This is a genomic window from Haloarcula mannanilytica, from assembly GCF_005406125.1.
GTDB lineage: Archaea > Halobacteriota > Halobacteria > Halobacteriales > Haloarculaceae > Haloarcula > Haloarcula mannanilytica.
This window is the reverse complement of sequence record NZ_BIXZ01000007.1, coordinates 114,394-165,423: the sequence shown is the minus strand read 5'-3', so window position 1 is coordinate 165,423 and position 51,030 is coordinate 114,394. Positions and strand designations below refer to the sequence as shown.

41 protein-coding genes and 2 pseudogenes (1 of these 43 only partly in view) are annotated in these 51,030 nt (G+C 58.9%); 26 read left to right on the top strand and 17 right to left on the bottom strand.

From position 1 onward, the window contains the following. The first annotated feature begins 425 nt into the window (after positions 1–425). The 8 genes from Harman_RS16655 (at position 426) to Harman_RS16625 (ending at position 8,527) form a co-directional block, all read left to right on the top strand. Complete coding sequence (locus tag Harman_RS16655) at positions 426–1,058, top strand: DUF4255 domain-containing protein (RefSeq protein WP_160140705.1); 633 nt, start codon at positions 426–428, stop codon at positions 1,056–1,058. 1 nt (position 1,059) lies between these two features. Beyond that, the gene (locus Harman_RS16650; protein ID WP_137684907.1) at positions 1,060–1,839 is read left to right on the top strand and encodes a hypothetical protein; all 780 of its coding nucleotides are present in this window, start codon (positions 1,060–1,062) and stop codon (positions 1,837–1,839) included. 361 nt (positions 1,840–2,200) lie between these two features. Beyond that, a complete protein-coding gene (locus Harman_RS16645; protein WP_137684906.1) occupies positions 2,201–4,834 on the top strand; it encodes a choice-of-anchor D domain-containing protein in 2,634 nt (877 codons plus the stop codon). A gap of 6 nt (positions 4,835–4,840) precedes the next feature. Next, positions 4,841–5,281, top strand: coding sequence for a phage tail protein (locus tag Harman_RS16640; protein WP_137684905.1), 441 nt, complete (start codon positions 4,841–4,843; stop codon positions 5,279–5,281). Next, entirely contained in the window at positions 5,278–5,694 is a 417-nt protein-coding gene (locus tag Harman_RS16635; protein WP_200830953.1) for a hypothetical protein, read from the top strand. Before Harman_RS16640 ends, Harman_RS16635 begins: the two co-directional genes overlap by 4 nt. Before the next feature lie 14 nt (positions 5,695–5,708). After that, positions 5,709–5,876 (top strand): DUF6760 family protein, encoded by a 168-nt coding sequence (locus Harman_RS21635; protein WP_200830951.1) that lies wholly within the window; start codon positions 5,709–5,711, stop codon positions 5,874–5,876. After that, a complete protein-coding gene (locus tag Harman_RS16630; protein WP_137684904.1) occupies positions 5,873–6,316 on the top strand; it encodes a phage tail protein in 444 nt (147 codons plus the stop codon). The genes Harman_RS21635 and Harman_RS16630 overlap by 4 nt, the downstream gene beginning before the upstream one ends. Positions 6,317–6,382: 66 nt before the next feature. Continuing rightward, positions 6,383–8,527 carry an ATP-binding protein gene (locus Harman_RS16625; RefSeq protein WP_137684903.1) on the top strand — a complete coding sequence of 715 codons (2,145 nt, stop codon included), beginning with the start codon at positions 6,383–6,385 and terminating at the stop codon, positions 8,525–8,527. A gap of 83 nt (positions 8,528–8,610) precedes the next feature. Here Harman_RS16625 and Harman_RS16620 read toward each other — a convergent pair whose 3' ends face one another. Beyond that, complete coding sequence (locus Harman_RS16620) at positions 8,611–11,025, bottom strand: eCIS core domain-containing protein (protein WP_160140704.1); 2,415 nt, start codon at positions 11,023–11,025, stop codon at positions 8,611–8,613. Between the two features lie 454 nt (positions 11,026–11,479). Between Harman_RS16620 and Harman_RS16615 the strand changes: the two genes are divergently transcribed. The 10 genes from Harman_RS16615 (at position 11,480) to Harman_RS21270 (ending at position 25,766) form a co-directional block, all read left to right on the top strand. After that, positions 11,480–12,526 (top strand): hypothetical protein, encoded by a 1,047-nt coding sequence (locus Harman_RS16615; RefSeq protein WP_137684901.1) that lies wholly within the window; start codon positions 11,480–11,482, stop codon positions 12,524–12,526. Beyond that, a complete protein-coding gene (locus Harman_RS16610) occupies positions 12,526–13,194 on the top strand; it encodes a CIS tube protein (protein WP_137684900.1) in 669 nt (222 codons plus the stop codon). Before Harman_RS16615 ends, Harman_RS16610 begins: the two co-directional genes overlap by 1 nt. Then, positions 13,191–14,243: a phage late control D family protein gene (locus Harman_RS16605; RefSeq protein ID WP_137684899.1), complete on the top strand. Its 1,053-nt coding sequence runs from the start codon at positions 13,191–13,193 to the stop codon at positions 14,241–14,243. Before Harman_RS16610 ends, Harman_RS16605 begins: the two co-directional genes overlap by 4 nt. Before the next feature lies 1 nt (position 14,244). Then, entirely contained in the window at positions 14,245–14,886 is a 642-nt protein-coding gene (locus tag Harman_RS16600) for a phage baseplate assembly protein V (protein ID WP_137684898.1), read from the top strand. A gap of 5 nt (positions 14,887–14,891) precedes the next feature. Continuing rightward, the gene (locus tag Harman_RS16595) at positions 14,892–15,182 is read left to right on the top strand and encodes a PAAR domain-containing protein (RefSeq protein ID WP_137684897.1); all 291 of its coding nucleotides are present in this window, start codon (positions 14,892–14,894) and stop codon (positions 15,180–15,182) included. Next, positions 15,179–15,667 (top strand): GPW/gp25 family protein, encoded by a 489-nt coding sequence (locus Harman_RS16590; RefSeq protein WP_137684896.1) that lies wholly within the window; start codon positions 15,179–15,181, stop codon positions 15,665–15,667. Before Harman_RS16595 ends, Harman_RS16590 begins: the two co-directional genes overlap by 4 nt. Next, positions 15,667–19,257 carry a putative baseplate assembly protein gene (locus Harman_RS16585; protein WP_137684895.1) on the top strand — a complete coding sequence of 1,197 codons (3,591 nt, stop codon included), beginning with the start codon at positions 15,667–15,669 and terminating at the stop codon, positions 19,255–19,257. The genes Harman_RS16590 and Harman_RS16585 overlap by 1 nt, the downstream gene beginning before the upstream one ends. Continuing rightward, positions 19,258–21,321 carry a putative baseplate assembly protein gene (locus tag Harman_RS16580; protein ID WP_137684894.1) on the top strand — a complete coding sequence of 688 codons (2,064 nt, stop codon included), beginning with the start codon at positions 19,258–19,260 and terminating at the stop codon, positions 21,319–21,321. A 1-nt stretch (position 21,322) separates the two neighbouring features. After that, positions 21,323–23,707: a phage tail protein gene (locus tag Harman_RS16575; protein WP_160140703.1), complete on the top strand. Its 2,385-nt coding sequence runs from the start codon at positions 21,323–21,325 to the stop codon at positions 23,705–23,707. 100 nt (positions 23,708–23,807) lie between these two features. Further along, complete coding sequence (locus Harman_RS21270) at positions 23,808–25,766, top strand: hypothetical protein (RefSeq protein WP_160140702.1); 1,959 nt, start codon at positions 23,808–23,810, stop codon at positions 25,764–25,766. Between the two features lie 712 nt (positions 25,767–26,478). Here the strand turns inward: Harman_RS21270 and Harman_RS16565 are convergent. Together Harman_RS16565 and Harman_RS16560 are read right to left on the bottom strand one after the other, a co-directional pair. Then, positions 26,479–26,754 carry a hypothetical protein gene (locus Harman_RS16565; RefSeq protein WP_137684892.1) on the bottom strand — a complete coding sequence of 92 codons (276 nt, stop codon included), beginning with the start codon at positions 26,752–26,754 and terminating at the stop codon, positions 26,479–26,481. Positions 26,755–26,985: 231 nt separating this feature from the next. After that, positions 26,986–28,056 (bottom strand): hypothetical protein, encoded by a 1,071-nt coding sequence (locus Harman_RS16560; protein ID WP_137684891.1) that lies wholly within the window; start codon positions 28,054–28,056, stop codon positions 26,986–26,988. Between the two features lie 485 nt (positions 28,057–28,541). Here Harman_RS16560 and Harman_RS16555 point away from each other — a divergent pair, with 485 nt between their 5' ends. Further along, the gene (locus tag Harman_RS16555; RefSeq protein ID WP_137684890.1) at positions 28,542–28,835 is read left to right on the top strand and encodes a PadR family transcriptional regulator; all 294 of its coding nucleotides are present in this window, start codon (positions 28,542–28,544) and stop codon (positions 28,833–28,835) included. A gap of 5 nt (positions 28,836–28,840) precedes the next feature. Here the strand turns inward: Harman_RS16555 and Harman_RS16550 are convergent, their stop codons facing one another. Then, positions 28,841–30,142 (bottom strand): tyrosine-type recombinase/integrase, encoded by a 1,302-nt coding sequence (locus Harman_RS16550; RefSeq protein WP_137684889.1) that lies wholly within the window; start codon positions 30,140–30,142, stop codon positions 28,841–28,843. Between the two features lie 1,119 nt (positions 30,143–31,261). Beyond that, on the bottom strand, positions 31,262–31,852 hold the full coding sequence (locus Harman_RS16545) for a methyltransferase family protein (RefSeq protein WP_200830949.1): 591 nt from the start codon (positions 31,850–31,852) through the stop codon (positions 31,262–31,264). Between the two features lie 820 nt (positions 31,853–32,672). Here Harman_RS16545 and Harman_RS16540 point away from each other — a divergent pair. Beyond that, positions 32,673–33,665, top strand: a complete 993-nt coding sequence (locus Harman_RS16540; RefSeq protein WP_137684887.1) for an AAA family ATPase — start codon at positions 32,673–32,675, stop codon at positions 33,663–33,665. Next, a complete protein-coding gene (locus tag Harman_RS16535) occupies positions 33,662–34,120 on the top strand; it encodes an acyl-CoA dehydrogenase (protein ID WP_137684886.1) in 459 nt (152 codons plus the stop codon). The genes Harman_RS16540 and Harman_RS16535 overlap by 4 nt, the downstream gene beginning before the upstream one ends. Before the next feature lie 83 nt (positions 34,121–34,203). Here the strand turns inward: Harman_RS16535 and Harman_RS22160 are convergent. From Harman_RS22160 to Harman_RS16515, 4 genes and pseudogenes are all read right to left on the bottom strand, one after another. Further along, positions 34,204–34,401, bottom strand: a pseudogene (locus tag Harman_RS22160) (hypothetical protein); the annotation flags it as partial. A 308-nt stretch (positions 34,402–34,709) separates the two neighbouring features. Then, positions 34,710–34,835: pseudogene (locus Harman_RS21810) on the bottom strand (ABC transporter substrate-binding protein); the annotation flags it as partial. A 491-nt stretch (positions 34,836–35,326) separates the two neighbouring features. Further along, positions 35,327–36,547, bottom strand: coding sequence for a Tm-1-like ATP-binding domain-containing protein (locus Harman_RS16520; protein ID WP_137684885.1), 1,221 nt, complete (start codon positions 36,545–36,547; stop codon positions 35,327–35,329). A gap of 28 nt (positions 36,548–36,575) precedes the next feature. Further along, the gene (locus Harman_RS16515) at positions 36,576–37,412 is read right to left on the bottom strand and encodes a phosphoenolpyruvate hydrolase family protein (RefSeq protein WP_137684884.1); all 837 of its coding nucleotides are present in this window, start codon (positions 37,410–37,412) and stop codon (positions 36,576–36,578) included. A 150-nt stretch (positions 37,413–37,562) separates the two neighbouring features. Between Harman_RS16515 and Harman_RS16510 the strand changes: the two genes are divergently transcribed. Beyond that, a complete protein-coding gene (locus Harman_RS16510; RefSeq protein ID WP_137684883.1) occupies positions 37,563–37,973 on the top strand; it encodes a cupin domain-containing protein in 411 nt (136 codons plus the stop codon). A gap of 92 nt (positions 37,974–38,065) precedes the next feature. On the opposite strand, the gene Harman_RS16505 is transcribed toward Harman_RS16510, so the two are convergent. From Harman_RS16505 to Harman_RS16475, 7 genes are all read right to left on the bottom strand, one after another. Continuing rightward, positions 38,066–39,325, bottom strand: coding sequence for a beta-alanine-activating enzyme beta-propeller domain-containing protein (locus tag Harman_RS16505; protein WP_137684882.1), 1,260 nt, complete (start codon positions 39,323–39,325; stop codon positions 38,066–38,068). Positions 39,326–39,462: 137 nt separating this feature from the next. Continuing rightward, positions 39,463–40,206 (bottom strand): ABC transporter ATP-binding protein, encoded by a 744-nt coding sequence (locus tag Harman_RS16500; protein ID WP_137684881.1) that lies wholly within the window; start codon positions 40,204–40,206, stop codon positions 39,463–39,465. Then, a complete protein-coding gene (locus Harman_RS16495; protein ID WP_137684880.1) occupies positions 40,203–40,964 on the bottom strand; it encodes an ABC transporter ATP-binding protein in 762 nt (253 codons plus the stop codon). The genes Harman_RS16500 and Harman_RS16495 overlap by 4 nt, the downstream gene beginning before the upstream one ends. After that, positions 40,964–42,106, bottom strand: a complete 1,143-nt coding sequence (locus Harman_RS16490; protein ID WP_137684879.1) for a branched-chain amino acid ABC transporter permease — start codon at positions 42,104–42,106, stop codon at positions 40,964–40,966. The genes Harman_RS16495 and Harman_RS16490 overlap by 1 nt, the downstream gene beginning before the upstream one ends. Continuing rightward, positions 42,103–43,044, bottom strand: coding sequence for a branched-chain amino acid ABC transporter permease (locus Harman_RS16485; protein WP_137684878.1), 942 nt, complete (start codon positions 43,042–43,044; stop codon positions 42,103–42,105). The genes Harman_RS16490 and Harman_RS16485 overlap by 4 nt, the downstream gene beginning before the upstream one ends. Positions 43,045–43,263: 219 nt before the next feature. Continuing rightward, positions 43,264–44,682, bottom strand: a complete 1,419-nt coding sequence (locus tag Harman_RS16480) for a substrate-binding protein (protein ID WP_200830947.1) — start codon at positions 44,680–44,682, stop codon at positions 43,264–43,266. A 412-nt stretch (positions 44,683–45,094) separates the two neighbouring features. After that, positions 45,095–45,862: an IclR family transcriptional regulator gene (locus tag Harman_RS16475; RefSeq protein WP_137684877.1), complete on the bottom strand. Its 768-nt coding sequence runs from the start codon at positions 45,860–45,862 to the stop codon at positions 45,095–45,097. Positions 45,863–46,168: 306 nt separating this feature from the next. Here Harman_RS16475 and Harman_RS16470 point away from each other — a divergent pair, with 306 nt between their 5' ends. The 4 genes from Harman_RS16470 to Harman_RS16455 all read left to right on the top strand — a co-directional run bounded on the left by Harman_RS16470 (position 46,169) and on the right by Harman_RS16455 (position 50,026). After that, the gene (locus Harman_RS16470) at positions 46,169–47,062 is read left to right on the top strand and encodes a GAF domain-containing protein (RefSeq protein ID WP_137684876.1); all 894 of its coding nucleotides are present in this window, start codon (positions 46,169–46,171) and stop codon (positions 47,060–47,062) included. 615 nt (positions 47,063–47,677) lie between these two features. Continuing rightward, a complete protein-coding gene (locus Harman_RS16465; RefSeq protein WP_137684875.1) occupies positions 47,678–48,172 on the top strand; it encodes a DUF3592 domain-containing protein in 495 nt (164 codons plus the stop codon). 375 nt (positions 48,173–48,547) lie between these two features. Then, a complete protein-coding gene (locus tag Harman_RS16460; RefSeq protein ID WP_137684874.1) occupies positions 48,548–49,138 on the top strand; it encodes a hypothetical protein in 591 nt (196 codons plus the stop codon). A 51-nt stretch (positions 49,139–49,189) separates the two neighbouring features. Beyond that, on the top strand, positions 49,190–50,026 hold the full coding sequence (locus Harman_RS16455) for a DUF4870 domain-containing protein (RefSeq protein WP_137684873.1): 837 nt from the start codon (positions 49,190–49,192) through the stop codon (positions 50,024–50,026). A gap of 59 nt (positions 50,027–50,085) precedes the next feature. Here Harman_RS16455 and Harman_RS16450 read toward each other — a convergent pair whose 3' ends face one another. Then, on the bottom strand, positions 50,086–51,030 hold the 3' portion of the coding sequence (locus Harman_RS16450) for a phosphate uptake regulator PhoU (RefSeq protein WP_137684872.1). Its footprint extends 72 nt past the window's final position; the window shows 945 of its 1,017 coding nt (coding positions 73–1,017); its start codon lies beyond the right edge, outside the window; the stop codon is at positions 50,086–50,088.

Genomic DNA, 51,030 nt, shown 5'->3' with positions numbered 1-51,030 from the left:
CAATGTAGAACGGTGGCTACTTATAGCCAGGTGTTTGTGATCGATGCGAACGCGCTCCTCCCCTCCCTACTCACTCGCTTCGCTCATTTCTTAAGGAAGGGGACTCCGCGCTACCGCTTCAGTTGAATGTATTTTCGAGAATTCTAACGATGGCCCCGACTTTCCGGTACTGCTTCAATCACACTGCATCAAATACAGCCGAGAATTAGTTGTAACGCATCGGTCGCTGGCAGAACCCGCCAAACTAAATACCAGCATTCGGTTCCCCATCACAATTATATTCTAACAGGTTGAACAGTTCGTTATTATAGGAGCGCGACCAGGATGGAGATAACGAGCACGGCGAAAATTCCGAACACAGGCCCTGTCTTCAGCGGAATCTGGGGTGTACACTGGACCGATGGGAACGAAAGGAGGCGAGACGCGTGAGCACTGACCCGACCTACGACGTCGTCGCCCAGGTCGGCGAAATATTCGTCGACCGATTATACAAGGTGATCTCCCAGGTCAAAGACATCAAGCCCAAAGACATCGCGCTCACCTCGCCCGACGACGCAACAGGGACCCATCGCGTGACGGTGTATCTCTATGAGGTCACGCGTAACGCCCATCATCTGAACGCGGACGGCCGACCGGCTATCACCGTCAAGCAAAACGGCGAGAACGGTGAACGCGAGGATGGTCGCGGCGATCCGCTTGTTCTCGACCTGCACTACCTAGTGACTGCGCATCCGGCCGGAAGTGACCAGAGCGAGGCCGGTGGTGAGGCGACGACCCGGACGACTAACCAGCATGAGCTGCTTGGCCTCATCATGCAGGCGGTCCACGAGAACCACATCCTCCGAGGCGTCGACTTGCCCGGCGATTTCTCTGGAGGGGAACTACAGATCGACGTCGAATCCCGCTCGACGGACGAACTGACCAACATCTGGAGTACCTTCGAGAACGCACCCTATCGTCCGTCGATTGCCTACCGGGTCACGCCGGTGGTCATCGAAGGAAAAGAAACCGCCGGCACAGAGCGCGTCGTTGACCAACAATTCCGGGAGTACAGTTGAGATGGCGCCGAATCGAACCACCGAGTGGGAAAAGGCGACCAACGTCGCAACATTGCGGACAACACTCTCGTTCGCAATTGATCTTGTCGATCCGGTGACTGGGACACGACCCTGGAAGGACGTGACCGTTAGTCTCACCGATGTACCGGCCGACCCGGTCACCAACCCTAGCGGTTTTCGTTTGTTCTTCGAGGTTGAAACCAATCCCGTCACAGTCGCAGTCGACGGCGGTGACCACTTTTTCGATCAACAGATATCCGTGGATCACGGCGGCCTTCACACAGGAGACGAACCACCCGACCCACCAGTCAAGGAGATACGGTTGACACCAACGCCTGCCTACCAGTTCACACCAGGGACAACATTGCTGCGGGGTGTGGTGAGTGACAATCCATTGCCCAGTGGCGATGGAGTCGGCGACGCAACGGTTTCGCTGGCCGACGTACCGACCGAAAACGAATCTGTCGAGGCGCCGACTACAGACGGTGGCGAATACGTCCTCCGGATCCCAGTGTCTGCCGAGCGAGTCATCAGCGACAACGGCGACCAGTGGCTGGACAAGGCAGGCGGGAGTCAGTCATCTGGCAATGGGAATGGACCACCCGGTAACGGCAACGGACCACCAGGCAACGGCAACGGTCCGAACGACAACGGGGGCAACGATGAGTTCGACCCTCCAACTCATGAAGTCACAGTTTCTCATTCCGACTACGCCGACAGCACAGCAACGATACCGATCCGGGCTGGAAGGACCACGCGACACGACGTCGTCTTCGACTAACAGTTCAGGGTTTTCCGTCGGGTTCTACAGCCAGGGCAGGCTGAGTGCCTAGGGGTCATTCGGAAGATAGAAAATCTCCCGTGATGACGAGCCACTTCGCGTCTCGAACCACGTGACCCCGTGGCGGTTCACCTAATTCGAGGCGGAGGGCCCACCATCAACGAGCGAGTGGGTCCTTAGACCCCGAGCGAAGTAGGGGAGAGTAGTTTACACTGATTACGACCGAATAGCAGGTGCCCTATCCCTGTCTCACGATACGTCATTGAGGCACACTTTCTTCTCAGGGGAAGTTTAATCAACTAGTCACGCGATATTTTCCATAGTCATGCGAACAGCGCATCGACTGGGATCGGTGCAATAGATGCCCCAGTACCAGGCACCAGGCGTTTACGTCGAGGAGGTAGAGCGCGGCGCAAAACCCATCGAGGGCGTGGGTACCAGTACACCAGGCTTCCTGGGAGAGACCGAACGTGGACCGGAGGATCCGCGGCTGCTGACGAGCTACGCGGACTACCAGCGATGGTTCGGCGGCGTCGTCGAGGATCGCTATCTCTCCCAGGCCGTCGAGGGGTTCTTCCAGAACGGTGGAAGTCGCTGTTATGTTGGGCGGATTACACCGGAAGTGACGGAGACTGGCACGGTGAATCTTCCGCCAGTCGGGGCGACGGCAGGCCATCTTGCCCCAGTTACTGATACCCTCGATTTCGGCCTCCATGCGGCTGACCAGCAACCCGAGCAGGACATTCTTGTCGAGACTGTCGAGGAACGAGGCGACGAAACGATCACAATAACGAATCTGGCAATACTGGGTGACCGACGAAACGACTTCGAGGTTCGAACCGACATCCCTCCGGATGGGTTGCGGGTTGAAGCGGGAGACCCCGAACCCATCACAGTCGCATTCACCCACCCTGACGGTGCATCGACCGGACCCAACCCAACGCTTGAAATCACAGTTACAGGAGATTCGACAGCCGAGGACGTAACTCTAGCCGGAACAGCGCTCGGGGATCCGCTCGGTCATGCCAACAACAACGGCGAACTCGGGTATATACCGGGTGAAATCGATTTCGGGACGGTCACCGTCGGTGAGACGGCCGAAGCCACAGTCAGCTTTGAAAACCTCGGTACCACCGATATCACACTCGCGACTCCAGCCGTAAGCTTGGGTGGAGATACAGCTCACTTTGCGGTCCCGGACCAGGGGAGTTACGACGGGATGACCATTCCAGGAGGCGAGAGCATAGACGTGACCGTTCGCGCGGAACCCGATGAGGTAAACGTAAACGGTTGGTCAGGGACACTGTCACTGGAAGACGACGCGGGGAACGTCAGCGATAATATCGAACTCGCCGTGACGGGCGTCCTCACAGACGAGATGCTCACGGCCGAGGGTCCAGTCGGAGCACACGACGGGACGCTTACCACAGCCACTGGATCGCTCGATTTCGGAACCTTCGTCGTCGGGAACACGCGGACCCGAACCCTCACCATCCACAACCGGGGCACCGTTGACGCAACGCTCGATGGGGTCGGTTCGAGGACCGGTGACCACGAGGCGTTCGTCATCCAAGAACTGGACGCGATAACGAACGGCGGCATCGCGGTCCCGGCCGGCGGATCCGCCGATCTCACGGTCAGAGCTGAACCCAACGATCAGGATGTGGAGGAAGCGACGGTGACGCTGAATTTCACGGACGACAATGGTGGGACTGGGACCGTCGACCTCAGCTTCACCGCCACCGTCGCCGACTCGATCATTGAACTGGAAGCAATCGGCCCGGGTAACTGGGCCGAGGGTGTCGCCGTCTCTATTGCCGACGGCTCCCTCTACAATCCCAGTACGAACGATTTCTTCGGAGTAATCGTCAGGTACTGGAGCGACCCGGCCGACCGGGTGGCTGCCAGGGCAGTACTGGCGGACCCGGACCTCGACATCGACGAGGCGCCGGACCCTGATGTCGAGGAAGTCTATGACAACCTCACGACCGATCCAGTGTCGAGCGACCACTATGGGACGACCCTGAATACCAATTCGGCACTTGTCGGTTTCGACGAGGACGAAAGCGAGGACGGGACCCGGCCAGCGAGCGGGACCTACTGGCTTGAGGGCAACTTCCCGAACAACAACGTTGTCCCAGACGATTACGATGGGGATGCGCCCAATCCCGAGAATCGGACGGGCTTTGCGGCTTTCGATCAGGTCGACGAGATAACGATGGTCTGTGTCCCGGACGAACACGAGTACACCAACCCGCTCCACGGGAAGGTGCTCACCCACTGCACGACGAACGGTGACCGCTTCGCCATCCTGAACTCGCCGCCATCGCCGCCGACGCCCGGCAACCTGCGACCGACCGAGAGCTCGGACTTCGCGGCTTTCTACTACCCGTGGCTGACGGTCGGCCACCCCGAGACGGGCCGCGACCAGAACGTCCCGCCTTGCGGGCACGTGGCGGGCGTCTACGCCCGCACGGACCAGGAACGAGGTGTCCACAAAGCCCCGGCCAACGAGCAGGTTCGTGGGATCCGCGGCCTCCAGAAGACGGTCTCGAAGGGCGACCAGGAAACGCTCAATCCACGTGGCGTCAACTGCATCCGTACCTTCCGCGGCCGCGGGACGCGCGTCTGGGGTGCTCGGACCACCTCCAGCGACCCTGCCTGGAAGTACGTCAACGTCCGGCGACTGTTCCTCTTCGTCGAGGAATCGATTGAGGAAGGCACCCAGTGGGTCGTCTTCGAGCCCAACAACGAACGGCTCTGGGCGCGGGTCAGACAGACCATCAGGAACTTCCTCACCAGCGTCTGGAACGACGGTGCGCTGATGGGCACCACGCCCGAGGAAGCGTTCTATGTGAAATGCGACAGGAGCACCATGACCCAGAACGACATCGACAACGGGCGACTCATCTGTGAGATTGGGATTGCACCGGTGAAACCGGCAGAGTTCGTCGTCTTCAGAATCTCTCAAACGACTGCGGGAGCGGAGGGCTGATCAGCCATGCCAGACAGACACGGACCGTTCCGGAACACGCGCTTCCTCCTGGAGATAGACGGCATCGCGATTGCCGGCTTCTCGACCTGCAACCTTCCGGAGAACTCCACGGAGGTCGTCGAGTACCGCGAGGGCACCGACCCGCCTCACTCGCGCAAACTGACCAGCCTGAACGACTTCGGCAATCTCAGCCTAGAGAAGGGGACGACCGAGGACTCCATTGCCCTCTACGAGTGGCGAAAACTCGTCGAACAGGGCAAACTCGAGGATGCTCGTCGGTCGATTGCGGTCGTCGTACTCGACGAGGAAGGCGAGACCGGTCCGCGATTCGAGTTCAAGCGGGCCTGGGTACGACAGTACGACGCACCCGACCTCGACGCGAGCGGGGGTGATGTCGCCGTCGAATCCCTCGAAATCGTCCACGAGGGGATGGAGCGAACCGCATGACTGGCGTGCTCCAGACCGAATTCGAATTCACACTCCCGAACGGGTATGCTGACGACGACGGTGAACTCCACCGAGAAGGAGCCATGCGACTTGCGACCGCTGCGGACGAGATCAAGCCAACGAAAGATCCCCGCGTGCAGTCCAATCCCTCGTACATGACCGTCATCCTGCTCTCGCGGGTGATCACTGATCTCGGAACCTTAGAGGAGGTGACACCCCACGTCGTCGAGAACCTGTTCGTCTCCGACCTCGCGTACCTGCAGGACATGTACGAGCGGATCAACGAACGCGGCAGTGACGCAGTCGATGCCACTTGCCCGGACTGCGGGACGAACTTTGAAGTCAGTGTCGCCACCGATGGCGGCACAGAGGTCACCCAGGGAAACGCGGATCAGACGATGGAGGTGGAGTAACCGGTCCGAGACCAATGACGCGAATCTCGCCCGATCGTCTGTTCGAGGAGACGGCGTTCATCGCCTATCACTTCAACTGGGACCACGACACCGTCATGTCGCTCCCCCACCGCGAGCGCGAGCGCTGGTGTGCCGAGATCAGCCGGATCAACGAGCGGATGAACGAGGGCGGTGAGCGATGAGCAGCGGTGGTCGCGGCGACCCGTACCTCGATTATCGGTTCGTCGTCGAGATAGATTCGGTTATCGCCGGTGGATTCAACGAAGTCACCGGCCTCGAGCGGTCGGTCGAGACCCAGGAATACGACGAAGGCGGCGTCAACGGCCACACGCATCAGCTGTGGTCCGGTGAAAGTCAGTCGAACTTGACGCTAAAACGCGGATTGACTGATGCCGACACGCTCTGGAAGTGGCTCAGGCGCTCTGCCTCTGGCCCCGTCGACCGGAAGACTGTCATGCTCTTCCTGCTGGATTCGACCGGCGCGCTCTCGTGGGGTTGGTCGTTCACCAACGCCTATCCGGTGACTTGGAGTGGGCCCAGCCTCAGTGCCGATAGCGCCGACGTTGCCATCGAGGAACTCGAACTGACACACACGGGTGTGAGTACCGTCGAGGGGCTATAGCGATGACAGCCAGTGAACCCCGAACAAACTGGAAGAGTCCGCGGACTCGCCTCGGCAGGTGACCTGATGGAGCCCTATCCGGACAACCGAGCACATCTCACCGACGAACTCCGCCGGATCGATTCCTTGCTCTATCACTATCTGGAAACCTGGCGGGCAGAGTCCGCCGCCAACGGCGACGTGCCTGGCCTATATGTTTCCGATGCCGAAGTTGAGCAGATTTTAACAGGCGATCGGACAGCGACACAGAGCACGACCGACACCAGAGACCGACACGCTGACTGGCGCGAGACGATTGATGACCGTGTCACTGCAACGGCGGCCACAGACACTACCCTGCGCTTGCAAACACTGGCGGAACGATTCGGACTTTCCGACAGACACATCGACGCCTTGTTGCTGGCCGTCGCACCGGACCTCGACTTGGAGTACGAAAAGGTGTTCGCATACCTCCAGGATGATCTCACGCGGAAACGGCCGACAGTCGACTTGGTGGCCCGCATCCTCGGATCGACGGATCGGGGCCCACTCGACGAGCGCTACCGACTCTCTGAATCCTCGCCGCTCGTCTCGACTGGTCTGGTGAGACCCCGATTGCCCGAGACGGGAGCACCGCTGCTGGCCGCGTCCGTAACCGCCGATCGGCGCGTCGTTGCGTACCTGCTCGGGAGAGACGATGTGGATCCGGCAATTGCCGACTGTACAGAAGCCATCGAAGCCGACACGACAATCAGGGACCTGCCGCTAGACGACGAGGTCCGTCGGAAAGTGGAGGGTGCGGAACCAGCAACCGACCAGACACAGACGATGGTCACACTGTCAGGCCCGGACGGCGTCGGCAAACGAGCTGCCGTTGCGGCGATGGCAGCCGGGCTGGATCGACCACTGGTCCAGAGCGACGCCTCACGGTTGCTCCGGAGTGATTGCGTTGACCCAATCACGCGAGTCTGTCGTGAAGCGAGCCTTCGGAACGCCGTCGTTCACCTGACGAATGTCCATCGACTCGACGGCGAAAACGGACAGGATGGGGGTATCGAGTCCGTCGTAACGGCGCTTGCGAGCTATCCAGATCACGTCTTCCTTAGCGGGACTGAAGACTGGCAGGCGCCACGATCAGTCGACTCACACGCAGTCACACGTCTTCGCCTGCCCAGACCGGGCTACGAACGGCGCAAGGAACTGTGGGATCGCCGCATCGCAGACGGTACTATCGACCTTGACGCCGATGACCTCGACACCGCGGACCTGGCCGCGACGTTTTCACTCACACGTGGCCGAATAAACGAAGCAATCGAACAAGCACGCCGACAAAGTGCAGGCGGCCTGACGAGCGAGGGTATCTACAAGGCTTGTCGGGCCCAGTCGCGGGAGACGCTGGGCGACCTCGCGGTGCGGAGTGAACCGACCTACACCTGGGATGACATCGTGCTTCCGGCGGACGAACTGCGCCAGTTGCACGCCGTCGCAGCCCATCTCTCCCATCGCGGAACTGTCTATTCTGACTGGGGCTTCGAAGACCGGTTCAACCTCGGCACCGGACTCAACGTCCTCTTTTCCGGACCTTCAGGAACTGGGAAAACGATGGCTTCCGAGATCCTGGCCAACGAGGCCGGCCTGGACCTGTTCAAGATAGATCTCGCGAGCGTCGTCAGCAAATACATCGGCGAGACGGAGAAGCATCTGAAGCGGATCTTCGACGAAGCCGAACACAGCGACGCGCTGCTGTTCTTCGACGAAGCCGACGCTCTGTTCGGCGAGCGCTCGGAAGTGTCTGACTCCCACGACCGCTACGCAAACGTAGAGGTGAGCTACCTGCTCCAGCGCATGGAGGAACACGACGGAGCGGTGATTATGACCACCAATCTGGAGGAGAACATCGACGACGCGTTCCAGCGACGGATCAACCGCACTGTCGAGTTCCCGCGCCCGGACCAGGCTTCGCGCTACGCCATCTGGCAGGCAATTTTCCCTGAGAACACTCCCGTGGGCGAGCTCGACTACGAGTTCCTCTCATCGTTCGACCTGACCGGCGGCAACGTCGAAAATGTCGCACTGACCGCGGCGTTTCTGGCGGCCGACGACGGTGGCGCAGAGGGAGAGGGTCGGGTGGAAATGAAACACGTCGTGCGGGCGTTGCGGCGTGAGCTACAGAAGACTGGGCGGCTAATCAGTGCCGACGAGTTCGGGGAGTACGCCGGTCTGTTGCCGTGACGGCGGCCGGGACTGTGGAACGCCATACTGAACCGCGACCTGTACTCGTCTCGTCCGGCAGGGCAACTGTGTGCCGGACCGATTCACTGTGAGGTGCGCGATTGCAACTGTCGTGCCTTTCGCTTTTGGATCCGGGTAAGGCTCCGAACAATCTCTTCCGGGGAGAGGCGGGAGATATTCGTCAGGGTCTCGTAGTAGCCGATGTATTTGAGCGTTGCCGGACTGTACTTGTCGAGCATCATGGTGACGTGGGACTTCAGTGTCGTGGCGTCGTCGAGCAGTTCCGACCGCGATGTTCCTCCCGCAGACCGAAGCGCCAGTTGCTCCGCGGTGTTTACGGCTACCTGCCAGTCGTGGAGCGCCTTGCGGTGCCGTTCGTTGATCTCGATTCCGTGCCGACCGGGCCAGCGGGAGATGACTTGCTTTTTCTGCTCAACGCTCCCGTCCCGTTGGCTGGCTATCTCGAACAGTCGATCGAGCCCCGCGTAAACGCTGAAGTAGTTCGTCCCCCCGACTTCGCGGAACAGCATCGGGTAGTTGTTACCCCATCCCCAGTCGACGAGTGACCCGGGATCGGTGAGCTGCGACCTGGCGTCTCGGATATACGGATCCGGCGCAGTCACCCACTTCTCGTTGAGCGCGTCCACGAGCGTCTCCATCTCTTCGTACGTCGCTGCGCCGCGAAGTTGGTCGAGCGGCACCGTCTCCATCGCGTCGATGATGCCTGAAGCGAGCGCTCGGTCCCGCATTGCCTGCCGCTCGGTCGCCGTTCCCTTGGACTTGCCCTCGCCTTCCCAGACCGTCAGGTCGATAGTGAAGTATCCGATCTGCACTTTTACGTATCCTTTCGTGCTGACGGAGGACTTCGTCGGCTCCACTGCTCCTTCGTCCGTTTCACCGTACGTGGTCTTGGCGTGGAACTCGGCGCCTGCTTCGACCGACGCACCTGCCTCGGACGAGACAGTGATCGGTCCCACCCCCGCCTCGTTCGAGTATCCCTTCGGCTGTTCGCCCTCCGATTCGTCTCCCTTCTCGTCGCTTCGCTTTGGTGAGTCGTCGCCGCGAACGTCGGCCACTCCCTCTTCCATCCCTCGTTCTGCGCCTTCGGACGCGGCCTCTCCGGTTTTCCTGAGCTCCGCGATCAGTTTCTGGAAGTCTATTTTGAATCCGAGTTTCAGGTCCGCGTAGTTCTGGTGGAGTTCGAGTCTGTCGTTTCCCTCGCCGAGATGGAACTCGAATCCGATAATCCCGTCTATCATGGGTTCGACCGCGTTATTCGTTTCCTCTTTGATCTTCTTCAGAAGGCCGCCGCTGAGCTGACGGACGAGCAGCTGTGCGATGTCGACGTCGGCCGTGATCGTCGTGTACACGTCACCTCCCGATCGCTCGTCGCCGTAGGCGCCGACCGCCCCGATCTCGAGGGTCCAGAGCTCGGGGTCATACTTCCAGTTGAGGCTCACCTTTTGCGGACCAACTTTTAGCGAGTATGACTTGTCTGAATCGTCACCTGGCTCCCACTTGATCGTCATCCCCTTGAAGTTCGTCGTGAGTTTGGGCATGAGGACCAGTTTCGCATCGACGTCGAACGTAAAGGTCCCCGCACCCATCTCGTATTCCTGGGACGTGGAAAGAGGGATCGTCCCCCTTCCGTCCTTCTGTTTTCCCAGCCAGTCCACTAACATTTCGGCGTAGTCGCTGCTCTGTTCGGACTGCGGACTCTGTGACTTCGTCGTCGCCGTCTTCTGTTCGGTCTGGCGATGGACAACTGAGGAGTCTCCACGAGATTGAACGACGTGTGACAATTCGTGCGCCAGTAACCGCCGACCGTCGGAACTGTCCGGAAGGTACTCGCCTCGGCGGAACACGACTTGATTTCCGATGGTGAACGCGCGCGCCCCCACTGCACGAGCGGCTCTGTCCGCAGCAGTGTCAGTATGCACCCGAACGTCGCCGAAATCCCGGCCGAACTGCGACTCGAAGTACGACCGGTGGGGCTCAGGGAGTGGCCGACCGCCGCTTCGAGCGCGCTGGACCTGGCGCTCGACCGAGGGTTTGGGTGGGGTGTCTGCAGGCTCTGCCGATGTCGTCTCGCCCGTGCTCGCGGTCGCTCGCTGCAGTTCCGCCTCGCAGTCCGTACAGTTGAGGGGTTTGCCCTCGCGGTGACGTCGACGACATCTTTCACAGAGGCGCTGGACGTGTTCACCGTCGCTCTGGGTCGGTAGCGGAGTACTCGATGTTCTGGCTGACTCCGTTCCCGTCACCTGGTCGGCCGCTCGTTCGGCTTCCCGCTCGGCCGGGTCGTTCGGTCGACTGACTACAAGTCCCTGCGCCGTGTGCCCGCCGTCTGCCAGTCGCTGCACGGTCTGGTTTCCGACAGACCGCTGAATCGAGGCGACGCCGTCCCGGCGGGCGGCATCCGGACCATCGCGGTCAGCCGACCGGCCGTGCGCACGGCTAGATCCCTCGTCACGTTCGGGGTCGACCTGCCGACGTGTCACAGTCCATCCCGCCCCTGCCAGGATAGTTCACGAGTCGCCATTCTCAGATAGTACACAAGCCGTAGTGGTAATTCTTTCCCGTTATCAGGATCAGCGAACCGATTCAGCGCCGTCCTCCGCTCGAATAGCGGTCGGCCTCTTCAAGGCCCCGAATCCAGAAGTCGTGCGTATCGGGTCGCTCCCTCCGAAAAACTCCTCAATTCTTTCGAAGACGACCCGCGAAGAAATTCGCTGAACCTGTCAGGACGAGTCGTGATGTCAACACCTCGCTCAGAGAAAACAATAAGTGACGTGGGCGTAATTTGTGATTGTTTAACACATAGCACTAACAGCGGCGATTACAGAGAGACAATACGTGGTAGACACACCTCAAACTATCAACCTCAGCCGTTTCGTCCGGTCTATCGGTGTCACGGGGCTCGGAACGGCCCGGACCGGCCGGACAGCGCGTCGAATGCGGACGCTTGACGACGGCTTCGACGGCGTCCTCGCGACCAGCGTGAGCACCGAGGCTGGCGCTCCGCCGGCCGACCTGTCGTATCTCACCCTCACACCTCTGGTGGCCCAGAGACTGCTGAGAGACGAACGCGACGACGGAGCAGACCGGATGTCGCTCGGCGAATCGCCGACGGGCGATCAGGAAGGAGAGGCGGATTCCCCGGCTCCCCAGGGAGACGAACTCCGGGTCCGAGAACTGCTGCGAGACGATGGCGATGGGACGGCGGACAGTCGTGACCAGCACCCGACCGAAATGACGGTGAGCGAGCCGCAGAACCGGAGTATCAACGACCACGCGGATGAGGAGGGGGGATCGACACGGAGGGCTAGCCAAACTGAGCGGTCGGATGGACGGTCACTGACTGACTGGGACGGTCAGGCTTCCCAGCCTGGCGGCGACGAATCAGCCGAGCTATCGGAACGGGCCGAGGAGTGGCCGGCGAGTGAGTCACCCCGGACTGTCGTCGAACAGTCCGGACCCGCCGGGGGCGGTCCCGGAACGGTCGGGGAGTCGGCGGGCCGCGACAGTCGGTCCGAACGGGTCGGACCGAGTTCGAGCGAGCGAGGCGGACCTGGCCGGGAGTCGCGAGGGGCTAGCGAGCGTGCCCCAGGCGATGGCATCCCGACGACTGTCGTCCATCAAGGTACCCCCGACGGCGAGGGGCACGAAGGAGCAACCAGTGGGCAGAGCGGGCCTGCGAACGACTCCGGGGGTGGCCACACAGCCCCAGGAGATGGCCGTGACGCACCGGGCCTGACGGTCACCGTTCCCGGGGTGTCCGAAGTGTCTGCGAATGCGGACGGAGCGTCCGTCCCGGATGCGAGTACCGCACAGCGCCAGTCAGCACCCACGGATTCTGAGACCGAGGAACCGAGCGATAGCGCCATCACAGAGCGGACGGTCATTCGGTCGGATGGGCGACTGAACGAACGCGTCTTCGACAGGCTCTACGAAGAAGTCAGTCGGAAGATGCGACTGGAGCGCAACCGGGAGGGACGCTGATGTCCGGGCGCGCGACCGATGCGGATCTGCCGAAAGCGAAGATACGGATCCTGGAGGGGACTCGCCAGGGCGAGGAGATCCGGTTCCGGTTCAACCCGAACGAATACAGCGTGGACAAGAGCATGAACTACGGCGAGCAATCCGTGGCTGGGATCACGACCCCGCTGACCCAGTTTGTCAGCGGGAAGGCCGAGACGCTCTCGATGGAGCTGTTTTTCGACGTGACCGAGGACGAATCGACAAACGATGTCCGCGATCGGATCGAGCGACTCGACGCCCTGCTGTCCATCGACGGCCAGTTGCACGCACCGCCGAAGTGTCGCTTCGTCTGGGGTACCCTGGAGTTCAAGGCAGTCATGGAGAGCGCGAACAAGCGGTTCACGCTGTTCCAGCAGGACGGGACTCCCTTGCGGGCACGGGCCGATGTAAGCTTCAAGCGGTATCGAACGCCCGAGGAGCAGTCGAAGGCCACACCCAAACTGTCTGCAGACCGTCGGACAGTCTGGGAGGTCACCGCCAGCGACACCCTCTGGCTCATCGCCGACGAGGAGTACGGTGACCCAGGACAATGGCGGCCCATCGCCGAGGCGAATGACCTATCCGATCCACGGCGTCTCGAGCCCGGAACCACACTTGTCGTCCCAAAACTGGAGTCTGATGGCCGATGACGCTGACGCATCTCGAAGACGACTACGACCACTTCTACTCACCTCGGTTCGAGGTTCAGGTCGGCCCGCGCACCTACCGTGCGGCCGACGGCCGGATTTCGGGGCTCAAACTCGACACGAGCATCGAGAAGACCAACACCGTCGACTTCACGCTGAACGAGCAATACGACCACGAACGCGGTGCCTTCGTAGACTTCGCGGAGAACCCCGTAATAGAGGGGATGCCAGTCGTCGTCCAGATGGGCTACGGCGATACACTCAGGCCGATGTTCATCGGCACAATCGGGTCCGTCCAGCCGAACTTCCCGTCCAGTGGCGGGCCGACGCTCGACATCAGGGTCGAAAGTCTTGCCCACCAGATGACGAAGGCAAAACGCGACCGGTCGTGGTCGAATACGACGGTGAGCGCCGTGGTCGCAGACGTGGTGTCGAACTACCCGTTCCAGGGCGTCTCGGTTGATCTGGTGGGGCAGGCTGACCTCACGCTGGAGAAGGTCGTCCAGCACAACGAGTCGGATTACGCCTTCCTCTCGGAGAAACTGGCCAACAAATACGGGTTCGAGTTCTTCGTTACGAACGGGATTTTCCACTTCAGGAAGCCGAACCCGCTGGCGGCGCCTATCGTTTCCCTGGAGTACGGGAAGTCGCTCCAGTCGTTCAGTCCGAACCAAGAGAACGCCGAGCAATCTGTCGGGACGGTTGAAGTGCGTGGTTGGAACCCGGATCAAAAATCGGCGATCACAGCGTCTACGAGCGTTCCGGAAGGGGGCAACGAGACTGACGTTCGGCGGGTTGCCGTCGAGTCTCAGCAGGAGGCCCAGCGCATCGCCGAGGCCGCTGGGTTCGACCTCACACCGGCCTCCAGTGGACGCTGTGAGACCATTGGATTGCCGGAGATCAGAGAGGGTGTCGTCGTCATGCTTGCAGGCCTCGGTCTGCATTTCAGCGGCCTCTACTACGTTGAATCCACGACCCATCGGATGGACGAGTCGGGCTACACGACCAGCTTTCAGGCGCGGCAGGCAGACCTCTTCGAGGGATTACTGTAACATGAGCCAATCGGACCACTCAGCGGCGGGAACGGGGGCGTCGATGCGCGGCGTCGCCGTAGGTATCGTCACGGACAACCAGGACCCCGAGGACATGGGGCGAGTCAAAGTGACCTATCCCTGGCGGGAAAGTGACGACGAGAGCGACTGGGCCAGGGTCGCGACCGCGATGGCCGGCCCGGAGCGCGGGACGTACTTCATCCCGGAAGTCGACGACGAGGTGCTCGTCGCCTTCGCCGACGGGAATATCCGCTATCCGTACATCGTCGGCGCGCTCTGGAACGGGCAGGACGCCCCACCGGAGACGGGTGACACGAACAACGACATTCGAAAGATTACGTCCCGGAGCGGGCACGAAGTCGTCTTCGACGACACGGACCAGTCCGAAAAGGTCGAAATAACCACCAACGGAGGCCACAGTATCGTCCTCGACGACTCCTCTGGAAGCGAGAAGATCACCATTTCCGATAGCAAGGAGCAGAACAGTATCGAGTTCGACGCCACGAGCGGCTCGCTCGATATCACCGGCGGGTCGAAGCTCACCATTGAAGCCCCAACGGTCGAAGTAACCGGCAAAGGCAGTCTGAAACTCAAATCCGACGGCATCCTGGAGATCAACGGATCGCTCGTCAAAATAAACTGATACACATGCCACCAGCAGCACGCGCACTCGACCAGACCGCACACGGAACGCCGCTGTCGGGACCAGGGAGTCCAGACGTCCTGATCGGCGGCAAACCAGCCTGGCGTGCCGTAGCGGACGTTCACCCCTGTCCACTCGTGACGGGAGTGGTCCCGCACGTCTCGGGTACCGTCGTCGCGGGCAGTAGTACCGTCCTCATTAACGGATTCCCGGCCGCTCGGCAGGGAGACACAATCGTCGAGAGTGGCCCACCGAACACAATCGCCGCTGGCTGTCCGTCCGTGATCATCGGATGAATCCCGATGACGACGCGGCCGGGGCGGGAAATGGCAGGCAGGCGACCTACAGCGACGGTCCCGGCGGAGCGAAGGGCGCGTCCAGTCGCGAGGCCGCCGAGGACTTCCTCGGTCGCGGCTGGGCCTTCCCGGTTGAGACAGACGACCGCGGTACGATCCGGCAGTCCTACGGCCGGGCAGACATCGAGGAGTCGATCCGGCTCATCCTCGAGACGGCCAAAGGCGAGCGCGTCATGCGCCCGGACTTCGGCTGTGGGATCCATGACTTCGTCTTCGCGACGGTCGATAGATCGACGCTCACGCTCGTCGAGACGAGCGTCCAGGACGCGCTTCGCGAGTGGGAGCCGCGCATCGAGGTGCTCTCAGTGGACGTTTCGACCGCGGAAATCGACAACGGCAAACTGCTCATCGAGATCGAGTACCGCGTCAGAGAGACGAACAACGAGTTCAATCTCGTCTACCCGTTCTATCTGGAGGTAGGGTGATGGCCGACCCGCCACAGGTCGACGGCCGCCGTCGGGACGCCATCCGCTCGCACCTCGAAGCCATCGCACCGTATTACACCACCGAGTGGGATCCCACGACGCCGGGACCAGGGACGACCCTAGCCGCGCTCTTTTCGGAGATGGCCGAAGACGTGATCGAACGCCTTGACCGCGTCCCCGAGAAACACCAGCGTGCCTTTTTCGACACGCTGGGGTTCGACCGCAAACCGCCCCATCCGGCTACTGTCCCGATTTCGTTCAGCGTCGACGGCGGTGCGCCGCGAAACGTGGTCGTCGACGGCGGGACCAGAGCGGCCGCACCCGCCGCAACCGGGCGGCCAGAGCAGACATTTACCGTGCCTGGTGAACAGCGCTTCGAGGCCACGCCGGCGTCACTCCAGGCGGTCTACGGCGTCGACCCAACCGTCGACCGGGTGTGCAACCATTGGAACCCTGACCTCAATTCAGGCCTGGCCGCCGGCGGTGACCAGCAACTGTTCGTCGACGAAAACGAACAGCGACACGTCCTTTACATCGGCGACGTCGACCAGTTGACCGTCGAACAGCCCGACAAGGAGGGGGAACTCGCGACGATCCGGGTTCGGTTACAAACCGACGCCGACCAGGATCTCATCGAATCGCTCTACTGGCAGTACCACGGTGAAGCGTCGGTCGGCTCGGAGACGGTCGAGCAGTGGCACTACCCGACAGCGATTTCCAGCGTCGCGGACGACGCGACTGCGAACGAAGTCGTCTTCGACCTCGCGTTCGAGGGGACTCTCACCAAGACGGCCGTCGACGGTATCGAGAGTCTCTGGATCCGAGCGCTGGTCCCATCCGTCCACGGCCGGGGCGACCTCACAGGAATCACCATTGGCCGTGAGGTCGGCATCGGTCCTGGCCTCAACTGGAGCCTCAGTGATGCGTCCGACGGCGATACCGATGGCGTGGATGGTAGTGACGGCGAGACTCCCACGTCCAAGACGATGTCGCCGGATCGGCTCCTGTACGACGACATCCCGCTCCCCTTCGACGAATCCGATGCGGGCAACACCGACGAGATAGAAGACGAGGGGACCTACTACCCCCTGGGAACGGAACCACAGCGACAGAGTACCTTCTACGTCGCCGCCTCGGAGGCCTTCTCGAAGGCAGAAACGGAACTCACCCTCACCTTTGAGGAACTCACACTGCCGGACGCGCCACCGGAGAACAATGGGGGTCCACCGGGATCGACAGTAGTGAACAAGCACGAATCCGCGGGCGATTGGGTCCGAACAGAGATGGAACCGCAACTCTCCTGGGAGTACTGGAACGGCGACGGGTGGTCCCGGATCGCGACACTCACGGATGAAACCGACGACCTGACGGGAGCTGGCCAAAAGGTCGGCTTTCGCGTCCCGGACGACCTGGCGAAGACGACCGTCGCCGGCCACGAGAACCACTGGATCCGCTGTCGCCTGGTCGGCGGGAGCTACGGGACGTGGGTCTCGGAGGAAACGAACGGGACCTTCCAGACACACCATGTTGTCTTTCCGCCGCAGTTCGACTACCTGAAGATCGAATACGGAAAACTGGAGGCGGATCAGGAAGAAAATGGTGAGACAGAGGAGAATGACGATGAGGGAGGAGACGAGTCGTCGGCATTGCCGTCCTCGCCAGCCACGCAGGTCCGGACCGAAAACCACCTGTCCGTCAGCGAAAATCTCGCTGAGACGGGCACTGGAGAAGTGCGTCCGTTCCGGCCGCTGCCGGACCCTGGCCAGGCACTCTATTTCGGGTTCGACGGCCCACTCCACGACGGGCCGCTCACCCTGTTCGTGGACATCTCCGACCAGTCGTTCCCGCCTGACTTCTTCCCACGGATCCGCTGGGAGTACTGCGCGAACCCCGGGGGCGACGAGTGGGTCGAGATAGATGTCCGCGATGGTACCGCGAACCTGACCGAGCGCGGCATCGTGCGCCTCGTTCTGCCAGGGGAGAGCGTGCTCCACAAACGGTTCGGGACCGAACGCCACTGGGTACGAGCACGGGTGCAGGACGACCAGTTCGAGACGAGTCGGCCAAAGCTGCAGTTCTACCATCTCGAGTACCTGGCGCCGGAGTACGCGGCACTGCAACCGGACTCTTACGAGAAACTATACCACGAAGGGTACGTCACGGCGCAACCGGACCACTACCAGCCGGGGCGCGTCACGCTACAACCGGAAAATTATCAGTTCGACTACCAGCTAGGACGCGTCACGCTACAACAGGGCGACTATCAGGAGGAGGCCACACTGGATACGGACCTCTTCACCGACGGGGGCTGTGAGTCGGTTGAGCCCTGTGGACGGACACTCCCAACTGAGCCACCATCGGGAGAGCCGTCACAGGAACCACCGGTCCTGACGGATATCTCACCGAACACAGCGTGGGCGTCGAACGTCCGCCTCCTGGAACGAACGACGCTCGGATCAAGCGACGGCGAGCCGGCCCAGTCATTCGCGACAGTCGAGCGGCCCGTGCTCGACGAAACTGTTTGGGTCGACGAACTGCGTGCCCTGTCGGAGGGTGAGCGGGCATCGCTTCGTGCGGCAGACTCACCGGCTGTCGAAGCCGAGACGGCGGCTGACGGGTCGCTCGAGGCGTTCTGGGTGGCCTGGACCGCTGTACCAGACTTCCTGGATTCAGGTCCGGACGAGCGTCACTACACCATCGACCGGACAGCAGGAACGGTGACCTTCGGCGACGGAACTCGCGGGCAAATCCCGCCGCGAGGTACCGACAACGTCGAGATACAGTACCGGACTGGGGGTGGCCCGGCCGGCAATGTGGCAGCCGGTGCCGTCGCCGAATTGGTGGACTCGATCCAGTTCGTCGACGGGGTTACTAACCCGGCACCGGGGACCGGCGGGGCAGCCGCGGAGTCCTCGGAGTCAGTTGTTTCGCGTGCGCCTGAACGACTCCGCGACCGTGACCGTGCGGTCGCGGCCGTCGATTACGAACGGATCGCGACCGACAACGCTCGGGAACTCGCGCGGGCGCGGTGCATCCCGGAGATGAATCTGGCGGGAGACCACGAACCCGGCTGGGTCACGCTCCTGATCGTCCCCGACGCCCAGCGGCCGAAACCGACTCCATCCACCGGGCTGAAGGCACATGTCGAATCGGAGGTCGAACAGCGGGCACCCGCGACGCTCGTCGCGGCCGACCGCCTTGTGGTTCGGGGCCCAAGCTACGTCGGTGCCTCGGTCGATACCACCCTGGTCGCCGAGAGGGCTGGCAGCGTCGCCACCCTCGAAGAGACGGCCGCGAGTGCGGTCGCTGCATTCCTCCATCCGCTCACTGGCGGGGAGGAAGGTGAGGGATGGGCCTTCGGGGACCTGCCGGCGATGTCGGACCTCTACGCGGTCCTCGAAGGTGTCGATGGCGTCGACTACGTCGCCGACCTCTCAATGACGTTTGCGTCCAACGAGGGGACGGCGACGGTCCGCGAGGGCGAGGAATCACCGACCGTCTCCGCGGACGCACTCGTCCACAGTGACGGCCACGACGTGACTGTCAGGCTTGGAGCAACCAACCCTGGAAGCCGGGAGGCGGAGCAATAGATGGGGGTCGACGTGCCGGATCTCGACGACAGGGAATTCGAGGAGTTCCTTGAAGACGCCCGCTCACGGATCCCGGTCCACTCCGACTCCTGGACCGACCACAACGCCCACGATCCAGGGATCACGTTCCTCGAACTGTTTGCCTGGATCGCAGAGACCGACGACTACCGCCTCGACCGGGTGACTGACGAACATATCGAACAGTACCTCAGGCTCGTCGACGTCCAGCCACACCCGCCCACGCGGGCGACGGCCCGGGTGGCTGTGAGCGTGCCAGACGACCTCAACGGCGCCGTGGTCCGTGACCGAGAACCACTCCGCGCCGACGTCAGTCCATCGTCGGTCGAGCGCTTCCGGGCACGCGGGCGGACCGAGTTGACAAGCGCAACCGTCGATGCGGTCATCTCCGTCCACCGCGCCGGCCGCTCAGACGACACTGTCGCAAACGAGTCGGCGGAGATGTCGTTCCGTGCGTTCGGCGACGACCCGGCGGCCGACGACGCGCTCTACCTGGGCTTCCAGTCAGACCCGTTCGCGGCCGTCTCACGGCTCAACCTCGATATTGAGTACGACGACGCGGACCTCCCCGATCCCGCAACCCACGGGGATGAGATCGGCCGGTTCGAGCCCTCCCACCGCGTGGTCTGGGAGTACTACGTCACGCCGACTGACGAAGATCAACGGGACGGCAGTTGGTTCGATGATACTCGGTGGCAGGCATTCGCGGACACTGTCTCTGAGACAGCGGTCCGCGATGGGACGACAGCGCTCTACGAGAGCGGTTGCGTTTCGCTGCCGGAGCCCCCGGACTGGCCGAGTACACCAGCCACGTTCTTCGGGGGCAACGATCCACACTACTGGGTTCGGGGGCGACTCGCACAGTGTGAACCGCCGGGGCCGTCACCAGCCTGTGACGCCCCAGATGGATCGTCCGAGGTACCGCAGGTCCATTACGAAATACCCCCACAACTCTCTGCGGTCCGGACCAACGTGTTCGAGGTCGAACACGCGTCCATGGCGACGAGCGTAGACTGCGAGACCCTCGACCAGCCAGACACCGTCACACTGAAACGCCACGGCGGCCCGACGACAACCGCCCGTCCGAGACAACGGTTCCACTTCGACCGAGCGCCCGTCCAGACGGCGACGATTACCGTGGGCGGCCAGCCATGGGACGAGGTGCCGGACTTCGCTGGCTCCGGGCCGGACGACCGCCATTACGTCCTGAACCGGGCCAACGGCGTCGTCCGATTCGGCAATGGCGTACAGGGTGCGATTCCCGAACCCGATCAGGATGTCATCGCTACGGACTGCGAGTTCGGCGGCGGTGACGACGGGAACGTACCCGCTTCGACCGAGTGGCGGTTCGAGTGCGGGCTGCTGGCAAACGACGTAGCTATCGAGCCGCTCGGTAGCGCTTCGGGTGGCAGCGACGCCGAATCAGTCGACGCCGCGCTCGCACGGGCGACCGAGTCACAGGACACACCGTTCCGAACCGTCACGCAAGCAGACTACAGTTACGTCGCCACGCACACCCCTGGCTTGCGCTTCGGTCGCGCGAAAGTCCTGACCGGCGGCACGGACCGCGAGCCAGCAGATCCTATCCGGGTTGTCGTAGTCCCGTTTAGTCCGCCCGACGTACGACCGTACCCGAGCGCGGGCTTTCTTGAGGCTGTAGACTGCCATCTCAAGCGGCACGCGCTGCTGACTGACGACGTGACCGCAGTGACACCAACCTATGTCGACGTCAAAGTCGAGGCGGACATCCGGATCGTCGAGGGGACTCTCCCGGAGGCACGCCGACGCGCCTGCGAGACCGCTGTTCGGGAGTTCCTCGACCCGCTCAGGGGGTTTGAAGGCGACGGGTGGCCGTTCGGCCGACCGGTGTACGTCTCCGAGATATACGAACTACTCGAAGAGACCGAGGGTGTCGACACCGTCGTCGACGTGGACGTGGCCACTGAGGATGGGACTGATTCGGATCGTGACACCGCACTCCCAGCGCTGGAAGCCGTCACCGTCCGGATACTTGAGGAACCAGAGGACTGCGGGAGGGAGTTCTGACGTGTCCTTCCCCTTTGCTGGGACCCACTCAGCGACCGAGTGGGCCGACTGGTACCGCACGAACACGGACATCGTCGAGGACGGCGTCCAAATCGCCACCGACCCGTACCCGAGCTACGAGGCACCACGCCCCATCGGCGACGGTGAGTTCGACGCAGTCGATGTCACAGTCGACGGCTGTGGGACCGCGTACATCCTCTCGACCGACGGGAGTGTCTATCGCTACGATTCCGACCTGGAGCGACTCTCGCGGCTTGATTGCGTCTGGGATCCCAATGACGGTGGTGCGCCATCGGCTATCGCCGTCGCCGAGGACACGCTCTACGTTGCCGACCGGGCGACGGGACGAGTGCAAGCGCTCTCGGTCCACCTGCTCCAGACCCGCTGGATCGAGTCGGGCTTTAGCGACCCAATCGGCCTCACGGTGAGCGAGGGGACTGTGTACATTCTTGACGCACTCGACGAAGCACCATCGTCTGGCAGCGTCGATGGGCGGCTCCAGCGACTCTCCCCTCGTGGAGAGGTTCAAACGGTGGTCGAACACGAGTACAGCCCGACCGACCTTGCGACCGACGACGCAGGTAACGTCGTGGTCCTGGGACCGGAGACCGATACCGTAATAGATCTCTTCGAACCCGCGACGCTGGCAGCGAGTGGGGGCGACGCGGTACCCGACCTTCGGGTCCCCACGGACTCGTTCCCAGTCACGTCGCGCGGCCCGCAGAGACCCCGTATCAGCGTTGAGGCGGTCGGCGTTGCTGAACTGCTCGTCGGAATCGGTTCCGCGAATCCTGACGAGACCGGCCTCTTCCGGTACCGCCCCGACGAGGGCGGGTTCGAGCCGATGCCAGGTATCGATGGCAGCGTCGTAGAGCTGCAGACCGGAAACCCGGGCCGTGATGGCACCGATCCCCCGCTCTACCTCATCGATGGCGAGGGTCGGGATGTCCATATGCTGGCCGCTGACGGTCGGATGCGGCGTTCGACCGCGGACGGCGACTACCGTGCCGACCTCGTCGGTCGGTTCGACTCCGGTGAGCGCGGCATGCAGTGGCACCGCGTCACGCTGGGGCTAACCCGCGGTGACACCCGAGCGCGGACGAAGACCCAGGTCAGACTGCAGTACGCCGCGACTGACGACGACTGGCAACCGGAAGGTAGCGACGTTGCCCCCTCTGACCCTCCGGGAGCTATCGAGGGTATTGGGTCAACCGACAGCACTCGCCTCCAGTCGGCTGGATTCACTGAACTACGGGACCTCGTTGCGGTGTCGCCCGGACGGCTGGCCCTCCTACTGCGCACCGATAGCCATCGGGTCAGTCTCCGGGCCGCTGCTGACCTCCTACACAGTGCTCGCGCTGCGCTCCGCGGTGAGAGCGTTGAGGTACAGGCGGATGGTCGAATTGAGTGGCGAGACATAGAGCAACCCAATCCCGAGGACGCGCTGATTCCTGAGGCTGAGGGACGCTATCTGTGGCTCAAACTCACGTTAGTCGGAGATCAAGGCGCGTCGCCACACGTGGACAGTGTGCGCGCGTACTTCCCACGGCAGTCGTATCTCCGCCACCTCCCGGCGGTGTACCGCGAGGAGGCGACCAGTGCCACCTTCCTCGAACGCTATCTCTCCATCTTCGAGAGTACGTTCGTCGACATTGAGGAGCAGATTGCCAGTTCCTCGAAGTACATCGACCCGGGGGGCATTCCAACCGAACACCTGCAGTGGCTTGGCGAGTGGCTCGCCGTGGAAGCCGACGAGACGTGGTCGGCCGACGCACTCCAAGCGTTGATCGAAGCCGCTCCGGCGCTGTACCGCAAACGCGGTACCGCTGAGGGACTGCTGGCGACCATCCGCCTGTACCTCCGGCACTCTGATGTGGGCGTCATACCACGAGGACCGGAGCTGGTCACTGATGGAACCGGTGCCTCATTCTCGCCGCAACGAGACGACGAGCGGGACCAGGAGACGGAGTCCAAGGCTGTCTACCTGATCGAACACGGTGACCTGTCGTGTATCGACTGCCGGGAGGTCAGGCGGCTCTACGACCGGCTGATCAGTTGCAGTCACGGCTTCCTCGTCTTGCTCCACCCGGACGTGACCGACGCAGCCGCCGAGACTATCGGTCGCATCGTCGAGGCTCAGCAACCGGCCCACGCTACCGGACGTACGGTCCATCTCCGCGACACCACCGTGTTGAACGGAACAGGCAAGGAGGGGGCCGGTACACCAGGACACCACACGTACCTCGGCGTTAACAGCCGCCTCTCCTCCCGAGAATTCAAACTCGGAGAGAGCGTCGTGGGCCAGGAATCGCGGCTGGGAACTCGAGAGCCCGACGGCCAGCTCGAACTCAAATCCAGACTGGGGGAGGATTCCAGACTGAGCTAGGGACCACGGATCAGTCCCTCTCCGAGGGATTGTCACGACGAACTCACGGGACGTGACGGCAGACGACCACGCGAACACCAACACCACAGGCAGATCAACAATGAGCGACTCACAGAACGGAACTAACTACGGAACGCACGGGGACGAGAACCACTCGCTGAACCGCTTCGAGCGTAACCGCTTCTTCAACGGGAAGCTGATGACGGCCCGCGACATGCTGGCCGAACAGGAGTACCACGCCGAGCGCCTCGAAACGGTAACCAGCCAGGTGACTGGCTGGGGCATCGTCTGTGGCCTGGATGCACGAGTCGAATCCCCTGAGGGTGAAGAGCGGCCTCAGGTTGTCGTTGAGTCGGGCGTCGCCATTGACCGGGCGGGACGGCTCATCGTCGTCCCCGACGATCACAGCGAGCCACTCAAGGAGTCCATCGGCGGTGTCAACACGGAGGTGTCGATCTACCTCCGCCACGATACCTGTCTCACGGAATCGGTGCCAGCCCACGGCTCCGAAGACGCATGCAAAGAAGAGTGTGACTACAATCGAACGGTCGAAACGTACGACGTTGTCGTCGAAGAGGGCTCCCCGATCGGAGAAACCGAGGAAGGAGAGACCACAGGCGAGCAGAAACCGCTTCGGCTCGAGCACCTCCGGTTCCCGACTGAGGAAGAAGTCAGCTCCGACGTGACCACCGACTCAGGTCGAATCGCGAACGAAAACGATGCCGCGCATCTACCGGCTCGATACTACCACGAACTAACCGACGACGACGTCCAGTTCCGTGAAGTTCGCGACTGTGAAACGCCCAAGCCAGGCATGGTCTTCTTGGGCCACTTCGAGTCCGACGCCGAAGGGGAGTGGTCGGTCGTCGACTATTGGGACGAGGATACCGACCCCCGACCGTACGTCTACACGAACGACATGCTTTATACGGGGCTGGTCGACCATGCGACAGACTTCGAGAACCCACACGAACTCTCGCTGTTTGTCGAGGGCGTCGAGAACGGGGCCGCGCTCGGGATCGACGGCCGCGATGTGACCCTTACCGGGTCCGGCGGAACGTCAGTTGACGTCAACGGCACAGTGGTGACCGTCTCCGGCGGGGGTGCAGATGAGGTCTTGGACCCAGTTGCGGAATACTTTGAGGAGCACAAACCACGCCTGGACGCCCTCCGGAAAGTCGCCTGCGTCTTCGAGGAACTGCGCGACCAGTTCGAATACGTGTCGGCCAGCGGCCAGCAGCAACCGCCGGCCATCGTCGCCGATGCACTCACGACGGTGGCCAGGCAGGCTCTCGACGATGATGGCGACTTTGCCGAAATCTATGAAGAACCCACGGAATTCCTGCAGTTCGTCATCGAGCAGTTACTCAACAGGTTTGAGGAACTCGCCAGTAGCCTCCCGGATTTCGTTGGTGGGACCGACGAGTTCAGGCGAGCGATCTCCACGCTTGCATCGCTTGTTGAATCAGTACAGGACGACGATGTCTCCAACGAAGACGGCAATCGCGTCGCAATCGAGCTATTGCGACTCACAGAGTCGGCCAAGTGTCTCTCGGGCCACTGCATCAGATTCGGCCACCTTGGCGACTACACCCCTGTCACCTCGGTACTGACACTCAAGGATGTCGCCGTCGACCCGATGCTTGTCGAACTATCGATGCTGTGGACGTACGTCCCTACAGTCGTACCAGTGGATTCGAGATTCGACAAAGCTCTCGAATTCCTCGATAGCGGCCTCCGGGTTGAACTCCCACCGAGCGACTTCGCATCGGTGACGCTACGACGTGGTGAAAGCTTCGCAGTCACAGCCTTCGATGACCAGGACACCGATGTCGATTCAGCGGACGGTGTTCCGGGCAACAACGACCCTGTCACCTTAGCGGTTGAATCAGGACAAGATCAACGCCCGATAACGTACTTGAATCTCGAAGTCGAGGGCGGAGCACCCCCAAGCATGGTGCGTGACCAAATGAGGGAGCGGCTATCGGACGAGCAACGGAGACGGCTCGAAGAGAGCGAGACTCGGACTGGCCAACTACTCTCGGTTTGCCTGCGGTAATCCGACGAGTAGGTTATGGTGGAGTGGCACCGTTTCGACGGTCCAGCCCCTATTTACTCACTCGCTATTCGCTTATCGCTTCACTGAAGAGAGTCCGGCCAGATCCGTTCATCGACATCTTAGTACCGAATGCTCCTGTAGAGGGTCGGTTCTGAGGGGTTTGGGTCGCCGGTATGGACAGACATCTCCACTGTGAACTGGGGTCAATCAACCTTCATGAATTTGATGTTAGTACCTTGAGACTGTTCACCACCGGTTCTTCGTCTGTTTCAGTCTCTTGTTCGGAGGCCTCAGGGCCACTGGGACTGTGTTTTCAAAACCGACAGTCAGATTGCTTTTGACTGCTGCTCGTATGCAAACAGCATCAGACCGATTGTCAATGATTCCAGAAGCCCGACTTAGCTCACAGTGGTGCCGCCAAACTCTAGTTAAGTATCGCTGAGTTGTTGCTACACAGTACCTATATCCTGCAACCCATATAACATGGTTGTTTATTATATATTTTAACTAACAATAAAGAGAACAGATATAATATGCGTACGATTGTTATGGAATGTTATGTTATAACTTACCAATTTTTCCTTTCGCTTTCATCTGTGAACTACTCGCCAATGACGAGGGGTCTTGGTACTCACAAGCACCAGCCATTCGGTTTCGACGGCTATTTGATGAATATGGAGGGATTCATGACTTGACCATTCTCGAAGTCAGTTTACTCTGAAAACGTTATAGAAAACGATATCGGTGATGGTCCGCCGGAAACCGTCAAGTCGTACGATGTTGCCCCCGCTTCGTCCGCGACAGTTGCCACTGTATCATGGAACGCATCAAGCCAATCTTTGAGACGGTCTTCTTCATGTTTCGCCATATCTTCGAAAGAAAACGCTCCCAATGTGTCGTTCACCTGTAATATATGCAGGTGAAGGCCTGACACATCATCCACATTTTCTATTTTGTTCACGAGCTCATGGAATTCTTTTTCGGCCATATGATGGTTTGTGGCCACGTTATGTTATTCTATTTTATAACCTTAGTGATGGAAACACCGCTACATGCTAGAATTTCAGTTCTGTTATCGTACTGATAGCGTCTTGAAAAGCCTGGACACCGCACTGATTCGGGTCATAACTCCGAGTATAGTTCTGTACTTGTGGTTGCATCGTATCAGGTGAAACCACCATATCGACAAGATGATTCACGAGACTTTATTCGCAGTAGATCAGTTGTTGCTAAAACTAGAGAACACCCGCGAAGCGATCGTGTCTAAGGTGACCAGTGCCACGTTTACATAGAGTCCCACCAGAAACGCCAGGCCAGAGATAAGCCCAGTAGCAGCATTTTCACCGGTCATAAATAAGAATGAGAACATGTAGAATCCCGCCGCCAGCAACAGAGCTGCCGGGATCCGGATTCCTTTCTGGACTAACGAGAGTAGATTTCTGTCGAACTCTTGGAATAGCGTCGTGAAAAGATATCCGAGCGACCCCAACAATGCATACAGGTAAACGTATGACGGAACTGGTTCTGTGACTGACGGCACCAGTGGGAGAATATTCCCACCAAGAGATGCGATAATGCCGACACTGAGTAGTGCCAGTCCCAGTATGAACAACCCGAGGCTCCGTGTGTCACTGTACCAGCGAGGTTCATCAGGTCGCTGTGAAACCGGAAGCAGATTGAGCGTGAGAGACGTTTGATCACTTGTCTGTGTTACGGCTTCGCCGTTGTCTTGGTCGGTCAAGCTAAGTAATCGTTTGGCGACCGTACCAAGGATGCGGTAGGCACGCTCTACGTAGAATCCTGCCAGGAATGCGAGCCCAGAAAAGATCGCTTCCGGTGGTGCGATAGTAAATACCAATGCATTATCCAACGCGTTGTTAGCGAGATAGATTCCGGCAGCTAAACAGAGCGCGCCAAACAGACGGAGGCCTAACCGTACGACTTGGATCCACGACCGTTTAATGACTGCCTCACTATCTGTGTCCGGGTTTACATCCGTTACGAAAACAAGGAGTGACCGGGCCATCGCCCCAAAAAATCCGTACAGATACACGTCAAACGGAATACCGACATCTTCCGTAATTAAACCCAAGCTCTTAATTGAGGCAGTGACAGCGAAGAGCGTAAGAAAAATGCCGAAAACAGTGATTGCTTGGCCGGCAGGGATTTCATACCATGCATTCGCCTGCCACTTCTCGTTATCTGGCACTCTCGGCTTTTCGACACCCTGATCAGTTCTCTGCTTCTCTTGACTCTCGGTTTCACTGTCTCCTGGGGTACTGGACGCCATATGTTAACATATAGCGAAAATGCATAATAAATTTCTCCTCGTCAACACAAAATGAATTACCTACCCGATCAAGGCTGTTATCGTCGTGACTTCCCGATCCCTGGATCGTCTTCGCCGTCCACTGTGTCTGGAATACGCTGTTCATCCAAGTGATGGTCTGATCGTGGCTGAAAAGCACACAATCATGGATGCTGCCATTTTCGTCAAATACTTCGTCGACAGCATGGGCAATGTTTATTAAGTCGGTGAGCCGCGGTTCAAGAATCATCCAGCCGCCCCATTACCAACACTAACACACCTACAGGTAAAATACTTCTCTGCACGGTATGAGTTTTGTTGTCAGAATCTGAAACTAGAAACACGCTAATAAATCTGAGATGCTCAATTCGAGTGGTGAAACACCGCTCTGACTCTGGAGGACGGGCTACTGCCACTTACAGGGCAATAGACATATTCGGTAGCAGTACGTATCAGGTAGTGGAATAATGCATGATCTGACTGGCTTCCAACGAGATCTCCTGTACGTGATCGCTGGCTTTGATAAGCCACACGGCCTCGCCATCAAGGAGGAACTCGAAGAGTACTACGAGAAAGATATCCATCACGGTCGATTATACCCGAACCTCGACACGCTTGTTGAGAAGGGACTTGCCGAGAAAGGTGAGAAAGATCGACGAACGAACGTCTACACGCTCACACGTCGTGGCCGGCGCGAAATCGAAGCCCGCCGTGAGTGGGAGTCCCAGTACGTCGACCCAGCGGAGTTTGCTCCCACGTAGATAGATTATGCACTCGGATCGAATGCCTCGGATAAGTATTCCCGCATGAATTCGCGTCGTAACTCCCGTTTTCGTTCGTCAGTCAGGTACTGGTCGAAGACGACTTGCGCACTCGCACTCCCCTGTTCGGCCGCGATATCCTGTACGTGCGCGAGGACGCGCTCAGTTGTCTGTGAATAGGCATCGTACCAGAACCGTCGGCCCATGTGCGGTTTGCGCTGCACGCCGTCGATCTCCTCGGGAACCTCGGCTCGGTCAGCAAGGTCATGGAACCATCGTGCGACAGTTGTCCCGGAAACATGGCCACTTTCTGCACGCTCAGACGGAAACAGGTAGCCGTCGCCGACGCGAGAGCGGTACTGGCGGGCGATATTCTCCCCATAGACGATAGCGACTGTTCCCGGCCCGTTCTTTCGGTCCGCAAACTCGATATGTGGCTCGTCAGCGTCGAGTTGCAATTGGTCTGCGTGCAGCGCCGCTACCTCGCCGGCGCGAAGTCCCCACGCGCACAAGGCGACAACCAGCATCCTGTCGCGAGCGGTCGTAGCCGCGTCGAACATCGCTGTGACGTGCTTGGCGTCGAGTGCGACAGGGTCCGTATCGGACGACCGTGTCCAGTCAAACCAGTCCTCAGCACCATTGGTCGGGTTGACGGTGGCGACACGCCGTTCAACGAGCCACTGGTACCAGTTTCGGATGGCATCGTGGACACGGGCAATGGTACTTTCGGCGAAGTGTTCACCCATGTAGGCGAACGTCTCTCGGCAGCGGTCGACGGCGTCGGTCTCGCTGATATCGCCACCGTCCTGAACCGGCGTGAGCAGGTCGTCAGTACCGTGCCGTTCTCTATAGGAGCGTGCGTACCTCGCGAGGCGGTAGCGGACAGTCCGCCGCGTACTATCTGTCCAGTCACTCGCCGCGGATTGCTTCTCCGAGAGGTACTTTTCTAACGATGCGACTGTGTCCTCGTGGACGATCCCCCAGTCGTAGCCGTCCGTGGATGCCTCGCCAACGTGGGCCTCCCACCAACGTTTGAGTGTGGTGTCGTGATAGGTTCGAAGTGTATACGTGAGTCCACGAAATCCGTTGTCGGCAAGCCACTGGTACGATGGCCGGTCGGTTTGTGGGTCACGGCCCTCGCTTCGGAGTGCCGGCGCCACGACCGCGTCGTAGGCATCGGCGAGCTGGTGTTCATTTAGCATGCTCCACGGGACATCATCAGCCGAGTGCCAGGGTTTGGTGGCCTCAAGGCCGCGGTAGCGGTCGTGCTCTTTGGTTTCTGAGTCTGAATCGGCTGATTTTGGCATACTCAGACAATCGTACTAAATTCTGATAACTTTGTTGGTATAGCAGACGTGTGACAGACTCATCGCTCTACAGTGGTTCGGCAACTATTGCTTTAAACTATATATTGCTATATGAAACTGTCGTGTAGGGAAATTAGGCTACATCGGATTTAGCGGGACTGTAATGTGTGGCTTCAGCCGATGCAGTGACCGGGAGACGATTGTCCGAATAATTGCAGAGTCTCTTTCGCCTCTCAGCCGGCGTATACGTACCAGAGTAGTATTACTCCGAAAAGTCCAAACATCGCTCCTGCGTACAACGCAACAAACTGCCCATCGCCCGGCGGAAGAATTAACCAGAGAACTGGACCCAAAGCTACCATACCAAGTCCGAACAGTGTGGTGATGAGCCGTTCAGTTCGGTCCGTCGTAGATCGTTCTCGGGTCGAAGTGTCGGAACTCTTCTCAAGCAAATTCGAAACAATATCGAGAGAACTGGACGGGATGGTTATGATACGGGGTGCAGTCGGGACACCGCGCGTATATGAGAGCCAACAGACGGCGAAGTACCCAGAGAAATGGTCCGAAATGTCTTGACTGCGTCGGCTGGAACCTCTGTTTTATCAACACTGAGTGTTTCTGCCGATTGATCAACAACCACTGTCGGAAATCCCGCAGTAAGGATGATCGGCACCCAGCTAACGATGAACACCGCGAACGGTGCCACGGGATGTAGCTGTGCGCTTCCAAGGAGAACGAGTGCGCCTAATACACTCCCAATACCGAACCCGCGCAACGAGTATCGATTCCACAATGGGTCGCTGAGATCTGTAGCGAGTACGGCCAGAAAATATCGCCGAGCAAACAGCGCCAGAATTGCGAAGAAAAAACTGCGATTGCCCGGGCGAAGTCACCATCCAGCAACGCCGAACCGACCAGGTAGAGCAACAACCCCGCGGCGAGGATAGCAATGCCATCAAAGATGCTGGGGCCCACATACGCGAGGGTCTGTAAGAGGGGCGAATCCGTTACATCAAGTTCCCACTTAACTACGGAGTCATCTGTGTCAGAAGTAGGTGCTCGTAGAACTAAATCCACTACTGATGAAAATCTTCGGATGGGTAGATTGTTTACCGAAAGTCAGGAACCAATTGAACGAAAGGCCTGCCGGACAGTTCGCAGGCCGATGAAACGTGGAACACGCGCAGCGTATCGGTCGTATGTATCGCCGAACTCTGCGCGAAGATGTGGTTCCTCGGCACGGGGTAACAGTAGTACCCATCCCACGTGGGCCACCGCAAGTGTGGCCACGAGCGCTGAATCAGTAACGAGAGCGAATCCAGTAACGCCGACGATCATGCCAAGGTACTGCGGATTACGGGTATAGGTGTATGGACCATCGGTGTAGAGCTCTCCGGTTACACCCATCGTCTCGTCCGAACGCATTGTCTGTGCTCCCCACATGAATGCTGCCGTACCGAGGGCAGTGAGAGTCACACCCCCCGCAAGCGTCATGGGACTGGCCAGCCCCCACCCACCCCAATCAAGGACAGCGGTGGCGATGAGGGCAATATTGAAAATGGCCACGAGGCTCCAGTGACAGTAGTACGCCGGCGTCTTGTCGCCGGGCGGCCACCATTCTTGATGGGTCAGTAGTGTTCCAAGCACCAGCACGTAGATCCCTGTAGCCGATAGCAGCCCGGCCCCGAACGCGAGTTGTCTCAGTAACATACAGGGAAACATTAGCGTTCAAGCCGGGACTCATTGCTGCCTCACAGCTGAGGTTATTATTTATATACCGATCTTCTGCCCGATTTGCGAGCACCCCGGCCCAGTCGACAGTGACTGGATCACAGAGCTTACGCGATTCACTCCCGCCCTGTGCGCTCCTCGGTTCCGACAGAACGTCGGAACGCTCGTCACTCACGGGAAGAGCAGGATTCTCTCGCTGTCTCAAGATAGAAGAACCGAAACGTAAGGCCATTTGACATGATACAACAATAACCTCTTGATCGACCTGTAGCTACTTTCAGTTGTCTCCCGGTACCCGTACCTACCAAATGCCCACCGCCGCAGACTTGTCTTCCTGGAAATAGCTATAACAGACATAATTGCTAACGATCTGTTACAGATAACTGTATCAGGTGCCTGTATCGGATATCTGTAACAAAATGGGTGCGTATTTGGAGTGACATGCCATGCGCAGGTCCTAGTAGTAACAGATCCGTAACAATCGCCCGTGACGGATGTCTATAATGTATATCTGTAACGTACATCTGTAATAGTTATCTATAACATATTTAGTTAACAGATCACCACTAGGTACCGATAGCAAATAAGCAGAATAGCAGGACAGGGGCCTGCTACTGGTAACTGTATTAAACTTCTGTACTAGACTTCTGTAACTGAGGTCTATAATAAGAGCCCAGATCGGAGGTCAACGGTGGATCAAAGCTGTGATAAGTGAGATAGATAGCAGAATTCTGTGACAGATATCTGTCTGTAATGTCTGACACAGATTTATGCATGATGCCATCAATATATGGACTGTATGATAACGGCCGTAGTCTACTCAGAATCGGGCGGGACATTTAAGACAACGATGACGGCCAACCTTGCGGTCGCGTTGGAACGAATGGGAGCCCGCACGCTGGTGATCGATCTTGACCCACAGGAAGGGAATCTAACGAGTCTGTTCGACGTTGGAACATCTCGGAGCGACCCCGACGCAGACAATCTTGTCAAGCATATTCTCGATATGCCTGACGGTGAGTTCGATGACCTGATCGAGACAACAAACGAGGGTGTCGATATCATCCCAAGTCACGATATGCTCGGGGATTTCACCTCCAACCTAGAGCAGAAAATCTCCTACGAGACGGGGATGAAAAACATGAACCGAGACGAGTACCCCCGGTTCGAACTCCTGTATGATCTGCTCTGGAACGAACACGAACTCAACCAACGGTACGATGCGATTCTCGTCGATCCAAACGCACGCGCCGAGGATCTACTCTATAATGCGATTTACGCACTGCGGACGCTAATTGCACCAGTCAAGCCAGCTGGAAAGGGGAATCTCAGCCTCGATGGTCTAGAAGAGCTTGTCGGGAACATGGAGACACAGTTGGACATCGAGATCGGCCTCTCCTGTGTCGTTCCATCCGGTGTCGGCCAGACCAACGCCCACCAGCAGTACCAGCAACAGTTCGATGATACGGACGCATTTTCGACGCCTGTTACCATCGGCAATCGAGAGAGCCTCATGGACGCGATGTGGGAAGCACGGGGATCCGCGTTCAAGGTCGTCGAGGAGCGCTGGAAAACGTTCAAGCGTGATGGTGAGATGGTCAGTGAACCAGGCCAGCGGCGTCTCCGTGATAGGGAAATAGAGACGCTTGAAAAGTTGTTCGAGCTGGCACATTTCGTCGCAACGGAAACGTTTGACGCTGATGTGGACTCGGTGCTGGAACTCGAAGTCCAAGATCACGACAACAGGCGCATCGAGCTAATGGATAAGGAGCAAACGGAGGCTACCCCATGAACAACTTCAAATCCGGCTCCGGAAATCTGGATTTCGGTGCGGAGGGCGATGAAAAAGACACGCAAGAATCTGAGGAGGTCGTGGAGGAAAGTGAGTCACGAACGACTGAATCACCTCCAGAGCAGGTACAATCCTCAGGTACGACCAGCTCCCAGAACCCAGGGACAGCAGGTGACCCTGACAGGGAGACGAACCAAGGATCGAACGAGGCGGCTGAGTACCCATACTTCGTCAGGCGGAACAACGTCGGCGACGAGCGAGACACCCGCTTGGAGATTCATGTTCGAGATAGTGTGGCGGAACAAGAAGGACGCTTCCGGTCTAGGCTGGCAGATGAACTGGACGTTAGTGAAGTTTCAAAGACAGACGCTCGGGAGTTCGCGCTCCTTGCTGCATATGAGTACCCAGAAAAGGTGGCCGAATTGATGGAAGACGAAGGATTCAGCGTTATCTGAATTGGCACTGTCTAGTTGAGTCCCCCTCGGCGGGCGTTCTGCCGCTAACGCTTGGTTCAGCGGTATTTCACTGGGGCTGATAATAGTGTTAGTTCTGGTGAATCAGGGCCCGACAGCGGATCGAGACGGTTGGGATCGAAAGTTGCGCGCAACTCTGTGGCTTCGATATCGTCCGGAACGTACTCGACCATCGTAATCTGTGAGACACGGTCGAGAGCGTCTCGCTTCAGCTGCGCGTAGAGATTTGTGTTTGGACGACATTGACATGCGTATTTACAAATGACCAGTACAGTCGTCCCAGCTATCACTGTGGTTATCGTCGGACTTTCATGGGCTGCTCAGATCGAATAAACGGATCACTCTCAGGATTCTCCGCAAATGCGATGCCGCTAGACTCGCTCTGAAGGACGGTCCATTTTGGCAGCGTCGGAATCCCGTAGTCCTCTGGATCGTTGTACTGCGCCGCTATCACCCATGTACGGGCTTGCATGCGAGACTGCCCCGTTCCGGTCGCTGTAGCGCTGGAGGAGTGGGATAATTCGGGGTCCGGTCCCTGATTTCGAGTCCGAGAGGTATCGTCGGTCATGGTTCAGATGTCCCCGTTGATGATGTCCGCAATGCGCTGGTGGTCGAACAATTGCTCCGGCTCGGGAATCTCGGGATAAGCTTCGCCGTCGTATTCGGGCCATTCGCCGAACTGCTCCGGGTAGACCTCACATAGTCACGTCGCGTCGGTTTGTTCTGGCCGGTGCCATCGTTTGCCATGTATTTTAGGCCCGCCTAATATTATATAATACCTTTGGTATTTACGACGGCCAGAACAATAGTAGCCATTGAAAACAATGCACACTTGATCGCACGATAGCAGTACGATCAGTGTGTAAATAGTTTCAATTCTCACTAACACAATCTCATTGGGCACGTCTTACTGCTACTTTGTAAGTGACCAGCCGCCACTGGACGGTACGAAACCCATCCGACTCAAGAAGCGTTGTACTCTCGGTTATGCCTCTACACGACGACACGACGACTCGATATCTGATTCTACAATCGAAGTTCGCCCAAATTCGATTCCAATTCCGCCTATTACAGCCACGCAAACTCTATATGACGAGTCTTTATATCTATTTTATCTTCTTTTACGCTTATTCTCCGTCTCTCTATATCTAACCCAAAACAGGTGTTTCATACCGGTCAGGATCAGAGCTATTTGTTCTCCCCCTCCCCGTGCATGTACGTTTCGAGTTTCTCCACGATGCGTCGAGCGAACGCTTCATCGTTTATTGCAGCATCGGATTCGATTAGTTCGACCCCGTCATCCAGGTGGGCACGAAACGCATCGAACAAAGCTTCGTCGGCGTCCGGGTCGTGAAAGTCCGCACCGGGTTCGTCGAGCATCGAAACGCCACCAAGTGGGAGTGCGAGCGCCGTCGGTCCGGTGGCGTCGTTGAGTTTCTCCGCGATGATCCGTCCGAGTTCGGCGTTTTCTTCCGGTGTCGTTCGCATCAACGTTACCTGTGGGTTGTGGACGTGGAATGTCCGGTTCTCGAACTGCTCCGGGACAGATTCACGCGGCCCGAAGTTGACCATATCGAGTGCCCCGGGAGCAACGACCTGCGGAATCCCCGTCTCGGCCGCCGCGTCGAGTCGGTCAGGGCCAGCGGACAACACGCCCCCGACGAGTTCGTCGGCCCATTCCGTGGTGGTCACGTCGAGGACCCCGTCGATGATGCCCTCACGAATCAGATTCTCCATCGCCCGGCCGCCGGTACCGGTCGCGTGGAAGACAATGGTCTCGTACCCACTGTCTTCCAGCACCTGCCGCGCCGCCTGCACGCACGGCGTGGTGACGCCGAACATAGTTATCCCGATAGTGGGCTTGTCGGACAGCTCCACACCGGGGTCGTTGGCGACCATGCCCACCATCGAAAGCGCTGCGTTGGCGATGACGGTCCGTGAGAGTTGGTTCAACCCCTCGATGTCAGCGACGGAGTACAGCATCGCGATGTCGGTGGCTCCGACGTAGGGTTCGGTATCTCCCGAAGCCATTGTCGAAACCATGAGCTTCGGGACGCCCACGGGGAGCGCTCGCATTGCATTTGTAGCGATAGAGGTGTTGCCCGAGCCACCCAGTCCGAGAATCCCATCGAGCGTTCCTGCCTCGTGAAATCTAGTGACGATAGCCGCCGCACCGTCTCCCATAACCTCCATCGCCGCACCGCGGTCCCCGTCGTCACGGAGCGCTTCGAGAGACGAGCCACCCGCCTGTGCCACCTCGTCGGCAGTGGTATCTGGTTCGATTTCCGGGTCACCCATCACACCGACATCCACCAGGTGGACCGCTATGCCCTGGGCCTGGATGATGTCGCGCGCAAAGCCGATTTCCTCGCCCTTCGTGTCGAGTGTGCCAACGATGACGACGCTCATCGTCTGCACCTCATTCGTATCGGTCGCTTCATGAGACGGTCATGTCCTTGAACTCGCGTGCCTGCTTTTCGATCGCGTCTTCGGTAGCGAGGCGCTCGATGCTGGAAGCGCCGAAGAAGCCGACCACGCCGTCGGTATTGTCGAGGACGTACTGGGCGTCATCGGGCCAGGCGATGGGGCCGCCGTGGCAGATGACCATCACATCGTCGTTGACGCTTTTGGCGGCGTCGTGGTGAGCCTGTACGCGCTCGGCGGCCTCATCGAGGGTCAGGGCAGTCTCTGCGCCGATATCACCCGAGGTGGTCAGTCCCATGTGCGAGACGACCACGTCAGCACCGGCTTCGGCCATCTCGCGAGCCTGTGACTCGTTGAACACGTAGGGACAGGTGAGCATCCCTTGCTCACTGGCTTCTCGAATCATCTCGACCTCCTTGTCGTAGCCCATCCCGGTCTCTTCGAGGTTCTTCCGGAAGGAACTGTCCTCGTCGATCAGGCCGACTGTGGGGAAGTTCTGGACGCCCGAGAACCCGCGGCGTCTGAGGTCTTCGATGAAGACATCCATCTCACGGAACGGATCGGTGCCGTTGACACCCGCCAAGACAGGCGTGTCCTCGACGACAGGCAGGACCTCCTGCCCCATCTCTAGCACGATTTCGTTGGCGTCGCCATACGAGAGCAGGCCAGCCAGCGATCCGCGGCCGTTCATCCGGTACCGCCCCGAGTTGTAGATGATGAGCAGATCGACCCCGCCACGCTCGGCGAACTTCGCCGAGATCCCCGTGCCTGCCCCCGCTCCGATAACAGGTTCGTTGTCCTGTACAGTCGATTCTAACCGCTCTAGAGACTCGGTTCGTGCGAACTCCATAGTCCATTGAAAATATCGATAGAAGCCCTAATCAAGATTGGGGTTCAAAACTGGCAGTATTCGTTCTTTCGACCCTGTGGACCATAGTATAGAGAGCGCCCTGACCTAATCACAATATTTAACATATCTTGCTGTGCGATACCATACGTTATGGCAGCAGACCAGCGGTTCGTCCAGCCAGACGATGTCGAGACGATACAACTAGAGTGGGGGACACTCAAGTGGATGAACGCCCCCGACGTAACCGGCTCCGAGGGGTTCAGTGCCGGTGTCGTGGTCCTCGATCCCGGGAAAGGACACGAGCGACATACCCACCCTGATAGCGAAGAGATCCTCTACTTCCTCAGCGGTGAAGGCGAACAGACCGTTGCGGATGATGAGCGGTCCGTCAGCGCGGGTGAAATGGTGTACATTCCGAGCGGTGTCGAACACAGCACAGTGAATACGTCATGGGAGCCGCTTCGGTTCATCGCCGTCTACTGCCCGCCCGGGCCGGAGGCCGAGATCCGCGACCTCGACGACGCGACGATTTTTCCGCCGGGCGAAGTCCCGGACTCGTAAGCCGGACGCCAGGCACAGGTATCCCGAAAGCGGAGCGGTCCATCCATTTCATCTCTCCATCCCCGCCGATTGTCGAAGCTAAACGCTAAACCCTACTCAACAGCGTACACTGTCGCGTCGGTCCCACCGAAGTAGAGACAGTTATCAACGAGCGCAGGGCTGGAGCCGACGCCCCGACCGCCGATCTCTAAGAACCACTCCTCATCACCGTCGGTCGTGAGCGCATGCACCCCGACGCTGTCGCCCTCTTCGGTCTGTCGGTGGCTCCCGACGTAGAGGTGCTCTTCCGTCACGACCGGACTGCTACCGATTTCGAGGGCCGGTGTTTCGAAGGCCCACTGCTCCGTGCCATCGGTTCGATCAAATCGGAAGATCTTGGCGTGGTTCGTCGTGGGGTCGTCAAGCGTATTGTACGGCGTATGGCCGACGTAGACGGCTTCGGTATCGACGGCGACGGACCCCGAGATGTACTGTCCGGCCGTGTCCGCGAGCCACTCCCGCTCCCCCGTTTCCGCATCGACGGCGTGAACGTTACCGTTCCAATCGGTGATGTATACGGTTCCGTACGCGATGGCCGGGCTCGACCAGATCATGTCCCGGGTGTCGTAGGTCCATTCGACCTCGCCCGAGGTGGGCGTCAGTGCGTACAGGGTTCCGTCCGACGCACCGATGTAAACGGACTCGTCGGTGACTGCCGGGCTGCTCACTACCTCGGTACCGACCTCGTACCGCCAGTTCATCTCTCCCGTCGCAGCATCGAGCGAGTAGATCCAGCCGTTTTCCGGTACGTCGGTTTCGTCGGCGTACCACGCACAGGCGAGGTTGTGACAGCCGACGCCGATGAAGACCGAGCCGTTCCACACGGTCGGACTGCCTCGGATCAGGCCGTCAAACGCTCGGGACCACTGCTCTGTGCCGGCCGCCGCATCGACGGCGTACAGGTGCATATCGTATGACCCGACGTAAACCGTCCCATCGTGGTAGGCCGGCGTCCCTTCGATCCGGTGTTGTGTCGAGAACGCCCATTCTTCGGTCCCCGTCTGTGCGTCGAGCGCGTACAGCGAAGTATCCGCACTACCGATGTAGACAGTCCCGTTTACCACGACCGGACTGCCCCAGAACGGCCCATCGGCTTCGTACGTCCACGTTATCGACGGACTTGACCCGATTGCTGCGGGGCCACCGGTGTAGCCGGTGTTGTATCGACTGCCCCGAAACGTTGGCCACGACGTGATCGGTTCGGAAATCGGGTGCTCAGTGCGCACAGTCCCCGGACTCTGACATCCAGCAGCGACGGCGACTGCAGCTGTCGAGAGTGAGGCGAGAAACTGCCGACGGTTGCTGTTCGCCATCTGTGGCACCTTGTGACGCTGATGGAATAATGCTATCGGGTGCTCGCGGACCGATGACGACACTGTGGCCGTCCACAGACCGTGGCGGTTGTAGCGAATCGGCCGTCGAGAGACAGCGTCATCCGACCGTCCCGTCGCTATACGACGAGGTATTCGTCGAGGTCTTTGTTTTCGAGTTCCTCGACAGTACCCTCGTAGACGATGTCGCCCTGATCGAGGACGTATCCGCGGTCTGCGATGCGAAGCGCCTCGCGGACGTTCTGCTCGATTAGCAGCACCGTCAGTCCCTGGCCGGCGATTTCGTTAATGGAGTCACCGACCGCCTTGACTATCTGTGGGGCCAGGCCCTCGGTCGGCTCGTCCAACAGTAATAGCTTCAGATCCGGTAATCGGAGCGTCCGCGCAATCGATAGCATCTGTTGTTCTCCACCGGAGAGCGTTCCGGCTTCCTGCTCTCGCCGTTCTTCCAGTCGAGGAAACAGGTCGTAGAGTTCCCCGAGCGCCATCGTACTGTCGTCGCCACCGAGCCCGCCGCGGCGGATCGTGTTCCACCAGCCACGGGTGATCTTGGACATTTCGAGGTTCTCCTCGACCGTCAGTTCGGTGAACAGGCGACGCCCCTCGGGGACGACGCCGATGCCGCCCATCGCAACATTGTCGGCCGGCCAGTCCGTAATGTCTGTCCCGTCGAAACGGATCGCTCCGGACCGAACTTCGGGCGGTTCGGTACCGGCGATGCTCCGAACGGTGGTGGTCTTGCCGGCACCGTTCCGTCCGAGGAGTGTGACGATTTCACCTTCTTCGATGCTGAGCGTGACGCCCCGCAGGATGTGACTCGGTCCGTAATAGGCGTGCACGTCATCCAGATGGAGCAGGCTCACGCCTCTTCACCCCCGCCGAGATAGGCTTCTCTGACGGCCGGATGATCTCTGATTTCTTCCGGCGTGCCGCGTGCGATCAGCTCTCCCTGGTGGAGCGTAAAGATGCGGTCCGAAACGTCGAAGACGATGTCCATGTCGTGCTCGACGAGGAATATCGTCATTCCCCAGTCGGTCAGCAGGTCGCCGATGAGATTCACTGTCATTTCGGTCTCCGCAGGAGACATCCCGGCCGTCGGCTCGTCCATGAACAGCAGGTCCGGATCGGTCGCGAGTCCGATCGCCACTTCGAGTCGACGTTTGTCACCGTACGGGAGCGACCGAGCGTCCGAGTCGGCCTCCGAGTCGAGACCGATTGTTTCCAAAATGTCGTCCGTCTGTGCTTGCACTTCCTCGAAGGAGTCACGACGACGGAGGAAGTTGATCCTGAACGATCCGTGCTCCGCCGCGAAGGACGCGACCTGGATGTTCTCACGGACCGTCAGTTCCGGCAGAATCGACGCGGTCTGGAACGACCGGCCGACCCCGAGTTGCGCGATTTCGAACGGTTTCATCCCGACGAGGTCGGTCCCGTCGTAGTAGACATCGCCCCGCGTCGGCGACAGCTGTCCTGTTATCGTATTGATGAGCGTTGACTTCCCAGCGCCGTTCGGGCCGATAAGCGAGACTAGCTCACCCGCTTCGACAGCCATATCGACGTTGTTGAGTGCCGTGAGACCCCCGAACTCCTTCGTCAGGCCCTGTGTTTCGAGCAGTGCCATCAGCGCTCACCCCCGGACGGGAGCAGGTTCGCCAGCCGCTGTTTCGTTTTCGCCACCAGTTCCTTCGGGTCACGAAGCGCCACAGTAAAGTCGGTGAGCATGCCCCAGATTCCGTCCGGATAGATCCACACGACGGCAGTGAACGACAGCGACAGCAGGAGCAACCAGTAGTTGCCCAGCGCCGGGAACCCGTTGACGATGCCTTTGAAATAAAAGAAGACGAACGTCCCGATAACGGGTCCGGCGAGCGTTCCCAGCCCACCGAGGACGGTCATCACGACGATGTCACCGCTGACGGACCAGTAGAGGCGCTCAACCCCAGCGAACTGCGTGTTGACGGCCATCAGGCCTCCGGCGAGTCCGACAATCGCCGCCGAGAGGATGAACGCCGCGAACTTGTAGCGCCAAACGTCGAGTCCCACAAACGCCGTCCGCTTCTCGTTTTCCCGTATGGACTTGAATATCAGCCCGTAAGGCGACTTTCGGATTCGCGTGATGAGCGCGACGACGGCGACGAAGAAGACCCCGATGAAGATGTAGAGGTTATTCACCAGGAGTGTGCCGACGAGACCGCTGTATTCGTGCTCCAGGTCGATGATTCCCAGGAGAGCAACGCGCGGGATGTCGAGCCCGTTTATCCCCTTCGTTATCTCGACCAGCGGCTCCCGAGCGAGGAAGTAGAGGAGCTGGGCTATCGCGAGCGCGACGATTGAGAAGTAAACGGTGTGTAGACGAAGCAATATCAGCGCCGAAACCACACCGAGGGCCACCGCAGCCAGCGTCCCGACAAGCACGACGACGAGTGGCTCGTTGTACACGTGAATCGCGAACAGCGCTGCAGCGTAACTCGCCGTTCCGAAGAACATGGCGTGTCCAAACGAGAGCAATCCGGTCTGTCCCAGGAGGAGATTGAAGCCGAGGGCGAAGATCGACCAGATGAGTATCGTCATCGCGAGTCCGTGATAGCCCCGGAAAATCCCTGAAATAACAGGTGCCCGTCCGAACGTGTACGAGAACAGGAGCACGAACAGGACCGACGACAGGAAGACGAATCGTTCAGTGTGTTTGATTCGATTCCACGTCTCCCAGCTAACCAACGTCGAGTCGCCGTTGACGCTGTTGCGAATCGTGTCAATACTCATTGCCCGACCTCCGTGGAGGGGAAGATCCCGTTCGGTCTGAGAGACAGGACCACGATTGCCAGCAGGTAAATACTGGCCCTAGTCATGCTCGGCATAAGTTCGGTGGCTGTCGCGAAAAAGAGACCGGCCAGAAGCGCCCCGACCACTGTCCCTCTGAGGCTGCCGACGCCGCCCATTATCACGATGACCAGCGAGGGGATGATTATTTCCATGCCGATTCCGGAGGTGACGTTAAACAGCGAGCCCCCGAGTACGCCCGCGAGGCCCGCGTACGCGGACCCGACGGCGAATATCAGCAGGAACGGCCGTCCGACTCGGATCCCGAGCATCTCAGCCATCTCCGAGTCCTCTGTCCCCGCACGCACTGCGAGCCCGTAGTCGGTGTACTTGAAGAACGCGAAGATGGCCAGGATGAGAACGAGTGTGAGCGCAACAACCAGTACGCGTATCGTCGACGCCGCGCTCATCCCGGGCGGTGTGCCGATAACGGGAAGCGATATCGCGCCCGTGAGCCACTCGGGGCGGGGATAGATGGTCCCCGTCCGACCAAAGATGATGGCGACGAACTCCTGGGCAGCGATCAGAACCCCGAACGTCACCAGCAACTGATCGAGCAGATCGCGTTCGTAGAACGGCTTCGCCAGGAACCGCTCCATGACGATACCCAGGACGAAAATAATGACCGGGGTCAGTATCAGCGCTGGAATGAACCCCCAGCCGAGCCCGACCTGGCCCAGATCACTCAGGAGCCCGCCATACTGCTCGCTCGATGCGATGAGGAGGCCGATGTATGCGCCACCCAGGTATAGCACTCCGTGTGCCATGTTTACGTATTTAAGCGATCCGAACACGATCGAGAGGCCGACCGCGACGAGCAAGTACAGGGACGCGACGCTCAGTGCGATAAACAGGAATCCGACGATTCCATCGATACTCATGGCTGGCACCTCGGGACAAGTGTGCGTATCCGTCTCATAGTGTGTACGATTTGTACTGCATCCATCATGTATGTTAACTTTGCGCTTTGGGAGACTCCGGGCAGAACTCGCGTCGTGGTGGACAACCGCCGTTCGCCCACGAGCCACCGCAGTCGTGGTTCGACATCCGTTTCTGCGTCCAGTTGGTAGCCAACTTCACGGCTCGGAGGCTGTCTGGCGCTACTCGTCTCCGTACTGGTTGTCCCCCATCGCGCAGTTGGACGCCGGGAACGAACTACAGTCGTAGATCAGCGGGTCGGTCGTCTCGACGATCTCCGTCCGGATACCGAGTTCCTCGGCCCGGTCGTCGCCGACGCCACGCACGAGATACCACGGTCGTTCGACCTGGTGATCGCACGTCCGGTAGGCGGACTCGCCCCACGCGAGACTCCACTCGAATTCCTCGAGCGTTCTGACCACCGTCGGTGGATGGAAGGTGCCAGCCTCCTCGACCGCGGCCGCGTAGACCATCATCGACTCGTAGGTGTGCATCGAGCTCTGGTTTGGCGTCTCGTCGTACTCCTGTCGATACGCCTCGACGAACACCTGGCTGGCCTCGTTGTCGGCGTTGGGGTTCCACGGCTCCATCCCAAGGACGCCCTCTGCGTCCGCACCGAGCGGATCGAGCGTGAACGCGCTGACGTGTGGGATGATTACGTCGATATCGTCGGTGAGGCCGGCGTCACGCAGCTGTGCGAGGCCGCTGGCGGCGAAGTTCCCGAAACTAGAGAAGTACAGCGTGTCGGCACCGGACTCTTCGAGCGCCTGTATCTGGGAGCTGTGGTCGGTCTCACCCTCTGCGATGGCTGCCCCACCAGCGTCTTCCCACGGACCCTCTTCCGTGAGGTACTTGCGGGCGGCGTCCCGGTTGGACTGCCCGTAGGAGTAATCCATATAGATGTGGAACAGCGACCGATCCTCGCCGAGTACCGACGGCGCAGCTTCACCCATTGCCATCCCGATGATCTCCGCGTGGAACGTGGGATGGAAGTAGTACCGCGAACAGTTCTCCCCGGAGATGCCTGCGGAGGTGGAGTTCCCTCCCATGAACGGCACTTTCTCGCGCTGGGCGACGTTCTGCATCGCCATCGTCACCGTACTGGACATGCCACCCGTCCAGAACTGGATGTTATCCCGCTGAATCATCCGGTCGATGTTGTCCTGGGCAGTGTCGGCACTTCCCGCGGTGTCGGCTTTCGTCGGTTCGACCTGATGACCCAAGATGCCGCCGCCGCTCAGCCGGTCCCAATAGTCTACGAGCCCCCCGCCGTTGTTGAGGTGTGTGACCGCTAGGTCGAACCCATTCTCCTGGTCTTGGCCGTCGGGACCCAACGCCCCCGAAGTCGGTCCGTTGAATCCGATGGAGACTGTATCGCCTTCTGGGGGAAAGTTTCCGATAGCGGCGTATTCGGTCCCGCCGTCGCCACCACCGCTACTGTCCCCGTTACCGGTGCTACCACCACCGCCGCCGCTGCCCCCGTCACCACCCGAGCAGCCGGCAAGGCCGGCAGCGATGCCAGCGGTTCCGATAGCTTTCAGATAGCTTCGCCTGGTCCCGTCCACCGCTTCTGCATCTCTGGTCATAGTTGGAACGTACATGAAAGAATGGTTCAACAACCTATTTAAAACTTCTGCAATATTAATAATTATGAATAGGATCGAACTCCAATTTCGGCCCCACGTGGACGGATAGTGTGCGAGTTGTCCACAATCAATCATTTTGTTCTCGCATCCATCTCCCGACTCCGACCGGCAACTATCGCGCCGACCACAGACTGAGTGTTTGTCGAAATCATTCACATAATACGAATGAGAAGGCTCGGACCAATAGGTACCGTCTCAGCGAACCACCGTTTGAGCCAAACGGCTGAAACGGTCGCTCTGGGTCGGGGGCATTCGCATACTACGTTGGGAGCTCCAGAACAGTGGACTGGTAGCTGACTCACGAGATCTAACAGACGTACAGACGTTATTTTAGCGGTCAAATACCACTGCAAAGGCGGTCGGCCGACTACGAGTGGAGTGTGGATTCCAGTGAGTTCACGGCCGAAAGCAACTGCTCGCCCAGCTCGTGGTCGATGCGAGTTCTATCGATCCGATACTTCGGCCCGCCCACACTCAAACCGCCGAGGACCGTCCCCTCGTCTCGGTGGACGGCCGCTCCGACGGCAACGAGGCCGGGCGCGAACTCCTCGTCAACGATGCCGTACCCCCGCTCACCGGTCTCCGCCAGTTCGTCGAACAGTCGCTCCCGATCCGTGATCGTGGCCTCGGACTCCCGGGGCAGTCCCCACTTGTCGAGTATCCGCTCGACACGAGTCGGGTCAAGTTCCGCCAGGATCGCTTTTCCAGCGGCGGTGTTGTGGAGATAATACTCCGACCGGTAGTCGGTTTCGTCCTCCGTAGTCGCGGCGCTGCCCGAAGTTCCGTGGAACATCAGCAGCCGGCCATGCTCGAAGATAGTGAAGTTGGCCTCCTCACCAGTCGTCTCGGCCAGGTCTTCGAGGACAGAACTGACGCGGTCGCGGTCGGGATACCGCGCTTTGACTCTGTCACCCAGTAGCGCTACTCTGAAGCTCACCCGGTACACACCGTCTGTTTTGACCAGATATCGGCTGTCACGGAGCGTGTCGAGGTGGCTGAGAATCGAACTCTTCGGACTGTCGACCATCCCGTCGAGTTCTGCCAGGGTGAGTCCGTCGTGCTCCAGAACCAGGGTGAGAATCCGTAGCGATGTCTGGGTCGTCTTGAGGGTCCGGCGGTCGGTATTCTCTATCATACCGTACCCATACTGTGCCGTTTTCATAACAGTTTGCATAATGTGAACACTACCGCCTCGAAAGAGAATTATTCGCATTATGTGAATATCGACTGGAAGTACTGCCAGTAATCAGCAGTCGATAACGGATGGACCGGAGATCTGAATTCCCATAATAGTAATTTAATTGATTTATTTAATCGGGCTAGATTGGTTCCACGAGCTGACGTAACACAGCTGGAGTGCGACCGGTACGGGTACGAATGCGGTAGAGAGACTCCACACGAAGGTTTTTATCCGGCGTCTGTGTTAATTGCCCACAGGAATATGGGTAGTCCACGAGACAGACCGTCGGAGTTGCTAAATGAGGAGCAGTATCTGGAACTGCTGTCAAGCTTTCAGCGGCTTACTGGTGTCGGCGTGTTCTCCTATAGGGTGGCGACTGAAGAGACGTGGTGGAGCCGACAGGCCAAGAGGGTCCACAGTATCGATCCGGACCAGCAGCTGTCGTTTGCCGACCTCGTCGCCCAATACACTGATAGCGACGAGGAGCAAGTGCTCCGGCTATTTACTGAGGCGGCTTCAGATACCGAACCGTTCACCGTCGACGTGGCGCTTACCGGGGCAGGCACGACCGAGCGGTCGATACAGATGCACTGCGAGCCGCGTGAAACGGCAGGCGGAGAACTGTGGTTGTACGGGACCGTTCAGGATATCACCGACGTGAAGCGACGCGAACAGCGCATCGAGGTGCTTCGGAAAACGAGTCAGGAACTTCGGTCTGTGAGCTCACGGAAGGACGTTGCTGAAATCCTCGCCGACGCCGCGAAGAACATCCTCGGACTAGTCAATACGACGGTTCGGTTGGTCGATACCGACGCCGACTTGTTGCGAACTGTCGTGGCTACCGAGGAGTGTGTTGAGCGGGCCGGCGACCGACCCGATTATTCCGTGGACGAGGAGACCCCCGCCGCACGGACCTTCCGGACCGGCGAACCCGAGCTCCATGCGGACCACGAACTGACCGCAGATGATCATAACCGTGGTGATCTTCAGTCCGGACTGTACGTCCCTATCGGTGAACACGGCGTCCTCAGCGCCGGCGATGTCGTCGTCGACGCTTTCGCGGAACACGATCTTGAAGCCGCCGGACTTCTTGGCCAACTCGGCGCGGAGGCAATCACGCGCATCGGCTGGGTCAGGCGGTCACGTGCAGTCTAAGATTGTTCGAATCGAGTACTAATATCGATTAGACAGTCACTTCTTACACACATGATCAGGTAATAAGAAATTATACCGCCAAATTCGGTCTTTTTATCCCCATTTGTAGACGTTATCTTGCGTTCTATTCGGTAATTGCGGCTATCCGTTGACAGACTCTTCTGAAATTGTTGCTGGGACAACGGCAAAATGGGTCCGGAAAACTGCTGGATACTACGATTGCTCCCGAAGCAAGGCCTTTTTGTATTTAGATGGACGTTCTGATTATCTGATTGGATATAGCCCTATACAGGTAAAATGGGAAGTTCCCTCATTGAATCTATTGTTGATAAGTTACCACTACGACTGACCAGAGTGTGTGATATAGCGAATCCCCCTTCACTGAAAAATGGTTGTATATAGGTTTTAGTAGCCAGCGTACAGGAGCATCTTTTGTGTATTCCGCCCTCCAGGAGTACCACCGATCACTCCTCCGACATGGCGTCCTGCCAATGACTTCGATCTGTTTGCCCCGTTGCTTCCGTCTGAGTGAGCGAGTCGGTTGTGAATTAATCGGGAGTCTCAGAGACAACTGGCTGTTACCAGAAATCCAGCAGTACGAAGGGGAGTGGTAGCATGTCCAGAGATTCAGATTTCAGTGTTAATGGTCCTGATACGCTGGGTAAAGCAGTACTATACATCCTTGTCGGTGTTGCTATTGTTAGCTACGGAGGATACGATTACGTTCAGCAGACCGAAGCGGTTCGAAATTCGGTTGAAGTAGATGCGACTCTCACAGAGGTTAGTATTGAGACGGATAGCGGCACATCATCGAATCCGGGCGTAGAGTACCAACCGCGCATCGAATTCGAATACGCTTATAAAGGAACTACGTACACCGGAACAAAACTATACCCGGCGAATATTGAACGCAACTATGAGACACGTTCAGCAGCCGAATCAGCAATCGAACCGTATGAAGAGGGGACACAGACAACTGCATATGTTTCTCCAGCGGAGCCAGGAGATGCGTTTCTGAAGAACAAAACATCAAACGCGCCATTCATAGCTATTGGAATTGGTGGCCTGTTCGCTCTCTTTGGAGCCGTTTCGGCTGTGAAGAAGATCTGACTTACCCGGTGTAATTGCTGCCCGTGCCGAGACGTACGCTTACCGAGCACCAATCGAGATTGACAGCACGGTGCTGCAACGGACAATGACAGAACTAGTGGAGTGTGTAGGATTTCATAATCTGTATACAACCTAATTACACGCTTATCAGTATGTACAGACAGTCTGCGGTCAATTCCAACCCCGAAAATATCCAGTTCGTGGCTATGAACACCCGATTGTTTGTTTTTCGAAAGCTGTATCCAAAATCGTCGCTGTACGGTGGGTTCCCAGCTAAAGATGGGCTACCCCTGTTTCACGGCCGCCTAATTGCAGTTCATGGGCGTGAAATCCCCGTCCGATTTTAATTATCCCCGTCAACTATCCAGCGATACCGTGTCCGCGATTCCAACCTGGATCGACGAACGGATCGATCGGAACCTCGACAACACGCTCACGCAGGAACACGTTGTCGAGACGATGCTTGAGTCTGATCGGCCGTTCTTTTCGATCCGTCAACTGCATGCGCGCATTAAGCCCGATGTTAGTCGGGCCACGGTTCGGAACCGGCTTCAGGAACTCCAGGAGATCGATGTTGTCGCAACTGAAACGTATCCTGACTCGATCAGCCTGTACTACATCAACCACCCAGAGTCGGACTGGCCAGTGTCGCCCGAGGGCAAACATGCGCTGAACGCAAACACCCCGCTGGATCGGCTCTCCACTCGCGGATTCCTTACTCTCTCGGACACGGCTGGAATCCGTACGCTGGTGCTCGCTGGGTTCCAGTTGAGCCTCGTCCTGCTCGCACTTGGTGGCATCCTCACAGCCATTGGTGCTGACGTAGGCGGTACCCAAAGCGACATCGTACTCTGGGATACCGCATTCGACCTAATACTCGTGAGCATACTGTTACTCATCGCCGAGCGGACAGTCTGGTGGGTTCGTGACAGATATGGCCCACTGAACCTCCTACCATCGACGTAAACAAAACGAACCAGAAATCAATAACACAACTTCGAAGCCCCCACTCAATCCATGACCTCCACACCACCAACACCCGGACCCAAACTGCTTGATGAACGCTCACTCAGTGGCATCCTCATCCACTTCCTTGCGATTCCAACTGGCGTCGTCGGAGCTGGAATCCTGTATCTCCTCGCCACAGACGAGTTCACGAAACGAAACGCCCGCAACGCGCTTGACTGGCACCTTACTGTATTGGTAATAACAGCCATCACGTTTGGCTCACTGTTCACCTTTGCCGAACTTACTGGACAAGGCATCACCGATGGTTCCATTCTTCCATCGTCTGTGTCGACGGTGGCCGGCATCGTTATTTCCGCACTTTTCATGCTTTGGTTTGCTGTCACGGCGTGGACATTCGCTGTCGGCCTCATCGCAATGGTAAAAGCCATATTCGGGACGGCATGGCGGTATCCGTTCTCATTAGCTCTCGTCGAGCGGTTTGGATCCCATGTTACCATCTCCGACAAATGGCCACTTGTGATACTCGGATACGTCGTCTTGTCACCACTTCTCATCTGTGCGGTTTTCTTTGCTTCAGGAAATGATGCAATATTTATTCTTTCTACCGTGGGGTTGCTTGGCCTAATACTGGGTTTGACCCCGTTGACAGTAGTTGCGATGTATCGCCATGGCAAGGACCATTGGCTGCAGGATGCCAACCGGCAGTCACACGTTCTCGTACACGTTGGCGTCCCTATTCTGGTTGCGGCTATCGGGTATGCGGTTTCATGGAGTTTCACTCAGTCTGTAGCTCCGCAAGGCGACGCGATGTATGTCTTCCTTGCTGCATTCTGGATATCGTCAATCGTGTACTTGCTTCGGTGGTGGACGACACGTTCAAATTGACTTGGTTGCTCCAGCAGCTACTGAGTGGCCGCGTCCACCGGAATTCCACTGTAGAGTGGTTACTCGACGGAGTTACCCTCCCGCGTGACCTGCTGTATCGCGATGTCGGCGACGTTACCGCCGTACTCGGCTGTTCGGCGGATGCTGTCAAGGAGAAGTCCCACGACGTACGCTTCGGCGGGATCGTCGTGCGTGTACAGGTCACGGTCGAGCGTCCGGAGTTCTGTCGTCAGTTCCGCCTGGGTTGCAAGCGCTGTGTGTGCCGTCTCGATATCGGCATCAGCGAGGATTACGTCCGCCGCCGTGTCGACGACCCGTCTGGCGCTGGAGGCCACCGAGTCGATCCGCTCGGCGAGGTTTGCTGGCACCGTCGCCTCCGGATCGATAGCGAACCGGGCGATCTTTTCGGCGTGGTCTGCGATCCGCTCGAACTGCCGACTGACGTAGTAGTACTCGAAGAGTTCGTCCCGACTGTAGCCCAGTTTCTCGACCTCCTGGAGGTTCGTCAATGCCCGCCGAAAGTGCCGTGTAACCATCGCGAACAGTTTGTCCGCCTCGCTGTCCCGGTCGACGACTCGCCGGGCGAGCGCTTCGTCGCCATCCAGAACGGCACTCACTGCGTCCCGATGCATTCCGAGCATGACGAGGCGGAGTCGAAGCGTCGATTTCCGGATGTCGACGTTGTCGGCGTCGATGAGGTTCGTCAATTGGATCCGCGTGTCCCCCGCCTCCAGCAACTCGAATCCCGAGAGGTTCGAGACGGTGTTTTCGACGAGGGCGCGTATCTCGGTGGAGTGGCCCGCCCTGTCGACCAGCGTCACCGAGTCAAAGCCGACAGCGTGGAGCGCGTGGATCCGCTGTCGGACCGCGTCTTCCGACGCCGTTGAGACATCGACGGTCGCTGATCGGGTGTCTGTCGATACGTCGCCGTCTGCCTCGACCAGCAATGTCCCATCGTCGTTGGGGTATAGCGACAGGATGGACCCGGCATCGATTCTGTGCTC

Coding starts and splice junctions, on each gene's coding strand:
- Harman_RS16650 (WP_137684907.1), top strand. CDS start 1,060: ATGGCGCCGAATCGAACCACCGAGTGGGAAAAGGCGACCAACGTCGCA.
- Harman_RS16645 (WP_137684906.1), top strand. CDS start 2,201: ATGCCCCAGTACCAGGCACCAGGCGTTTACGTCGAGGAGGTAGAGCGC.
- Harman_RS16640 (WP_137684905.1), top strand. CDS start 4,841: ATGCCAGACAGACACGGACCGTTCCGGAACACGCGCTTCCTCCTGGAG.
- Harman_RS16635 (WP_200830953.1), top strand. CDS start 5,278: ATGACTGGCGTGCTCCAGACCGAATTCGAATTCACACTCCCGAACGGG.
- Harman_RS21635 (WP_200830951.1), top strand. CDS start 5,709: ATGACGCGAATCTCGCCCGATCGTCTGTTCGAGGAGACGGCGTTCATC.
- Harman_RS16630 (WP_137684904.1), top strand. CDS start 5,873: ATGAGCAGCGGTGGTCGCGGCGACCCGTACCTCGATTATCGGTTCGTC.
- Harman_RS16625 (WP_137684903.1), top strand. CDS start 6,383: ATGGAGCCCTATCCGGACAACCGAGCACATCTCACCGACGAACTCCGC.
- Harman_RS16615 (WP_137684901.1), top strand. CDS start 11,480: ATGCGGACGCTTGACGACGGCTTCGACGGCGTCCTCGCGACCAGCGTG.
- Harman_RS16610 (WP_137684900.1), top strand. CDS start 12,526: ATGTCCGGGCGCGCGACCGATGCGGATCTGCCGAAAGCGAAGATACGG.
- Harman_RS16605 (WP_137684899.1), top strand. CDS start 13,191: ATGACGCTGACGCATCTCGAAGACGACTACGACCACTTCTACTCACCT.
- Harman_RS16600 (WP_137684898.1), top strand. CDS start 14,245: ATGAGCCAATCGGACCACTCAGCGGCGGGAACGGGGGCGTCGATGCGC.
- Harman_RS16595 (WP_137684897.1), top strand. CDS start 14,892: ATGCCACCAGCAGCACGCGCACTCGACCAGACCGCACACGGAACGCCG.
- Harman_RS16590 (WP_137684896.1), top strand. CDS start 15,179: ATGAATCCCGATGACGACGCGGCCGGGGCGGGAAATGGCAGGCAGGCG.
- Harman_RS16585 (WP_137684895.1), top strand. CDS start 15,667: ATGGCCGACCCGCCACAGGTCGACGGCCGCCGTCGGGACGCCATCCGC.
- Harman_RS16580 (WP_137684894.1), top strand. CDS start 19,258: ATGGGGGTCGACGTGCCGGATCTCGACGACAGGGAATTCGAGGAGTTC.
- Harman_RS21270 (WP_160140702.1), top strand. CDS start 23,808: ATGAGCGACTCACAGAACGGAACTAACTACGGAACGCACGGGGACGAG.
- Harman_RS16565 (WP_137684892.1), bottom strand. CDS start 26,754: ATGGCCGAAAAAGAATTCCATGAGCTCGTGAACAAAATAGAAAATGTG.
- Harman_RS16560 (WP_137684891.1), bottom strand. CDS start 28,056: ATGGCGTCCAGTACCCCAGGAGACAGTGAAACCGAGAGTCAAGAGAAG.
- Harman_RS16555 (WP_137684890.1), top strand. CDS start 28,542: ATGCATGATCTGACTGGCTTCCAACGAGATCTCCTGTACGTGATCGCT.
- Harman_RS16550 (WP_137684889.1), bottom strand. CDS start 30,142: ATGCCAAAATCAGCCGATTCAGACTCAGAAACCAAAGAGCACGACCGC.
- Harman_RS16545 (WP_200830949.1), bottom strand. CDS start 31,852: ATGTTACTGAGACAACTCGCGTTCGGGGCCGGGCTGCTATCGGCTACA.
- Harman_RS16540 (WP_137684887.1), top strand. CDS start 32,673: ATGATAACGGCCGTAGTCTACTCAGAATCGGGCGGGACATTTAAGACA.
- Harman_RS16535 (WP_137684886.1), top strand. CDS start 33,662: ATGAACAACTTCAAATCCGGCTCCGGAAATCTGGATTTCGGTGCGGAG.
- Harman_RS16520 (WP_137684885.1), bottom strand. CDS start 36,547: ATGAGCGTCGTCATCGTTGGCACACTCGACACGAAGGGCGAGGAAATC.
- Harman_RS16515 (WP_137684884.1), bottom strand. CDS start 37,412: ATGGAGTTCGCACGAACCGAGTCTCTAGAGCGGTTAGAATCGACTGTA.
- Harman_RS16510 (WP_137684883.1), top strand. CDS start 37,563: ATGGCAGCAGACCAGCGGTTCGTCCAGCCAGACGATGTCGAGACGATA.
- Harman_RS16505 (WP_137684882.1), bottom strand. CDS start 39,325: ATGGCGAACAGCAACCGTCGGCAGTTTCTCGCCTCACTCTCGACAGCT.
- Harman_RS16495 (WP_137684880.1), bottom strand. CDS start 40,964: ATGGCACTGCTCGAAACACAGGGCCTGACGAAGGAGTTCGGGGGTCTC.
- Harman_RS16490 (WP_137684879.1), bottom strand. CDS start 42,106: ATGAGTATTGACACGATTCGCAACAGCGTCAACGGCGACTCGACGTTG.
- Harman_RS16485 (WP_137684878.1), bottom strand. CDS start 43,044: ATGAGTATCGATGGAATCGTCGGATTCCTGTTTATCGCACTGAGCGTC.
- Harman_RS16480 (WP_200830947.1), bottom strand. CDS start 44,682: ATGTACGTTCCAACTATGACCAGAGATGCAGAAGCGGTGGACGGGACC.
- Harman_RS16475 (WP_137684877.1), bottom strand. CDS start 45,862: ATGATAGAGAATACCGACCGCCGGACCCTCAAGACGACCCAGACATCG.
- Harman_RS16470 (WP_137684876.1), top strand. CDS start 46,169: ATGGGTAGTCCACGAGACAGACCGTCGGAGTTGCTAAATGAGGAGCAG.
- Harman_RS16465 (WP_137684875.1), top strand. CDS start 47,678: ATGTCCAGAGATTCAGATTTCAGTGTTAATGGTCCTGATACGCTGGGT.
- Harman_RS16455 (WP_137684873.1), top strand. CDS start 49,190: ATGACCTCCACACCACCAACACCCGGACCCAAACTGCTTGATGAACGC.